Origin of the sequence: Lysobacter sp. GCM10012299 (genome assembly GCF_042649405.1) — a bacterium.
Classification (GTDB): Bacteria; Pseudomonadota; Gammaproteobacteria; order Xanthomonadales; family Xanthomonadaceae; genus Lysobacter_J.
Genome location: NZ_JBHRZC010000002.1, coordinates 530,617 through 585,873, shown reverse-complemented (window position 1 = coordinate 585,873; position 55,257 = coordinate 530,617). Strand labels below are relative to the sequence as shown.

Annotated in this window: 53 protein-coding genes and 1 tRNA gene (2 of these 54 cut by a window edge); 31 read left to right on the top strand and 23 right to left on the bottom strand. The window is 67.6% G+C overall.

Translation table 11 applies throughout. The annotated features are described in order from the left end of the window. Positions 1–445 carry the 3' portion of a mitochondrial fission ELM1 family protein gene (locus ACFOPO_RS06955; RefSeq protein WP_386702272.1) on the top strand. Its footprint begins 536 nt before the window's first position, so only the last 445 of its 981 coding nucleotides appear in the window; its start codon lies beyond the left edge, outside the window; its stop codon occupies positions 443–445. 8 nt (positions 446–453) lie between these two features. Here ACFOPO_RS06955 and glnE read toward each other — a convergent pair whose 3' ends face one another. From glnE to groES, 5 genes are all read right to left on the bottom strand, one after another. Further along, a complete protein-coding gene (gene glnE / locus ACFOPO_RS06950) occupies positions 454–3,273 on the bottom strand; it encodes a bifunctional [glutamate--ammonia ligase]-adenylyl-L-tyrosine phosphorylase/[glutamate--ammonia-ligase] adenylyltransferase (RefSeq protein ID WP_386702270.1) in 2,820 nt (939 codons plus the stop codon). A 304-nt stretch (positions 3,274–3,577) separates the two neighbouring features. Continuing rightward, the gene (locus ACFOPO_RS06945) at positions 3,578–6,136 is read right to left on the bottom strand and encodes a S8 family serine peptidase (RefSeq protein WP_386702268.1); all 2,559 of its coding nucleotides are present in this window, start codon (positions 6,134–6,136) and stop codon (positions 3,578–3,580) included. 372 nt (positions 6,137–6,508) lie between these two features. Further along, on the bottom strand, positions 6,509–7,117 hold the full coding sequence (locus ACFOPO_RS06940) for a DUF6445 family protein (protein ID WP_386702266.1): 609 nt from the start codon (positions 7,115–7,117) through the stop codon (positions 6,509–6,511). 361 nt (positions 7,118–7,478) lie between these two features. Then, positions 7,479–9,116 carry a chaperonin GroEL gene (gene groL, locus ACFOPO_RS06935; protein WP_386702264.1) on the bottom strand — a complete coding sequence of 546 codons (1,638 nt, stop codon included), beginning with the start codon at positions 9,114–9,116 and terminating at the stop codon, positions 7,479–7,481. Between the two features lie 108 nt (positions 9,117–9,224). After that, entirely contained in the window at positions 9,225–9,512 is a 288-nt protein-coding gene (groES, locus tag ACFOPO_RS06930; protein ID WP_386702262.1) for a co-chaperone GroES, read from the bottom strand. A 506-nt stretch (positions 9,513–10,018) separates the two neighbouring features. Here groES and ACFOPO_RS06925 point away from each other — a divergent pair. After that, positions 10,019–10,420, top strand: a complete 402-nt coding sequence (locus ACFOPO_RS06925) for a helix-turn-helix transcriptional regulator (RefSeq protein ID WP_386702260.1) — start codon at positions 10,019–10,021, stop codon at positions 10,418–10,420. 4 nt (positions 10,421–10,424) lie between these two features. On the opposite strand, the gene ACFOPO_RS06920 is transcribed toward ACFOPO_RS06925, so the two are convergent. After that, a complete protein-coding gene (locus ACFOPO_RS06920; protein ID WP_386702258.1) occupies positions 10,425–10,907 on the bottom strand; it encodes a hypothetical protein in 483 nt (160 codons plus the stop codon). 133 nt (positions 10,908–11,040) lie between these two features. Here ACFOPO_RS06920 and cutA point away from each other — a divergent pair, with 133 nt between their 5' ends. The 6 genes from cutA (at position 11,041) to accC (ending at position 16,886) form a co-directional block, all read left to right on the top strand. Then, on the top strand, positions 11,041–11,382 hold the full coding sequence (gene cutA / locus ACFOPO_RS06915; protein ID WP_386702256.1) for a divalent-cation tolerance protein CutA: 342 nt from the start codon (positions 11,041–11,043) through the stop codon (positions 11,380–11,382). A 22-nt stretch (positions 11,383–11,404) separates the two neighbouring features. Continuing rightward, positions 11,405–13,786 carry a protein-disulfide reductase DsbD gene (gene dsbD, locus ACFOPO_RS06910; protein WP_386702254.1) on the top strand — a complete coding sequence of 794 codons (2,382 nt, stop codon included), beginning with the start codon at positions 11,405–11,407 and terminating at the stop codon, positions 13,784–13,786. Further along, positions 13,786–14,403, top strand: a complete 618-nt coding sequence (locus ACFOPO_RS06905) for a TlpA family protein disulfide reductase (RefSeq protein ID WP_386702252.1) — start codon at positions 13,786–13,788, stop codon at positions 14,401–14,403. Before dsbD ends, ACFOPO_RS06905 begins: the two co-directional genes overlap by 1 nt. A 132-nt stretch (positions 14,404–14,535) precedes the next feature. Beyond that, positions 14,536–14,973, top strand: coding sequence for a type II 3-dehydroquinate dehydratase (aroQ, locus tag ACFOPO_RS06900; protein ID WP_386702250.1), 438 nt, complete (start codon positions 14,536–14,538; stop codon positions 14,971–14,973). Positions 14,974–15,039: 66 nt separating this feature from the next. Beyond that, positions 15,040–15,510 (top strand): acetyl-CoA carboxylase biotin carboxyl carrier protein, encoded by a 471-nt coding sequence (accB, locus tag ACFOPO_RS06895; protein ID WP_386702248.1) that lies wholly within the window; start codon positions 15,040–15,042, stop codon positions 15,508–15,510. A gap of 8 nt (positions 15,511–15,518) precedes the next feature. Continuing rightward, on the top strand, positions 15,519–16,886 hold the full coding sequence (gene accC, locus ACFOPO_RS06890) for an acetyl-CoA carboxylase biotin carboxylase subunit (RefSeq protein ID WP_386702246.1): 1,368 nt from the start codon (positions 15,519–15,521) through the stop codon (positions 16,884–16,886). 63 nt (positions 16,887–16,949) lie between these two features. On the opposite strand, the gene ACFOPO_RS06885 is transcribed toward accC, so the two are convergent. Both ACFOPO_RS06885 and ACFOPO_RS06880 read right to left on the bottom strand, forming a co-directional pair. Then, positions 16,950–17,369, bottom strand: coding sequence for a hypothetical protein (locus tag ACFOPO_RS06885; RefSeq protein ID WP_386702244.1), 420 nt, complete (start codon positions 17,367–17,369; stop codon positions 16,950–16,952). Further along, positions 17,366–18,376 carry a hypothetical protein gene (locus ACFOPO_RS06880; RefSeq protein WP_386702242.1) on the bottom strand — a complete coding sequence of 337 codons (1,011 nt, stop codon included), beginning with the start codon at positions 18,374–18,376 and terminating at the stop codon, positions 17,366–17,368. The genes ACFOPO_RS06885 and ACFOPO_RS06880 overlap by 4 nt, the downstream gene beginning before the upstream one ends. 198 nt (positions 18,377–18,574) lie before the next feature. Here ACFOPO_RS06880 and prmA point away from each other — a divergent pair, with 198 nt between their 5' ends. The 8 genes from prmA to purD all read left to right on the top strand — a co-directional run bounded on the left by prmA (position 18,575) and on the right by purD (position 26,513). Continuing rightward, positions 18,575–19,495, top strand: coding sequence for a 50S ribosomal protein L11 methyltransferase (gene prmA, locus ACFOPO_RS06875; protein WP_386702240.1), 921 nt, complete (start codon positions 18,575–18,577; stop codon positions 19,493–19,495). A gap of 112 nt (positions 19,496–19,607) precedes the next feature. Further along, positions 19,608–20,504, top strand: a complete 897-nt coding sequence (locus tag ACFOPO_RS06870; protein ID WP_386702238.1) for a DUF3426 domain-containing protein — start codon at positions 19,608–19,610, stop codon at positions 20,502–20,504. 157 nt (positions 20,505–20,661) lie between these two features. After that, positions 20,662–20,934, top strand: coding sequence for a DNA-binding transcriptional regulator Fis (gene fis / locus ACFOPO_RS06865; protein WP_386702236.1), 273 nt, complete (start codon positions 20,662–20,664; stop codon positions 20,932–20,934). 70 nt (positions 20,935–21,004) lie between these two features. Then, positions 21,005–22,213, top strand: a complete 1,209-nt coding sequence (locus tag ACFOPO_RS06860; protein WP_386702234.1) for a serine protease — start codon at positions 21,005–21,007, stop codon at positions 22,211–22,213. 23 nt (positions 22,214–22,236) lie between these two features. Next, positions 22,237–22,881, top strand: coding sequence for a hypothetical protein (locus tag ACFOPO_RS06855; protein WP_386702232.1), 645 nt, complete (start codon positions 22,237–22,239; stop codon positions 22,879–22,881). Between the two features lie 88 nt (positions 22,882–22,969). Next, on the top strand, positions 22,970–24,553 hold the full coding sequence (gene purH / locus ACFOPO_RS06850) for a bifunctional phosphoribosylaminoimidazolecarboxamide formyltransferase/IMP cyclohydrolase (protein ID WP_386702230.1): 1,584 nt from the start codon (positions 22,970–22,972) through the stop codon (positions 24,551–24,553). A gap of 35 nt (positions 24,554–24,588) precedes the next feature. Beyond that, the gene (locus ACFOPO_RS06845) at positions 24,589–25,086 is read left to right on the top strand and encodes a GNAT family N-acetyltransferase (RefSeq protein WP_386702228.1); all 498 of its coding nucleotides are present in this window, start codon (positions 24,589–24,591) and stop codon (positions 25,084–25,086) included. 125 nt (positions 25,087–25,211) lie between these two features. Beyond that, on the top strand, positions 25,212–26,513 hold the full coding sequence (gene purD, locus ACFOPO_RS06840; protein WP_386702226.1) for a phosphoribosylamine--glycine ligase: 1,302 nt from the start codon (positions 25,212–25,214) through the stop codon (positions 26,511–26,513). A 16-nt stretch (positions 26,514–26,529) separates the two neighbouring features. Here the strand turns inward: purD and ACFOPO_RS06835 are convergent, their stop codons facing one another. After that, positions 26,530–26,802: a hypothetical protein gene (locus ACFOPO_RS06835; protein WP_386702224.1), complete on the bottom strand. Its 273-nt coding sequence runs from the start codon at positions 26,800–26,802 to the stop codon at positions 26,530–26,532. Between the two features lie 242 nt (positions 26,803–27,044). Here ACFOPO_RS06835 and ACFOPO_RS06830 point away from each other — a divergent pair, with 242 nt between their 5' ends. Together ACFOPO_RS06830 and ACFOPO_RS06825 are read left to right on the top strand one after the other, a co-directional pair. After that, positions 27,045–28,931 (top strand): MFS transporter, encoded by a 1,887-nt coding sequence (locus ACFOPO_RS06830; protein WP_386702222.1) that lies wholly within the window; start codon positions 27,045–27,047, stop codon positions 28,929–28,931. 80 nt (positions 28,932–29,011) lie between these two features. Next, positions 29,012–29,356, top strand: a complete 345-nt coding sequence (locus tag ACFOPO_RS06825; protein WP_386702220.1) for a CD225/dispanin family protein — start codon at positions 29,012–29,014, stop codon at positions 29,354–29,356. Between the two features lie 24 nt (positions 29,357–29,380). Here ACFOPO_RS06825 and ACFOPO_RS06820 read toward each other — a convergent pair whose 3' ends face one another. The 6 genes from ACFOPO_RS06820 to ACFOPO_RS06795 all read right to left on the bottom strand — a co-directional run bounded on the left by ACFOPO_RS06820 (position 29,381) and on the right by ACFOPO_RS06795 (position 33,905). Next, positions 29,381–30,340: a hypothetical protein gene (locus tag ACFOPO_RS06820; RefSeq protein WP_386702218.1), complete on the bottom strand. Its 960-nt coding sequence runs from the start codon at positions 30,338–30,340 to the stop codon at positions 29,381–29,383. A 92-nt stretch (positions 30,341–30,432) separates the two neighbouring features. Further along, positions 30,433–31,386 carry an NAD(+) diphosphatase gene (nudC, locus tag ACFOPO_RS06815; protein ID WP_386702680.1) on the bottom strand — a complete coding sequence of 318 codons (954 nt, stop codon included), beginning with the start codon at positions 31,384–31,386 and terminating at the stop codon, positions 30,433–30,435. Positions 31,387–31,388: 2 nt separating this feature from the next. Further along, the gene (erpA, locus tag ACFOPO_RS06810) at positions 31,389–31,766 is read right to left on the bottom strand and encodes an iron-sulfur cluster insertion protein ErpA (RefSeq protein WP_386702216.1); all 378 of its coding nucleotides are present in this window, start codon (positions 31,764–31,766) and stop codon (positions 31,389–31,391) included. A 51-nt stretch (positions 31,767–31,817) separates the two neighbouring features. Next, the gene (locus tag ACFOPO_RS06805) at positions 31,818–32,630 is read right to left on the bottom strand and encodes a DUF6776 family protein (RefSeq protein WP_386702214.1); all 813 of its coding nucleotides are present in this window, start codon (positions 32,628–32,630) and stop codon (positions 31,818–31,820) included. Between the two features lie 53 nt (positions 32,631–32,683). Next, positions 32,684–33,097 (bottom strand): polymer-forming cytoskeletal protein, encoded by a 414-nt coding sequence (locus ACFOPO_RS06800; protein ID WP_386702212.1) that lies wholly within the window; start codon positions 33,095–33,097, stop codon positions 32,684–32,686. 64 nt (positions 33,098–33,161) lie between these two features. Next, entirely contained in the window at positions 33,162–33,905 is a 744-nt protein-coding gene (locus tag ACFOPO_RS06795; protein ID WP_386702210.1) for a DUF6776 family protein, read from the bottom strand. 77 nt (positions 33,906–33,982) lie between these two features. On the opposite strand from ACFOPO_RS06795, the gene ACFOPO_RS06790 reads away from it, so the two are divergent. Then, entirely contained in the window at positions 33,983–34,564 is a 582-nt protein-coding gene (locus ACFOPO_RS06790; protein WP_386702208.1) for a DUF4126 domain-containing protein, read from the top strand. Between the two features lie 202 nt (positions 34,565–34,766). Here ACFOPO_RS06790 and bfr read toward each other — a convergent pair whose 3' ends face one another. From bfr to ACFOPO_RS06775, 3 genes are all read right to left on the bottom strand, one after another. Beyond that, positions 34,767–35,237, bottom strand: a complete 471-nt coding sequence (bfr, locus tag ACFOPO_RS06785) for a bacterioferritin (protein WP_158732279.1) — start codon at positions 35,235–35,237, stop codon at positions 34,767–34,769. A 133-nt stretch (positions 35,238–35,370) separates the two neighbouring features. Next, positions 35,371–35,574, bottom strand: a complete 204-nt coding sequence (locus ACFOPO_RS06780; RefSeq protein ID WP_386702679.1) for a bacterioferritin-associated ferredoxin — start codon at positions 35,572–35,574, stop codon at positions 35,371–35,373. Positions 35,575–35,668: 94 nt separating this feature from the next. Continuing rightward, the gene (locus ACFOPO_RS06775) at positions 35,669–36,274 is read right to left on the bottom strand and encodes an RNA pyrophosphohydrolase (protein ID WP_386702205.1); all 606 of its coding nucleotides are present in this window, start codon (positions 36,272–36,274) and stop codon (positions 35,669–35,671) included. 147 nt (positions 36,275–36,421) lie between these two features. Between ACFOPO_RS06775 and ACFOPO_RS06770 the strand changes: the two genes are divergently transcribed. The 9 genes from ACFOPO_RS06770 to ACFOPO_RS06730 all read left to right on the top strand — a co-directional run bounded on the left by ACFOPO_RS06770 (position 36,422) and on the right by ACFOPO_RS06730 (position 45,459). Beyond that, positions 36,422–36,498 (top strand) — tRNA-Met (locus tag ACFOPO_RS06770). A gap of 501 nt (positions 36,499–36,999) precedes the next feature. Further along, a complete protein-coding gene (locus ACFOPO_RS06765; protein WP_386702203.1) occupies positions 37,000–37,812 on the top strand; it encodes a DUF2092 domain-containing protein in 813 nt (270 codons plus the stop codon). Next, positions 37,809–38,333, top strand: a complete 525-nt coding sequence (locus tag ACFOPO_RS06760) for a hypothetical protein (protein ID WP_386702201.1) — start codon at positions 37,809–37,811, stop codon at positions 38,331–38,333. The genes ACFOPO_RS06765 and ACFOPO_RS06760 overlap by 4 nt, the downstream gene beginning before the upstream one ends. A 62-nt stretch (positions 38,334–38,395) precedes the next feature. Further along, positions 38,396–40,984, top strand: a complete 2,589-nt coding sequence (locus ACFOPO_RS06755; RefSeq protein ID WP_386702199.1) for a hypothetical protein — start codon at positions 38,396–38,398, stop codon at positions 40,982–40,984. Positions 40,985–41,034: 50 nt separating this feature from the next. Continuing rightward, the gene (locus ACFOPO_RS06750) at positions 41,035–41,988 is read left to right on the top strand and encodes a transporter (RefSeq protein WP_386702197.1); all 954 of its coding nucleotides are present in this window, start codon (positions 41,035–41,037) and stop codon (positions 41,986–41,988) included. A gap of 17 nt (positions 41,989–42,005) precedes the next feature. After that, the gene (locus tag ACFOPO_RS06745) at positions 42,006–43,217 is read left to right on the top strand and encodes a BamA/TamA family outer membrane protein (protein WP_386702195.1); all 1,212 of its coding nucleotides are present in this window, start codon (positions 42,006–42,008) and stop codon (positions 43,215–43,217) included. An 81-nt stretch (positions 43,218–43,298) separates the two neighbouring features. Beyond that, positions 43,299–43,499, top strand: a complete 201-nt coding sequence (locus ACFOPO_RS06740) for a hypothetical protein (RefSeq protein ID WP_386702193.1) — start codon at positions 43,299–43,301, stop codon at positions 43,497–43,499. Between the two features lie 6 nt (positions 43,500–43,505). After that, positions 43,506–44,678: a DUF3182 family protein gene (locus ACFOPO_RS06735; protein ID WP_386702678.1), complete on the top strand. Its 1,173-nt coding sequence runs from the start codon at positions 43,506–43,508 to the stop codon at positions 44,676–44,678. After that, positions 44,662–45,459, top strand: coding sequence for an alpha/beta hydrolase family protein (locus tag ACFOPO_RS06730; protein WP_386702191.1), 798 nt, complete (start codon positions 44,662–44,664; stop codon positions 45,457–45,459). Before ACFOPO_RS06735 ends, ACFOPO_RS06730 begins: the two co-directional genes overlap by 17 nt. A gap of 3 nt (positions 45,460–45,462) precedes the next feature. Here ACFOPO_RS06730 and ACFOPO_RS06725 read toward each other — a convergent pair whose 3' ends face one another. Continuing rightward, positions 45,463–46,461, bottom strand: coding sequence for an SDR family oxidoreductase (locus ACFOPO_RS06725; RefSeq protein WP_386702189.1), 999 nt, complete (start codon positions 46,459–46,461; stop codon positions 45,463–45,465). 72 nt (positions 46,462–46,533) lie between these two features. Further along, positions 46,534–46,815 (bottom strand): BON domain-containing protein, encoded by a 282-nt coding sequence (locus ACFOPO_RS06720; protein ID WP_386702677.1) that lies wholly within the window; start codon positions 46,813–46,815, stop codon positions 46,534–46,536. A 242-nt stretch (positions 46,816–47,057) separates the two neighbouring features. Between ACFOPO_RS06720 and ACFOPO_RS06715 the strand changes: the two genes are divergently transcribed. Both ACFOPO_RS06715 and queD read left to right on the top strand, forming a co-directional pair. After that, positions 47,058–48,182: a serine hydrolase domain-containing protein gene (locus ACFOPO_RS06715; RefSeq protein WP_386702187.1), complete on the top strand. Its 1,125-nt coding sequence runs from the start codon at positions 47,058–47,060 to the stop codon at positions 48,180–48,182. Positions 48,183–48,192: 10 nt separating this feature from the next. Continuing rightward, positions 48,193–48,549 carry a 6-carboxytetrahydropterin synthase QueD gene (gene queD / locus ACFOPO_RS06710; RefSeq protein ID WP_386702185.1) on the top strand — a complete coding sequence of 119 codons (357 nt, stop codon included), beginning with the start codon at positions 48,193–48,195 and terminating at the stop codon, positions 48,547–48,549. A 7-nt stretch (positions 48,550–48,556) separates the two neighbouring features. On the opposite strand, the gene ACFOPO_RS06705 is transcribed toward queD, so the two are convergent. Continuing rightward, positions 48,557–50,830, bottom strand: coding sequence for a patatin-like phospholipase family protein (locus ACFOPO_RS06705; RefSeq protein WP_386702183.1), 2,274 nt, complete (start codon positions 50,828–50,830; stop codon positions 48,557–48,559). 233 nt (positions 50,831–51,063) lie between these two features. Here ACFOPO_RS06705 and ACFOPO_RS06700 point away from each other — a divergent pair, with 233 nt between their 5' ends. Beyond that, positions 51,064–51,462 (top strand): phasin family protein, encoded by a 399-nt coding sequence (locus tag ACFOPO_RS06700; RefSeq protein ID WP_386702181.1) that lies wholly within the window; start codon positions 51,064–51,066, stop codon positions 51,460–51,462. A 494-nt stretch (positions 51,463–51,956) separates the two neighbouring features. On the opposite strand, the gene ACFOPO_RS06695 is transcribed toward ACFOPO_RS06700, so the two are convergent. Both ACFOPO_RS06695 and ACFOPO_RS06690 read right to left on the bottom strand, forming a co-directional pair. Next, positions 51,957–55,130, bottom strand: coding sequence for a multidrug efflux RND transporter permease subunit (locus ACFOPO_RS06695; RefSeq protein ID WP_386702179.1), 3,174 nt, complete (start codon positions 55,128–55,130; stop codon positions 51,957–51,959). A 9-nt stretch (positions 55,131–55,139) separates the two neighbouring features. Next, positions 55,140–55,257: the final stretch of an efflux RND transporter periplasmic adaptor subunit gene (locus tag ACFOPO_RS06690; protein WP_386702177.1), read on the bottom strand. It continues 1,079 nt past the right edge of the window; the window shows 118 of its 1,197 coding nt (coding positions 1,080–1,197); its start codon lies off the right edge, out of view — the gene reads right to left on this strand; the stop codon is at positions 55,140–55,142.

The following is a 55,257-nucleotide window of genomic DNA, read 5'->3' as shown; positions in this document are numbered from 1 at the left end:
CGATGCCATGTACGACGGGCTGTTTGCACAGATTGACTCGATCGTCCGCAGCGAAGGCGGAAGCGTGCTGGCCACCGCATCGCGACGCACCCCCGCATCCGTGCGGCAACGCCTGCGCGAACGCCTGTCGACATTGCCTGGCGTCGTCTGGGGAAGCGAGGACGACGGCGCCAACCCTTACGCGGGCGTGCTCGGCTGGGCCGACCGCATCGTCTGCACGGCCGACTCGGTGAACATGCTGTCGGAGGCCGCCGCGACCTGGGCACCGGTGTTTGTCGCCGGCATGGATCGAATAGACGGCCGGCCACGTCGCTTCCTCGACAGCCTGCTCGCGCGTGGACGGATCCGGCTGCTCGACCAGGCAGCCGAGCTTTGGTCGGTGACGCCACTGCGCGAAACCGCGCGCGTGGCCGCGCAGGTTCAGGCGCGCCTGAACCGGTTCTAGGCGCGCGGCTAGGGAGTAGCGGGCTCGCCGTCGAAGTGAAGTTCGCGACGCTGCGCGGCGTCGCTGATCGATCGTCGGGCGTCTGCGATTGAGGGAGTGACCGGAAGTCGTCGCGGACGACGGTCCAGGGTGCACGCCAGGCCGGCTTCGAGTAGCACCGCATGCGCCTGCAGCAACGCATCGGCTTCTTCCGCGCCAAACCAGCCGCCGGCGCCCATCGCCCGGATCAGCTCCGGCGTGCTGCGCGGCTGCAGCCAGTCGCCGTACGCCACCGATTCGGCCAGCACCGCGTACTGCAGCAGGAACTCCAGGTCGACCAGGCCGCCCTCGCCCTGCTTGAGGTCGAAGCCAGCGGCATCGCTGCGATCGAGCTCGGCGCGCATGCGCCGGCGCATCGCGACCACGTCGTTGCGCAGAGCCGCCGGATCGCGCTGGCGCGCGAGTGTCTGCGCACGCACGTCCTCGAAGGCCGCGCCCAGCGTTTCATCGCCGGCGACGAATCGCGCGCGCACCAGCGCCTGGTGCTCCCAGGTCCAGGCGCGCTCACGCTGGTAGTCGCGGTAGCTGGCCAGGCTCGAGACGAGCAGGCCCTTCGCGCCATCCGGGCGCAGGCGCACGTCGACATCGAACAGGCGGCCGGCACCGGTCACCGCACCGAGCAGCGCGACGACCTTCTGCGCCAGACGTGCGAACCAGCGCGACGCTTCCAGCGGCCGCGCACCGTCCGAATGCGCGCCTTCGCCGCCTGGCGCGTCGTACAGGAACACCAGGTCCAGGTCGGAGCCAAACCCCAGTTCTTCACCGCCCAGGCTGCCGTAACCCAGCACGGCGAAGCGCGCGCCGGCGATGCGACCGTGCGCGCTGGCGACTTCATGGTCGGCCAGGCGCAGCACGCGCATCACCACGCCGTCGGCCAGCCATGCCAGCTGGCGCGCACTTTCCGCCGCGCTCTGGCGGCCGTCGCGCAGTGCCATGGCGATGCGGAAACTCAACGCCTGGCGCACTTCGTTGAGCGATTGCAGCACCGCCTCGGCGTCGTCGTCATCGTCGTGTGCGACGGCCAGGCAGGCGGCAAGCAGGGCGTCGCGCCCGGGCAACGGACCGGCCACGCGCGCATCCAGCAACTCATCGAGCAGCAGCGGATAGGCCGCGAGCCGCTCGGCCAGCAACGCGCTGTGACTGACGACTTCGACCAGGCGTGCCAGCGCCGCCGGCTGCTCGTCGAGCAATGCCAGATAGGCGCTACGCCGCAACACGTTGTGCAGCAGTGCCAGCAGGCGCCGCAGCGCGAGCATCGGTTCGCTCGACGCCGCCGCGGCCTGCAGCAATGCCGGCAGCACGCGATCGAGCCGGGCGCGGGCACTGTCGGAGAGGCCGCGCACGCCGGGGCTGCGGGCGAAATCGCGCAGCACCGTATCGGCGTTGCCCACCTCGACGAAGCCGGCGTCGCCGAGCACGGCGCTGTCGCCGCCCTCGGGCAGCGCGCGCCAGTAGGCGGTCAGCGCATCGGGGGCATTGCGGCGACGCCGCGGCGCGAGCAGGGCTTCGAACTCGGCGGTGACGCGACCGCGCTGCACGTCCAGCGAATCGCGCAGTGTGTCCCAGTCGGCGTAGGCCAATGCCGTCGCGATGCGGGCACGGTCATCGACCGACTCGGGCAATGCATGGGTCTGCGCGTCGCGCAGCATCTGCAGGCGATTCTCCAGCTGGCGCAGGTAGCGATAGGCCTGGGCCAGCAGCGCCGCGGCTTCTTCGCCGACCTGGCGCGCCTCGACCAGCGCCTGCAGTGCCGGCAGCAACCTGCGCCCGCGCAGCGCCGTTTCGCGACCGCCGTAGATCAGCTGCAGCGCCTGCACCAGGAACTCGATCTCGCGGATGCCGCCGGGGCCGCGCTTGATGTCGTCGGCCAGTTCCTTGCGCGCGACCTCGGCGCTGATGGCGGCCTTCATCGCGCGCAGGCCATCGAGCGCGCCGAAGTCGAGATAGCGACGGTAGACGAACGGCCGCAGGCTATCGAGGAAGCGCTCGCCGGCCTCGATGTCGCCGGCGACCGGGCGTGCCTTCTGCCAGGCGTAGCGTTCCCAGTCGCGACCCTCGCGCTGGAAGTACTGCTCCATCGCGGTGAACGACCACGCCACGCGGCCGACGTTGCCATACGGCCGCAGGCGCAGGTCGACGCGATGGCAGAAGCCGTCCACGGTCAGCTCGTCGAGCAGCTTGGCCAGCTGCTGGCCGAGCCGGGCGAAATAGTGCTCGGCATCGAGCGGGCGGGCGCCGTCGGACTGCCCGTCGTGCTCGTACGCGTAGACCAGGTCGACATCGGAACTGAAGTTGAGCTCTTCGCCGCCGAGCTTGCCCAGGCCGAACACCACCAGCCGCTGCGGTCGTCCCTCGCCATCGCGGATCACGCCATGGCGTTGCGCGAACTGCTCTTCCAGCGCGGCCAGGCCCAGTTGCAGGCATTGCTCGGCCAGGCGCGTGCTACCGGCGAGCGTCTGGTCGACATCGTCGAGCCCGAGCACGTCACGCCAGATCAGTCGGGTGGATTCCGCCGCCCGGTAACGCCGCAACAGCGCGGGCCATTGTTCGCTGTGTCCGGCCTGCAGCTCCGGCAGCGGTTCGCTGGGCGCATCGGCGTCGGCGGCCAGCCGCAGCAGCAGTTCCGGTTGCCGGAGCAGGGTCTCGACGGCGAAATCGCTGGTGCGCGCCAGCGCCATCAGGCGCGCATCGAGGCGCGCATCAACGTCGGGATTGGCTTGCCACGCGCCGGGAGCCGCGCCACGAAGGCGCGCGAGTGCGCGCGAGATGAAAGGTTCGACTTCGTCCATCGCGGAATGATGGCACGCAGGCCTTTCAGACCCACCGATGCAGGCGGCAGGCAATAAAAAAGCCCGCCCCGGTCGAACCGGTTGCGGGCCTGCTCCCTCCCCCACGTCGGGATGCGGGGCCGATCGTGAAGGAACCGTTAGGGGCTTGCACGCTGCACTGCAAAAAAGAACTCGCGGGTTTAGAAAGCTGTGGAAAAGCCATTCGCTGAATAGGGATTTGACGTTGCCAGCGTGCGCAGAGCGCACAAAAACACAGACCCCGCCTCGCGGCGGGGTCTGCTTCACCACATTGCGTCAACGCCGATCAGGGACGCGCGATGGTCACCACCGGCGACTGCCACTGCTCCCAATGGGCCGGGTTGTTCTCGTCACCCAGCGCCTTGAGGACGTACAGCCTCAGGATGTAGCTGCCGTTGGGCACGACCAGCTGCTTGTTCTTGTTCTTGGTGGTGACGCCGTCCCACGAGTAGGCGAAGAAGCCCGTCGCCGTCGAGTTGCGGCCCAGGAACTCTTCCTTGTAGGCGGTGTACCAGAGCTTGCCCGAACCGGCCTCGTAGACATCAAGCCGCATCTCGCGGGCCTGGTGGTCGTGGTGGATCAGGAAGAACGGGATGTCGTCGCCGACCATCGTGTAGGTCGCACCGGACGGCTGGTTGTTGAAGAAACCACCCGACAGCTTGGCCAGCCACGGGAAGCCGTTGGCGGTCGGCACCAGCACCTGGCGCAGCTGGTAGTCGCCGATGTAGCCGGCGTAGGGCACGCGCAGCGTCGGGCTGCCATCGTTCGGCGTAAAGATCAGGTAGCCACCGTACTGGCCACCCACCGGCGCCACCGGCGGTGTGATCGTCACCGGAATGGTCACGCTCTGGTTCTTCGTCAGCGTCACCGTCGGCGCGTAGAAGGTCACGCCGGCATCGCCGAGGAAGAAGCTCGGCGTGAACGTGTTGGGCCCGGTGGTGACCGCGTTCTCGAACGACAACGCGTAGGTCACCGGCGTCTTGCCGGTGTTCTTCAGCGTGATCGCCTGCGTGGTCGCGCCACTGGTACCTTCGCCCAGCGACAGCTTGCCCGGATCAATCCGGACGGCGGCCGTCACCGCATCGTCGATGCGCAGCATGCCGGCACCCTGGCGGTGCACGTTGTCGAGCAGGCCGGCGGCCGGCGAGAGCGACCAGGGCTTGGGCTGGGCCGAGTTCTGCAGGATCCTGGCCACGTTCTTCGCATTGGTGTTCGGCGCCGACTGCAGCAACAGCGCGGCTGCGCCTGCCACGTGCGGCGACGCCATCGAGGTGCCGCTGATCGAAGCGTAGCCACCGCTTTCCAGCGGATACGTCGACCAGATCGAACCACCCGGCGCACCGATGTCCGGCTTGAGCTGCAGGTCCGGCGACAGGCCATAGGCGCTGAAACTGGAGATCAGGCCACCGGCGACGTTCGGGAACGAATCGGTGTCGCCCGTCCAGGTCAGCTCCACCGGGCCGCTGGCGAGACGACCATCGAGCAGATCGCCAAAGGCCTTGGTGGTGCCGACGGCCGGGATGTTCACCGACGGTACGCCTGCAACGGTCGGGTTCAACGGTGCGGCCGCGACGTTGTCGTAGATCACCACGGCAGCGGCGCCGGCGTTCTGCGCATTGATCGCCTTGATGTAGAACGTGCAACCACCGCGACGGATCAGCGCTGCCTGGCCAGCCAGGCTACCGGCGGGCAATGGCAGGCAGGCGGCATCGATGCTGGCGGCGGTTCCGACGCGGCCCAGCGGCAAGGTGCCGGAGGTCGGCGGCGCCGGCGAACCGGTGGCCGGGTTGAAGCCGACCTTGAGGGCGTCGGGCGATGCGGTGAAGTACCGCTGGCGCGCGGAGATGTTGTCGAACGAGGCGACCGAGATGACCTTGTCGCCGGTGCTCGGGGCACCCGTCGAGTACATGCCGGTGGCGCCGCTGTTGCCGGCCGAGGCCACCACCACGATGCCCTTGTTGACCAGGCGCGAAGCGGCCTTGGCGGTCGGGTACTCGGGCCACTGGTAGGTGGAACCGATGCTCATGTTTAGCACGTCCATGCCGTCATGGTCGGCGCGCTCCATGGCCGCGATCATGATGTCGGCGGTGGTCGAACCTTGGCAGCCGAAGACGCGATAGGCACCGAATTTCACCTTCGGCGCAACGCCCTTCACCTGGCCGTTGGCGCCGATGATGCCGGACACGTGCGTGCCGTGGCCGTTGCAGTCGTCGGGATTGTTGTCAGGCGACGGGACCGGGTTGTAGGTCGGCGAATCCGGGTCGGCGTTGAACGCGTCACCGACGAAGTCCCAGCCCTTGATGACGCGCGCGGTCGGGAACGGCGTGCTGTGGTTGGTGCCGTTGCCGCCCAGGTCGGGGTGGTCGATGTCGATGCCGGTGTCCATCACCGCCACGCGAATGCCGCGGCCGTCGAGGCCGAGCTGGTTCTGGGCGATGTCGGCGCCGGTCATCGTCAGCGCGGTGATCAGGTCCGGATGTGGATTGGTTTCCGGATCGGGCATCTGCATGATCTCGACCGGATAGATCGCCTTGACGCCGGGCAGGCGCGCGACCGTGCTCAGCTGGCTGCGCGTGACGGTCAGCGACAGGCCGTTGAACAGATCGTTGTAGGCGAAGTTTTCGCGATACCTCACGCCAGCGGCGCGGGCGCCGTCGCGGAAGGCCTTCTTCTCGGCGTTGAGCGAGGCGTCCGAACCACCATCGGATTTCGGTGCTGCGCTCAGTTCGACGAACCAGCGCTGCGGGCTCTCGTCCCTGGGCGGTCCGGCCTCGGGCTCAGCGGGGGGATCGTCGGGAAAAACTTGTCTCAGCGCCGTCGACACCGGCGCGGCGAGGGCTGCCATGCAGGCGCTGGCAATCGCCGTAACTACAAGTACGGTTGGCTTCTTCACTGCGAATCCCCTTCTTCAAATTAGGTGATGACGCAAAATGGAACAGCCCCCTGTGGTGCCATTGTTGCCTGAAAAAGGCAGTCTCCGCGCGCGGCAATGCAACAAGAATTGGCGCCTGCCCGACACAGGAAAATGACTGCGCCGGTTTTCACAATGGCTTCACGCCGTGCCCGGGGCTCGAGCGATAGCGCAAGGAGTCAAACGCGCTCGCGCACGTTCGTCGGCCAGTGAACGGGGCGATCGGGTGGCATGGAAATTGCCGGCGCCTGCGGCAAAAAAGGCGTCACGTCCATGGGTGCCCGCCTGCGCGGGAACGAGGTGCGACTACGCCGCTGCGAAGAACATCAGGTAGACCAGCCGTCCGTTCTCGAGACGATCGCCGAATGCCGGCCCTGCCGTGTGCCACAACCACGGCCGCAACAGCACGAGCCGGTTGAAGCGCATCGGCGCATGCATGGTCAACTCCCACTTCGACTCATCGGTGCTGTCGCGCTCGATGATCTCGCGATGCATCTGCTCCATCGACGAGAAGCCCATCGCGCGCATTTCGTCGTCGGTGATCGGCGCACGGTCGGTCCGGGTGGCGCGGTGGCGGAAAAACTCCGTGCCGCCCGTGCAGTCCTCGGGACGACTGAGGTAGAGGATGCCCGACCAGTACGCCTGGTCGATGTGCACCTTCGCCCGCCCGATGTCCGAACCCAGCGTCATGCGGAACTTCGCATGCGACTGCAGCGGCGAGACCGGCCGCACGCGCTCGCCGACCAGCTGGGACACGCTGTGCTCCAGCCCATCGATCTCGATGCGCTCGAGCGAGTTGCGACCGGGAAACGCACCTTGTTGGTCGGGATAGGTCAGCTTCAACCCGACCTCGCGCAATTGCATCGCATCGCGCGGGCTGAGGAAGTCGTCAACGATGATCAGGGAGGTCGGCATGCGCGCGAGCTTAGCGGGCGCGCGCGGCATGCGCACGCAGGAGCAACGACACTGGTTCCCGCCTTCGTGGGAATGACGGGGAAGCAACGTCCATGGATTCCCGCGTTCGCGGGAATGACGGCTTCTGACGGAGACCGGGCAATGAAATGCCGGAGCGGCGGCCGACGGGCCGGGGATTGATCCGCAGCGGGACATGGATGTCCCGCGCCCCGCATTCGGACAGGATGTCCGACTAAGGGGCGGAGCAATCCCCGGCCCGGCGGACGGCGCCCCTCCGGAGCAAGAGCAAGAGATGACGGCAAAAAAAGAACCCCGCATTTCTGCGGGGTTCCTTGTGTAGCAGGCTACTGGGTGGAAGGACTTAGAAGTCCATGCCGCCCATGCCGCCCATGCCGCCGCCCGGCATCGCCGGCTCGTCCTTCTTCGGCAGCTCGGCGACCATCGCTTCGGTCGTGATCATCAGACCGGCAATGGAAGCCGCGTTCTGCAGCGCGGTGCGGGTGACCTTGGTCGGGTCCAGGATGCCCAGCTCGATCATGTCGCCGAACTCGCCGTTGGCAGCGTTGTAACCGAAGCTGCCCTTGCCCTCGGCGACCTTGTTGACGATGACCGACGGCTCTTCGCCGGCGTTGGTCACGATCTCGCGCAGCGGCGCTTCCATCGCGCGCAGGGCGATCTGGATGCCGTGGTTCTGGTCTTCGTTGGCACCCTTGAGGCCAGCGATCGCAGCCTTGGCGCGCAGCAGCGCAACGCCGCCGCCCGGGACGATGCCCTCTTCAACGGCAGCACGCGTGGCGTGCAGCGCGTCTTCGACGCGAGCCTTCTTTTCCTTCATCTCGATCTCGGTCGAAGCACCGACCTTGATCACCGCAACGCCGCCGGCCAGCTTGGCCACGCGCTCCTGCAGCTTCTCGCGGTCGTAGTCGGAGGAGGTCTCCTCGATCTGCGCCTTGATCTGCTTGATGCGGCCTTCGATGCCCGACACTTCGCCGGCGCCGTCGATGATGGTGGTGTTCTCCTTCGAGACCTGCACCTTCTTCGCGCGGCCGAGGTCCTTGATCGTGGCCTTGTCCAGCTGCAGGCCGACTTCCTCGGAGATCACGGTGCCGCCGGTGAGGACGGCCATGTCTTCCAGCATCGCCTTGCGACGGTCGCCGAAGCCCGGTGCCTTGACGGCGCAGACCTTGACGATGCCGCGGATGGTGTTGACCACCAGGGTCGCCAGCGCTTCGCCTTCGACTTCCTCGGCGATGATCAGCAGCGGCTTGCCGGCCTTGGCCACGCCCTCGAGGACGGGCAGCAGGTCACGCACGTTGGAGATCTTCTTGTCGTGCAGCAGGATGAACGGATCGTCCAGCTCGGCCTGCATCGACTGCTGGTTGTTGATGAAGTACGGCGACAGGTAGCCGCGGTCGAACTGCATGCCCTCGACGACGTCGAGCTCGTTCTCCAGGCCCGAACCGTCTTCCACGGTGATCACGCCTTCCTTGCCGACCTTGTCCATCGCCTGGGCGATCAGGTCACCGATGTTGGCGTCGGAGTTGGCCGAGATCGTACCGACCTGGGCGATTTCCTTGCTGGTCGAGGACGGCTTGGAGATCTTCTTCAGCTCGTCGACGGCGGCGACGACGGCCTTGTCGATACCGCGCTTGAGATCCATCGGGTTCATGCCGGCGGCGACGGCCTTCATGCCTTCGCGGATCAGCGCCTGGGCCAGCACGGTGGCGGTGGTGGTGCCGTCACCGGCGTTGTCGGAGGTCTTGGAAGCGACTTCCTTCACCATCTGCGCGCCCATGTTCTCGAACTTGTCGGCAAGCTCGATTTCCTTGGCGACGGAGACGCCGTCCTTGGTGATGGTCGGGGCGCCGAAGCTCTTCTCGAGCACGACGTTGCGACCCTTCGGGCCGAGCGTGGCCTTGACGGCATTGGCGAGCACATTGACGCCGCGCAGCATCTTGACGCGCGCGTCCTCACCGAAACGAATTTCCTTGGCAGCCATTTTCTATTACCTCAAAAGCGGAATTGGGGAATGTGGAACTGGGATACGAAAGACGGGAGGCAGTGGAAGCGCGCGCTGCGCGACGTTCCCTGCCCGCTCCGGGCGCTCTTAGCCGAGCACCGCGAAGATGTCGTCTTCCTTCACCACCAGGAATTCGGTGCCGTCGAGCTTCACTTCGGTACCGCTGTACTTGCCGAACAGGACCTTGTCGCCGACCTTGACCGAAACCGCGCGGACGTTGCCGTTGTCGAGGACCTTGCCGGAGCCGACAGCGACGACTTCACCCTTGATCGGCTTCTCGGTGGCCGAGTCCGGAATCACGATGCCGCCAGCGGACATCTTTTCTTCTTCCATGCGCTTGATGACCACGCGGTCGTAGAGCGGCTTGATATTCATCGCGACAAATCTCCGAGGGATTTACGTAAGTTGTTGAACGGACAGCGAAACTGCGTGAATTTTAGCAGTCGACCCTGACGAGTGCCAATGTCAGGGACGAAGAAACCCGGCGAACCGGGACAGCGCAGGAGATTGGGGAGGCGCCGCGGCCTTTCAAGGGCGTCCAAACGCGCGCGACAAAAAGAAAGAGCGCGCCCCCGTAGGAACGCGCTCTTTCTGGTACGGAGGTGGCTGTCCTGTGCTCGTCGCGTCCTGCGCACGGCCCCGAACCGACGCCTTGTCACTACCAACGCCCTTGTCGGCAGGAGCCAATGTTCACCGTTGCCGGCCCCTGAGGCCAGCGGCGGTCTGCTGACTGTTGGTATCACGCCGCGCGTGAAAAGCTTGAAACCATTGACCTTGACTGCTCAAATCGACGCGTACCGCTACCCATTGGACACAGCATTGGGTGAGTTTTGGTCACGTCGTGAATACCGGTATCAGTTGCCCAGCAGGCGGAGGCCTCCATGACACCCCAGCAGCGCATCCGCCTGGCACGGCGCCATTGCGGCCTGTCCCAGGCGGCCCTCGGCGCCGCAGTCGGGGTGCAACGCAGCGCCGTCGGCCATTGGGAGGCAGCGCGCGGCAAGTACCCGAGCGTGGCCCACCTGCGCGAAATAGCGATGGTGACCGGCGTGCAGTTCGAATGGCTGGCCACCGGCCGCGGCACCATGGGCCTGTCGGCCGATACCGCGCTGGACTCGGTGGCGGCCGCCGATGCCCTGCTGGTCGATGACCCGCTCGAGTTGCGGCTGCTGGCCGCATTCCGCGAAGCGCCGACGCGCTCGAAGGCGCCGCTGGTCGAAGTCGTCGAGCAATTGGCCCAGCTGCGAACCGGGCGTGGCCCGGGTCGCACGCCTGCCCTCTAGCTGATCAGCTGCCGGACAGCCGCTTCACCGCGGCGGGTGGCAACGCGGCGCAGTCGGCCGCCAGCTCGAACGGGGCAGTCGCAGCCGCGCCGTCCATGGCCAGCTGCAGGCGCCTGAATCCCGGCGGCTGCTCGACCGTGGTCGCCCAGATCGCCCGGATCGTGCCCTGCATCGGCGGTTCGGCCTGCACGTTGCCGCCGGCGTCCACGTACTGCAGCTCACCGGCCGCGGCGGCGACGCCTTCGCCACTGGCCGCATCCAGCAGGCTCATCGATTCCGGCTGGCTCCAGCAGCTCATGGCGTTTTCGCAGCTCAGGTCGGCCAGTACGCGCGTCGTCGCGGTGCCGGTCACCACGCAGGCCGCGCGCACGCGAATGCCGTAGGCGGGCGACTGGGCAGCTGACGCCGCGGGCAAGGCGGACGCCAGCGCAAGGAACATCACGGCCTTGGCGGCGAGGGCGTTGCGTGGGCGGTGGCGGTGGCGCATCTGGACTCCTGCGGCATGTCGGGGCCATGCCGGCGCCGGCAGCCTACGCCATTCCCCGCGACCGTGTGCGGGGCCGCTCCCGCCTCGGCGGGATTAGCCCGGCCTCGGGGCGGCAGCTACACTTGCGCCCCTCATGACCCCGTCCCCCGCCTCGTCCGTACGGCTGGTCTTCAGTACCTGCGCCGACCCGCAAAGCGCCGACGCCATCGCCAGGGCCCTGGTCGGCGAGCGCCTGGCCGCGTGCGTCAACGTGCTGCCCGGGGTGTCGTCGACGTACCGCTGGAACGACGCAGTCGAGCAGGCGCATGAAGTCCTGCTGCTGATCAAGACCACCGCCGACCGCCAGGACGCGTTGATCGCCCGGCTGCAGGCGCTGCACTCCTATGAACTGCCTGAGGCGGTTGCGGTCGAAGCCGTTGGCGGCCTTGCCCCCTACCTGCAGTGGGTGGCCGAACAGACCCGTGAAGATGATTGAGTCCACTGCCTTGATGCTGAGCATGTCCCGACTGCGCGGCGTGCTGCCGAGAATCCTGCTGTCCCTGGCCATGGCGTCACTGCTGTCCACCCCTGCGATGGCGGCGATCAATCCCGACGACCTGCTGCCGGTGGACGAGGCGTTCGTGCTGCGCGCCGAAGCGCCCGCTGCCGACCGCATCGAGATCCGCTGGCACGTCGCCGACGGCTACTACCTCTACCGGCACCGCATTTCGGTGCAGGCCGATCCCGCCTTCGCCGCGCAGGCGCTGCAGTTGCCCAAGGGCAAGGCGCACGAGGACGAGTTCTTCGGTTACGTCGAGACCTACCGTCAGGCACTCACCGCGGTGCTGCCAGGCAAGCCGGCAGACGCCGCGCCGCGGCAGGTCACGCTGAAGGTGCGCTACCAGGGCTGCGCCGACGCCGGCATCTGCTATCCGCCGCAGACGCGCAGCCTCAGTGTCACCTTGCCCGCCGCGGGCGCTGCAGCAGCACAGCCTGCCGCAGCACAACCCACGGTCGCGTTCGGCCCGGCGGGCGGCGGTGCGTTGCAGGGCGGCGGACTGCTCGCCACCGATGCGTTGCCGTTGCCGCCGGAGCAGGCCTTCGGCTTCGAGGCGATCGCCGGCGACGGCAACACACTGCTGCTGCGCTTCACTCCCGCGCGCGGCTATTACCTGTATCGCGACAAGACCACGCTGCGCCTCGATGACGCGGCGGCGAAAGCCGGCATCGCCCTGGGCAAGCCGCGCTGGCCGCAGGGCGTCGCCCATCGCGACGAGCATTTCGGCAACGTCGTCGTGTACTTCGACCAGGTCGAATTGCCGGTCGCGCTGACGCGAAGCAAGGCCGATGCGGCCACGGTGCGGCTGACGGCAGGTTTCCAGGGCTGCCAGACCGATGGCATCTGCTATCCGCCGATGACGCGGACGGTGGAGGTTGCGCTTCCTGCCGGGGTGGTGGGGGTGGCTGCGGCTGACGTGAAACCCATCCCCTCCCCGGCCCTCCCCTTGAAGGGGAGGGAGCAAAGCTCCGTTGCCCCTGCCGTTGAGCCCTCCCCTTCAAGGGGAGGGTTGGGTGGGGATGGGTTTGCCTCCAAGCCCACCGACCTCGCCGAAGACAGCCGCCTGGCCGCCTCCCTCGCCGGTCCCAACCGCTGGTGGGCGCTGGCGAGCTTCTTCGGCTTCGGCCTGCTGCTCTCGTTCACCCCGTGCGTGCTGCCGATGATCCCGATCCTGTCCGGGCTGATCGCCGGCCATGGCCCGGGCCTGGGTGCGCGCCGTGCGTTCGCGCTGTCGTTCGTCTATGTGCTGGCGAGCGCGCTGGTGTTCACCATCGCCGGCGTCGTCGCCGGACTGGTCGGTGCCAACCTGCAGATCGCCTTCCAGAACCCGTGGGTGATCGGTGCGTTCGCGCTGTTGTTCGTGGCGTTGGCGCTGTCGAGCTTCGGTCTGTACGAAATGCAGTTGCCGGCCGGCCTGCGCAACAAGCTGGGCGCCGTGAGCGACCACCAGCGCGGCGGCTCCTGGACCGGCGTGGCGGTGATGGGCGCGCTGTCGGCGTTGATCGTCGGCCCGTGCGTGGCACCGCCGCTGGCGGCCGGGGTGCTCTACATCGGCCAGACCCAGGACCCGGTGTTCGGCGGCGCCGCACTGTTCCTGCTGGCGATGGGCATGGGCGTGCCGTTGCTCGCCTTCGGCGTCGCCGCCGGCAAGGGGCTGCCGACCAGTGGACCGTGGATGGTCGCGGTGCAGCGCGCGTTCGGTTTCATCTTCCTTGGGCTGGCCGTGTGGATGCTGTCGCGCGTCCTGCCCGGCACGGCGACGCTGGCGCTGTGGGGCGTGCTGCTGCTGGCAGCGGCGGCCACGATCGCGGTGGCCATCAAGGCCGCGCAGCGATACGGCGTGCGCGTGCTCGGCTGGACGGCGGCGCTGCTGCTGGGCGTGGTCGGCGCGGGCCAGCTGCTCGGCGCGATGGCCGGCAGCAGCGACCCGCTGCAACCGCTGGCCGGTCTGCGCGGTGGCAGCGCTGCGCACGCGGCTGAACTCCCGTTCCGCAAGATCAAGTCGCTGGCCGATCTCGAGCGTGAAGTCGGCGCCGCCAAGGCCGCCGGCAAGCCGGTGATGCTCGACTTCTATGCCGACTGGTGCGTGGCCTGCAAGGAAATGGAGAAGTACACCTTCCCGCAGGCTTCCGTGCATGCGGCGCTGTCCGGTTTCGTCCTGCTCAAGGCCGACGTCACCGCCAACGACGATGTCGACCAGGCCTTGATGAAACAGCTGGGCATCATCGGCCCGCCGGCCACCCTGTATTACGTCGATGGCAGCGAGCGCCGCAACCTGCGCCTGTTCGGCTTCGAGGAACCGGGCCCGTTCGTCGCGCGCATCGGCAAGGCCAGCCGCTGATGGCATTGGGCGCCACCGGCAAGATCCTGCTGGTCGCCGTGGCCGCCGGTACGCTCGGCGTCCTCGCCGGGCTCTGGTCCAACGGCGGGCTCTGGTCGAACGGCGGACCGCTGCTGCGCAGCGAAGTCGGCCAGCGCGCGTTGCAGACGGTCATGGATGCCAGCGCCCCGCCACCGCCGCCCGGGCTGGCGATCGCCCGCCGCGGCCAGGCCATCCCGGCCCTGCAGCTGCCCGGGCTGGACAGCAAGCCGGTGCGGATACCGGCCGACTTCCGCGGCCGCCCCATGCTGATCAACCTGTGGGCGAGCTGGTGCGGCCCCTGCATCCAGGAAATGCCCGAGCTCGACCGCTTCGCCGCCACCCAGGGTGCGAACGGCACGCAAGTGGTGGGCATCGCGCTGGATGACGCCGCCGCGGTGCAGGCATTCCTGCAGCGCATTCCGGTGGGCTACCCGATCCTGCTCGACCAGGCCGGCCCCCGCGATGCCGGCGTCCAGCTGGGCAATGGCAAGGGCGTCCTGCCCTATACCGTGCTGGTTTCGGCCGATGGACGGCTGTTGAAGCAGAAGATCGGGCCGTTCGAACACGGCGAAATCGACGACTGGGTCGCAAATTAGAGCGACCACTCAAACAACTGCTTAAATCCTGAGAACTTCGTCGATACGGTAGCGAACGTCTGGACACCCCGGCCGGCATCGCGCACACTGCCGGTCTTTCGAGCAGTCCGTAAGGAGCGTCAAGGGTCCGCCATGGCGAAGTTGTTGGTTCTGCACGGCCCCAACCTCAACCTGCTCGGTACCCGCGAGCCGGAAGTGTATGGCCACGCCACTCTGGCAGACATCGATTCCGACCTGCGCCAGCGTACCGAGGCGGCAGGTCATGTCTACGACTGCCTGCAGTCCAACGCCGAGCATGTACTGGTCGACCGCATCCAGGCCGCCCGCGAGGACGGCACGGCCCTGCTCCTGATCAACCCGGCCGCGTTCACCCACACCAGCGTCGCCATCCGCGACGCCCTGGCGGCGGTGGCGCTCCCCTTCTTCGAAGTCCATCTGTCCAATCCGCACCGGCGCGAACCGTTCCGCCACACCAGTTACTTCAGCGACCTTGCCCTCGGCGTGGTCTGCGGCTTTGGCGCCGACAGCTACCGCTACGCCCTCGACGCCGCGCTCAAGCGACTGGCCTGAACACCACTCAAGACCGCCGCCCCGTTTGACCCGGGACGGCCACCATCAACGACCCTGAGGCCCACCATGGACCTGCGCAAAATCAAGAAACTCATCGACCTGCTCGAGGAATCCAACCTCGCCGAGATCGAAATCAAGGAAGGCGAAGAGTCCGTCCGCCTCGCCCGCACGCCGCGTGGCGTCGCCGTGGCCGCGCCGGTCATGCACGCCGCCCCGGCCGCGCATGCGCCGGTGATGCCGATGCACGGCCCGACCGAAGCCGCCACCGGCGGCCACGCCAAGCCGCAGGCCGAACTGCCCGAGGGCCATGTCGTGCGCGCGCCGATGGTCGGCACGTTCTACGGCTCGCCGTCGCCGGACAAGCCCGCGTTCGTCACCGTCGGCCAGGCGGTCAAGGCCGGCGACACCCTGGGCATCATCGAAGCGATGAAGATGTTCAACCCGATCGAGGCCGACGTCGCCGGCACCGTGTTGAAGGTGATGGTCGAGAACGGCCAGCCGATCGAGTTCGACCAGCCGCTGTTCGTCATCGGTTGAGACCAGCCATGCTCGATAAAGTCGTCATTGCCAACCGCGGTGAGATCGCGCTGCGCATCCTGCGCGCGTGCCACGCGCTGGGCATCCGTACGGTCGCGGTGCATTCCACCGTCGACCGCAACCTCAAGCACGTCGCCATGGCCGACGAGTCGGTCTGCATCGGCCCGGCACCGTCGACCGACAGCTACCTCAACATGGCGCAGATCATTGCTGCCGCCGAGGTCACCGACGCCCAGGCCATCCACCCGGGTTACGGCTTCCTGTCGGAGAACGCCGACTTCGCCGAGCGCGTGGAGCAGTCGGGCTTCATCTTCATCGGCCCGAAGGCCGACACGATCCGCCTGATGGGCGACAAGGTCGAAGCCATTCGCGCGATGAAGGCCGCCGGCGTGCCGTGCGTGCCCGGCAGCGGCGGTCCGCTCGGCGACGACCCGGCCACCAACGTCAAGATCGCGCGCGAGATCGGCTACCCGGTCATCGTCAAGGCGGCCGGTGGCGGTGGCGGTCGCGGCATGCGCGTGGTGCACACCGAAGCGCACCTGACCGTGGCCATCCAGACCACCAAGTCCGAGGCCAAGGCCGCGTTCGGCAACGACATGGTCTACATGGAGAAGTTCCTGGAGAATCCGCGCCACGTGGAGATCCAGGTGCTCGCCGACGGCCAGGGCAACGCCATCCACCTGGGCGAGCGCGACTGCTCGATGCAGCGCCGCCACCAGAAGGTGGTCGAGGAAGCGCCGGCACCGGGCATCACCCCCGAGCAGCGTGCCGAGATCGGCAAGGTCTGCGTCGAGGCCTGCCTGCGCATCGGCTACCGCGGCGCCGGCACGTTCGAGTTCCTGTACGAGAACGGCCGCTTCTACTTCATCGAGATGAACACCCGCATCCAGGTGGAGCACCCGGTCACCGAGATGGTCACCGGCATCGACCTGGTGCGCGAGCAGCTCAACATCGCGGCCGGCCACAAGCTCGCCATCAAGCAGAGCGACGTGGTGCTGGAAGGCCATGCGATCGAGTGCCGCATCAACGCCGAGGATCCGGAGACGTTCATGCCGTTCCCCGGCCTGATCCAGCACTTCCATGCCCCGGGCGGCCCGGGCGTGCGCGTCGACAGCCACATCTACGAGGGCTATCGCGTGCCGCCGAACTACGACTCGATGATTGGCAAGCTGATCGTGCACGGCCCGGATCGCGAGACCGCGATCGCGCGCATGCGCGTGGCGTTGAGCGAGATGGTCGTCGACGGCATCAAGACCAACGTGCCGCTGCAGCAGCGGATCATGTCCGATGCCGGCTTCCAGCAGGGTGGAATGAACATCCACTACCTGGAAAAGCGCCTGAAGGAACAGAAGGAAAAGGCGCTGTCGATCGTGTGATCGGCGGTGTCCTGTCGGAACGGAAAACGGCGCCGCGAGGCGCCGTTTTTTGTTGAAGCAGGATCAGCGCGCGCCGACCGTCGGCGAGGCATCCGCCGAGGCGCCCGCCGGGACGTCGCCCGCCTGCGCCGGCGCCTTCTGCTGGCTGCCCGGGATCGGATCGACGCCGGTGCCGGACGCCGGATTGACGATCATCACGTACTCGCTGGAACCGTCGGGCCAGACCACCTTGAAGGTGCTGCCCGCCGGCAAGGTCGAGAACGGTGCACCGCTGCTGGCGCGATAGACCGCCGCCACCTGGGATGCGCCCGACATGCGCACTTCCTTGTCGGAATCCACCGTCGTCACCGCCACCTGGGAAAGATGCCGGTACTCGTCGCCGAGCACGTCGATCATCACGCCGGCCGCCGACACCGAATAGGTCGCGAACAACAGCACCCAGAAATAACGGCGCGCCTTGTCGCCGAATCGAAGCTTCTTCATCTTCCTGCCCTCTTCTCGCTCAGCAGCGAGTCGACCATTGCATTGACCACATCGACGCCCTGGCGCGGAATCGCGGCGTCGTATACGAAACTCGGGAAATCCAGCGTCGGATCCGTCGAGCAGATCCCGCCATTGGCGCAGTAGGACGTCATCAGCGAACTCTGCGGCCCGCAATCGAGCCCGAGCCGGCATGCCGCCAGTTGCCACGCCAGTTCGGAGAACTGGGTGCCTGATACCTCGTCAGCCAACGCGACGCGTCCGCTGGAATTGATGCCCATTTCCGGCGACAGCGCGTTGTAGGCGTCGGGATCCTTCGATTCCCTGACGCGTTCGACGAGGTCGCGCACATACGCCTCGCCTTCCTTGACCGGCTTGCCCGACGCCATGAGCGACGCTTCCGCGGCCAGGCTGCCGGCCTCGGCGGCTTCGACGCGCTTGGCCACGATCATGCGCGGCGACAGATCGTCCTGCGGCACGAAGCGCGCGCAACGCCGGCTGATTCGCTCACGCGCCGCCACCATCGCCGGCGAGCCGCGCATGGCCATGTCGCGGATGACCTGGGTGTCGCGCGCGAATGCAGTGGGCGCCATCGCGTACCCGGAGCAGTAATCGTAGACGCGGCTGACCATCCACATCGCGTCGGCGTCGCCATCGCGCACCGCCGGTGCGAGCGACTGCATGTAGGCGAACAGGTCGTCGCTGCGCTCGAAGTCGACGCGGATGCGCGGCGCGTGCGTGGCCACGGGCGCAACCGAGATCGCCTGCGAAGGCGCCACGTCACTGCCGACCGACGGCTCTGCGACCACCGCGTCCACCGGACCCAGCTGCAACGTGTCGTCTGCGACAGCAGCGGAGCGACCGCCACGAACCCATGCGGCGCCGGCCACCAACAGGCCCACCAACAGGATGGAGACCGCCACCACCGCGACCGACACACGCGCACGCGTGCCCGGCCCCGCGTGGGGACGCGCCCTGAATCCTGTCTGCAATGTGTTGGACTTCGGCATGCGGCCGGTTCGGCTAACAAGGCCGCCATTCTAGGGCATGACGTCTCCCTCACACGGTGCGGTCTGACTGAACGGGCCGGCCCGATCCGACCCGGCGGACGGTCCGGGCGACCGGGCGGTCCGGCTTTACGGCGCCGGCCCCACCCCGCAACATGGCCGCCCCCCTTCCACATGCGCAGCCGATCGCGCCCGCCGCCCATGCCGTACCTCGAGCTCACCCTGCCCTGTTCCGAAGTCCAGCAGCCGCGCTACGAGCGCGCCCTGGAGAACGTCGGCGCGCTGGCGGTCACCCTGGCCGACGCCCATGCCGATGCCCCCGACGAACAGGCGATCTTCGAGCCCGGGGTCGGCGAGACACCGCTGTGGCACGAGCTGACATTGACCGCCCTGTTCGAGGGCGGCACGCCGCGGGAGCTGTTGCTATACGCGCTGTCCGCCGCCGACGAGGGACTGGACTGGACGCACGCCACGTTCCGCGACGTCGACGACCAGGACTGGGAACGCGCCTGGATGGACCAGTACGAACCGCTGCAGTTCGGCGCGCGCACCTGGATCGTGCCGTGGAACCACGCGCTCCCGCCCGGCGCGGACGCGGCCGACGCCGCCGTGGTCCGGCTCGATCCCGGCCTGGCCTTCGGCTCCGGCACGCACCCGACCACGGCGCTGTGCCTGCAGTGGCTGGACCAGCTCGCCAGCGAAGGCGCGCTGGCCGGCACCCGCGTCCTCGATTTCGGCTGCGGCTCGGGCATCCTCGCCCTGGCCGCGCTCAAGCTCGGCGCGGCCGAGGCCATCGGCGTCGACAACGACCCCCAGGCCCTGCTCGCGACCGCGGACAACGCCGAACGCAACGGCGTCGGCGCCCAGTTGCAGGCCTTCATGCCCGATGAGGAACCGGTCGCGACCTATCCAGTGGTCGTGGCCAATATCCTCGCCTCGGCCCTGGTCGCCCTGGCCGACACCCTGGCGGCGCGGGTCGCACCCGGCGGCCGGATCGCCATGTCGGGCATCCTCGCCGGACAGGAGGACGAGGTGATGGCGCGCTATGCCGCCGACTTTGAATCGTTGCAGGCGCAACGGCTTGAAGACTGGATGCGCGTCACAGGCGTACGTCGCCGCTGACCGCGGTGACGTGCTTGAATAGCGGCGGGGATTCACCACGACAACTGGATTCGGCAGGGCTCCGCCGTGCCGCGCCACCGTCATCACCTTCGGCTTCAACTCGACTCACGCCATGTTCGTCCCGTGCCCTCATTGCGGATTCCTGGTTGCGCTGATCGCCGCACGCGATCGCGCAGCGCAGCGTTGTCCGCGATGCGAAGGCCTGGTGCAGGCACCGGACATGGTCGATGCGGACATGGCCGACACCGTCGTCGCCGCCGACGCAGTGCCATCGACAGCGGTGGCCGGCGCGGAAGTGGACGCAGTGGAAGCAGAAGCACCCTCGGCAGCGGAACTGCCCGTGGACACCGCGACTGCCGCAGCACCGGCAGACGCCCTGGCCGCAGACACCGCGACAGCGCCCGACACGGCGCAGACCTTTGAACAGGCCATCGAAGCCGCGGCGATCCGACCGGCCGCAGCGCGCCGGCAACGTCGCGGCACGCGCCCGCGCCGCCAGGGCGAACCGAGCTTCGCCAGCCGCCATGCGGCCGCAGCCAACGCACGCCTGCACTGGCGCTGGTACGCGGCGTTGGCCGGACTGGTCGTGCTGCTTGTCCTGCAACTGATGCTGGCGCAACGCCGCGAGCTTGCCGCCGATGCACGCTGGCGCCCGTATGTTTCAGCGCTTTGCACGCTCGCCCGTTGCGAGCTGCCGCCCTGGCACGAGCCGGCGGCGTTCACGATGATCCAGCGAAACGTGCGGGCCAAGCCCGGCAGCGCAGGCGTGCTTGCCGTCGAAGCGAGTTTCCGCAATGACGCGCACTGGCCGCAGCCTTGGCCGACCCTGTTGCTTGGTTTGTCCGACGTCGACGGCCGGTTGGCCGGACAGCGCGCGTTCACCCCTGGCGAGTACCGTCCCGACCAGAAGGCCACCGACGTGTTGCTGCCCGGGCAGAGCGCGACCGTGACGCTGGACGTCATCGAGCCGGCGCCGCGTATCGTCGCGTTTACCTTCGACTTCCGATGAAGTGCAGGCCATCACATTGTCCGCTGCGACGGGCCCGCGCTAGACTCCGCTTCCCGTCGCCGTCCAAGTGCGGACCGGCACCGGCAATCCGTACAAGCCTCACCCGTACACGCTTCACAAGAAGCAACAGTCGCATCGAAATACCTGGGGATCCACGTTGAACGCAGCCGCCGACCGCACCGACTCCGCACGTAGCGCACCGCGCGTACCGTTGCGCGATCATGTCGCGACGTCGATCCGCCGTTTCCTCGGCGACCTGGACGGCAGCGAGACCGAAAACCTCTACGAGATCGCCCTGCGCGAACTCGAGATCCCGCTCTTCGTCGAAGTGCTGCAGCACTGCGACGGCAACCAGAGCCGCGCCGCATCCATGCTCGGCATCCACCGTGCCACGCTGCGCAAGAAGCTGCGCGAGTACGGTCTCGACTGAGCCTGCCGATCGGCTAGACTCAACGGGGCAGCGCGCCGCTGGCGCGCAACAGTCTGGGGAGGCTGTCCTAATGCGAGCTGTCGTGTCCACGCCTGCGCGGGTGATGCCCGCGCTGGTGCTCGTTGCTTCGTTCATTGCGCTGGCACCGGCCCATTCGGCCACGCCGCGCGCGGCCCCGATCGTGGCCAATGCCACGGAAATCGCCGTCTACGTGCCACCCAGCCTGCTGACTGCCAGGAGCTACGTGGCGGCCTCGAACATGTGGGTCGAGCCGGGCAAGGCGTTTGCCGATGCGCTGAGCGACGTGGGCAAGCGCTACTTCCCCAGCCTGCACGTCGTGCCATCCACCGGTGACGCGCGCTACGCGCTGCTGGCCGACCTGGATCCGGAATGGAAGCGTGAAGGCGCGAAGATCCGCCTCACGGTCAAGTACGACGTCTACGGCGCCGACGGCAAGAAGTTGATCAACGGCACCAGCGACCAGCTCGTGCCGTTGCGCGGCAACCTCAATGCCACTGCCAGCGATGCCTCCGCGGTGGCGATCGGGCAGGTCATGAGTGATATCCAGCGCCGGGTCAATCCCGATCCGGTGCGCATGCCGGCCACCGGCTCGGTCGCCGCGATCGACCTGGCGCCGCTGGTCGACCGCGAAAAGCCCGTCCGCACTGGCACCGCCTTCTTCGTCAACGGCAGCGGCCAGTTGTTGACTGCCGCCCACGTGTCGCGCGACTGCACGCTGATCGAAGCGCACCAGGACGGCGAGACATTCCCGGTCAAGGCGAGGGCCTTCAGCGACCTGCTCGATGTCGCCGTGCTCGACTCCGGCAAGCCCCATGCCGGCGCCATCGCCCTGCGCCAGGGCAACGAAATCGTGCTGGGCGAATCGGTCACCAGCGTCGGCTATCCGTTGCAGGGCCTGCTCGGGGATTCGCCCAACGTCACCCGCGGCAACATCAGCGCAAGCAAGGGCCTGCGCGGTTCGCTGGGCATGTTCCAGTTCTCCGCGCCGATCCAGCCCGGCAACAGCGGCGGGCCGATCGTGTCCGACAACGGCGAACTGCTCGGCATGGCAGTAAGCACGCTCAACGCCGCTTCACTGGCCCAGACCGGGCAGATCCCGCAAAACGTCAACTTCGCCCTCGACGCGCGATACGTGGCGATGTTCCTGCAACGCGAGAAAGTGCCCTTCACGTCGGTGAAGCCAGTCGGCGCGGGAAGCATGCAGGTGGCCAACAAGGCCGCGCTGGGCAACACCGTCCAATTGAACTGCTACCAGTGAGGCGCGCCATGATCCGGGAGTCGATGCTCGCTGTAGCCCTGTTGCTGCCCTTGCACGCGCTGGCCGCCGAAACGGCGCCCGCGGTTGTCCCGCCCGTTGCGGTGACGCCGGCGAAGGCGGTGCCCGTCGCGGCCGCAATCCCCGCGCCAACCGCGCAGAAGGTGGCGACCTTGCCGCCGATGAAGTTCCTCAGCTCGCTCGCCGGCGATGAAGTGTTCACCGTGCTCAAGGCCGATCCGGCGCTGGCGGCGCTCGACAAGGAACTGGCCGGCAGCCCGTTGTCGCTGATCGTGACGCACACCGTGCGCCCGACCGCCGCGGGCACCGCCACGGGCCTGCTCAGCGCGGTGCTGTCGGGTGGCACGCTGGGCATCATTCCGGTCGTCACCAACGACCGCCTCGTGATCCGCTACGAGGTCCTGCTCAACGGCAAGACCGTGACCACGTACAACTTCGAGCGCACCGCCACGCGCGCGCAGAACCTGTGGACGATGGGCACCCAGGGCGATGACGGGCTCGGCAAGGCAGGCCTGGAATGGCTGAAGACCACGGCCGTGGAAGTGGCCGCCAAGTTGCCGAACGATCCGGCCATGCTGGCGGTTCGCGACGAGATCGACTTCTACTTCGCCCCCACAGCGGTCAAGGCCGTCGCGGGCGCGTCGAAATAGGCCTGCCGGAGCGGCGCCCCGGCGGACCGGCCGGCGCCGCCGGGGGGCCAGCGTATAATTCCGGGGTTTTCCGCCTCCAAAGCCCCCCATGAGCATCGATGCCGCTGCCTCGCCGGTGAAACTTCGCCGCGCGCTGATTTCCGTGTCCGACAAGACCGGCCTGATTGAACTTGCCCGGGCGCTGGCCGCCCACGGCGTCGAGCTGTTATCGACTGGCGGCACCGCCAAGGCCATTCGCGACGCGGGGCTGGCGGTCAAGGATGTCTCCGACGTCACCGGCTTCCCGGAAATGATGGACGGCCGGGTCAAGACCCTGCACCCGCTGGTGCACGGCGGCCTGCTTGGCCGCGCCGGCGTCGATGACGCGGTGATGGCGCAGCACGGCATCGGCGCGATCGACCTGCTGGTGCTGAACCTGTATCCGTTCGAGAAGGTCTCGGCCGATCCGGCCAGCAGCATGGAAGACATCGTCGAGAACATCGACATCGGCGGTCCGGCAATGTTGCGCTCGGCCGCGAAGAACTTCGCCCGCGTCGCCGTCGCCACCGATCCGGCGCAGTACGCCGGCATCATCAGCGAACTGCAGGGCAACGACGGCGCGCTCGCCGCGTCCACGCGCTTCGCGCTCTCGGTGGCCGCGTTCAACCGCGTCGCCCAGTACGATGCCTGCATCAGCGACTATCTGTCGGCGCTGCAGGCCGATGGCAGCCGAGCGCTGTTCCCGGCGCAGCAGAACAGCAACTTCGTCAAGGTCATGGACCTGCGCTACGGCGAGAATCCGCACCAGCACGGCGCGTTCTACCGCGACCTGTACCCGGTGCCGGGCACGCTCGCCACGTTCACCCAGCTGCAGGGCAAGGAGCTGAGCTTCAACAACCTCGCCGATGCCGACGCCGCGTGGGAATGCGTGCGCCAGTTCGAGCAGCCGGCCTGCGTGATCGTCAAGCACGCCAATCCCTGCGGCGTGGCCCAGGGTGTCGCCTGCGGCGATGCCTACGAGCTGGCCTACGCGACCGATCCGACCTCGGCGTTCGGCGGCATCATCGCCTTCAACCGCACGCTCGATGCGGCCACGGCCAAGGCCATCCTCGACCGCCAGTTCGTCGAAGTGCTGATCGCGCCGGACTACGAGGACGGCGCGCTCGACTACGCCCGCAAGAAGGCCAACGTGCGCGTGCTGCGCATCCCGCATGGCGAAGGCCGCAACAACTTCGACATCAAGCGCGTCGGTTCGGGCCTGCTGATGCAGACCAGCGACATCCGCGAAGTCACCCGCGACGAGCTCAAGGTCGTCAGCAAGCTGGTGCCGACCGCGGCGCAGTTCGATGACCTGCTGTTCGCCTGGCGCATCGCCAAGTTCGTCAAGTCCAACGCGATTGTCTACGCGAAGGACCATCGCAGCATCGGCATCGGCGCCGGCCAGATGAGCCGCGTGGTCAGCGCGAAGATCGCCGCGGTCAAGGCCGAGGAAGCCGGGCTGGTCGTGCCGGGTTCAGTGATGGCGTCGGATGCCTTCTTCCCGTTCCGCGATGGCATCGATGCGGCGGCCGCGGCCGGCATCAAGGCCGTGATCCAGCCCGGTGGCTCGATGCGCGACGGCGAGGTCATCGCTGCCGCCGATGAGCACGGCATCGCGATGGTCTTCACCGGCGTGCGCCACTTCCGCCACTGACCTTGTCGTAACCGCCGCTGCGGCAGACTCGGGCCATGTGGATACGAACCGAAACCCTGGCCGACCACGCGGCCATCGGCCAGGTGATCGCAGCGGCGTTCGCCGACCAGCCCGGCTCCGGCCGGACTGAACAGCGCATCGTCGACGCGCTGCGCGCCGACGGCGCCCTCAGCCTGTCGCTGGTGGCCGACATCGACGGACGCGTCGCCGGCCACGTGGCGTTCTCGCCCGTGCGCGTCGGCGACGGCACCGAGCGCTGGTACGGCCTCGGCCCGGTGTCGGTGGCGCCTCGCGACCAGCGCAACGGCGTCGGCGGCGCGCTCATCCGCGCCGGCCTGAGCGAACTCGCCGAACGCGGCGCGCTGGGCTGCGTCGTGCTGGGCGAACCGGCGTATTACCAGCGCTTCGGATTCCGCAACGTGCCAGGGTTGCGCTTCGGCGATGTGCCGGCGGAGTACTTCCAGGCGCTGGCCTTCGGTGATGGCGTGGCGACAGGCGAAGTCACGTACCACGCGAGCTTCACCGCGCCCTAGGGGTGCCAGCAAGGCCAGGGCCCGATCAGGCCGATTGCGGGCGACTACAACGTTCTGATCCATTACAGGACCTCATCCGTCCCGTAAAATCCGCAGTCCCGCGCCGCGGCACACCAGGAGCACGCATGAAAGTCCTCGTAATCGGTTCCGGTGGTCGCGAACACGCGCTGGCGTGGAAACTGGCGCAGTCGCCGCGCATCGACGAAGTGCTGGTCGCGCCGGGCAATGCCGGCACCGCGACCGAGCTGAAGTGCCGCAACGTCGAGGTGGCCGCCAACGATATCGACGGCCTGCTCGCCCTGGTCGACAACGAAGGCGTGGCCGTGACCGTGGTCGGCCCGGAAGGCCCGCTGGTGGCCGGCGTGGTCGACCACTTCCGCGCCGCCGGCAAGCGCATCTTCGGACCGAGCGCGCAGGCGGCGCAGCTGGAAGGCAGCAAGGCCTATGCCAAGCACTTCCTTGCCCGCCACGGCATCCCGACCGCGCACTACGCCGTGTTCACCGAGGCCGATGCAGCCCTTGATTACATCCAGGAGAAAGGCGCACCCATCGTCATCAAGGCCGACGGCCTCGCTGCCGGCAAGGGCGTGATCGTCGCGATGACCCTGGCCGAGGCCGAGGCCGCCATCACCGACATGCTCTCGGACTACGCCTTCGGCGCCGCTGGCGCACGCGTGGTGATCGAGGAATTCCTCGACGGCGAGGAAGCCAGTTTCATTTCCATGGTCGACGGCACCACCGCGTTGCCGATGGCGACCAGCCAGGACCACAAGCGCGTCGGCGACCGCGACACCGGCCCCAACACCGGCGGCATGGGTGCGTATTCACCGGCACCGGTGGTCACGCCGGAAGTGCACGCACGCATCATGCGCGAGGTGGTCGAGCCGACCGTGCGCGGCATGGCCACTGACGGCGTGCCGTTCACCGGCTTCCTCTACGCCGGCCTGATGATCGACAAGTCGGGCGCACCGAAGGTGATTGAGTTCAACGTGCGCTTCGGCGATCCGGAGACGCAGCCGATCATGCTGCGCCTGGAGTCGGACCTGCTCGACCTGGTCGAAGCGGCGATCGACGAGCGCCTGCACGAAGTCACGGCGAAGTGGGACCCGCGCCCGTCGCTGGGTGTGGTGATGGCGGCCGAAGGCTATCCGGGCACGCCGCGCGTCGGCGACGTGATCGGCGCCTGGGACACGCCCGACCTGGACGACACCAAGGTCTTCCACGCCGGCACGAAGATCGAAGGCGAGCATGTCGTCACCTCCGGTGGCCGCGTGCTGTGCGTGTGCGCACTGGGCGACACCGTGCTCGATGCGCAGCGCCGCGCCTACGCCGAGATCGCCGGCATCTCCTGGCACGGCGAGTTCCACCGCCACGACATCGGCTGGCGCGCGATCGAGCGCGAAACGGCCGATCTCGAACCGGCTTGACCTCGCTACAGAGCCCTCATCCGACCGCCTCTTCCGGAGGCGGCTGCAGGCTCACCGCGACCTCTTCCAGGTCGGTGATCGCCGCTTCCAGCGCATCGTGGAACTCGGCCTGGCGCGACATCAGGTCTTCGATGGCCTGCGCCTTCTTGAGCTTCGACAGCTCACCGTCGAACAGCAACCACTGCGTCGTCAGCAGCTCGACGTTGTTCTTGGAGTAATGGCGCATCTCCTTGAGCTGCAGCACGGTGTCGTTGACATGCTCGAGCGGGGTCTTGGTGTCAGCGGTCATGACGCCTCCTTCTGCAAGGGTGTCGATGCGCAGGGTAGGCGGGGGAAGCTGGCTGGGAGCGGAACGGCGGGCGGCCCCTCTCCCTGGCCGCTGCGCGGCCTGCCCCTCTCCCACAAGGGGAGAAGGAAAAATCGATGCCCGGCGCTACCCTCTCCCCTTGTGGGAGAGGGACAGGCGCGAAGCGCCAGGGAGAGGGAGGCTCTGCTAGTCTCGCGCAAATCGCATCCGGGCCTTCCCAGCGCATGGCGCACAACCAGTTCGAGCTGCTGCGGCAGCGCCGTTTCCTGCCGTTCTTCGCCACGCAGGCGTTTGGCGCCTTCAACGACAACGTCTACCGCCAGGCCATCATCGGCCTGCTGTTCTACCTGGGCATCAGCCCCGAACAGCGCACGCTCTACACCAACATCGCGCCGGCACTGTTCATCCTTCCCTACTTCCTGTTCTCGGCCACGGCCGGGCAGATCGCCGAGAAGCTGGAGAAGTCGCGACTGATCCGCATCACGACCTCGATGGAAATCGTGATCATGTCGCTCGCGGCGGTCGGCTTCCTGACCCAGAACATGGTCGTGCTGCTGGTCGCACTGTTCTGCACCGGCCTGCAGTCGACGCTGTTCGGCCCGGTGAAGTATTCGATCCTGCCGTCGGTGCTGAAGCCGGAGGAACTCACCGGCGGCAATGGCCTGGTCGAGATGGGCACGTCGATCTCGATACTGGCCGGCATGATCTTCGGCGGCCTGATCTTCACCGTCGCCGGAGCGCACGGGCCCATCGTCGCGGCGAGTTCGATCATCCTGCTGGCGGTGGCCGGCAACCTGGTCAGTCGCGCGATCCCCCGTGCCGAGCCCGGTGCGCCGGACCTGAAGATCCACTGGAACCCGATCCCCGAATCGGTCGCGATCCTGCGACTGTCCAGGAAGCAGCCGGCGGTGCGCAACGCCATCCTCGGCGTGTCGTGGTTCTGGTTCGTCGGCACGGTGCTGACCTCGCAGCTGCCGACCTACGCCGAGGTCAACCTCGGCGGCAGCGGAACGCTCTACATCTTCGCGCTGGCGCTGTTCTCGATCGGCACCGGCGTCGGTTCGATCCTGTGCGAGAAGTTGTCTGGCCGCACGGTCGAGATCGGCCTGGTGCCGCTGGGTGCATTCGGCATCAGCGCCTTCATGATCGATCTTTACTTCGCCCGCAGCGGCGCGGCGCCGGCGCAGGTGGCCACGGTCGCCGCCTTCATCGCGCAGCCGGGCAGCTGGCGCATCGCCATCGACCTGGTCGGCATCGGACTGTTCGCGGGTTTCTTCGTCGTGCCCCTGTTCGCGCTGATCCAGAGCCGCACGCCGCGCAACGAGGTTTCGCGCGTCATTGCTGGCATGAACATCCAGAACGCCGCCTTCATCGTGCTGGCCGCGGGCCTGGGCATCGCCGTGCAGCGCTTCCTGGGCTGGTCGATCCCGCAGGTGTTCCTGGCGCTGGCGATCGCGAACGTGGTGGTGGCGATCTACATATTCACGATCGTGCCCGAGTTCCTGATGCGCTTCCTCAGCTGGGTGCTGGTGCGCGGCCTGTACCGGTTGCGCGTGCACGGCGTGGAAAAGCACGTCCCCGACGAGGGCGCGGCACTGATCGTATGCAACCACGTCAGCTACATGGACGCGCTGATCCTGGCCGCGAGCATTCCGCGGCCGGTGCGCTTCGTCATGTATTACAGGATCTTCAACATCCCGGTGATGAGCTGGATCTTCCGCACCGCCAAGGCCATCCCGATCGCCGGTGCAAAGGAAGACCCTGCACTGATGCAGCGCGCGTTCGACGAGATCGATGCGGCGCTGGCCGAGGGCGAGCTGGTCGGCATCTTCCCCGAGGGCGGGCTGAGCCGCGACGGCGCGATCGCGCCGTTCAAGTCGGGCGTCGAGCGCATCCTCGAGCGGCGCAACGTGCCGGTCGTGCCGATGGCGCTGCGCAACATGTGGACCAGCATGTGGAGCCGGCGCGACGACCGCCTGGGCCGGATGCGGGTGCCGCGACGCCTGCGTGCGACGGTCGAGGTGATTGCCGAGGCGCCCATCGACGGTGCCGTGGCCGACGCGGCGACGCTGGAAGCGAAGGTGCGCGAGCTGCGCGGCGACGCGGCCTGAGGCGCGCGCAGGGCGTCACCACGCCACAACGACAGGCGACTGCCTAGCATCGGCCCCGAGCAATCCTCGCAGGGCCGCCAATGAGCACGCTGCCGCCGGCACCTTCGCAGGCTCCGTCCACGTTCCCCAGTCATCTGCCGTGGGCGATCGGGGTGACGGTCGCCTCGATGCTCATGGTCTGCATCCTCGGCTTCATCGCGGGCATCGTCGCGATGGTCTATGGCTGGCTGGTCCACCGCAGGCTCGATGCCGGCGACACCGACGGTGCGGGCGAAGCGTCGCGAAGCGCCAACGTCTGGTGCTGGATCGCCACCAGCCTGATCGTCATCGGCCTGTGCGTGGTCGCGGTGTTCTTCTACAGCGGCGGCTGGGCGAAGTACCAGCAGATCATGGGCGAACTCGAGCGCATCCACCTGCACGGATGACCGCGCCCAGCGGTTCTCGCCGCCTCAGCTGACCCAGCCGGCGATCACGAACAGCGCCAGCACCGCCAGCCAGACCAGCAGGCTGCGCCAGACCAGGCTCATCGCGTCGCGCAGTTCCGGCAGCTCGGCCGACCAGGCCGGCGGCAGGGCCGGTGGTGCCGGCAGGCCGCCCTCGCCCACGTCGACGCTGCCATTGTCGCGACTGCCGTCATAGCCGTCGTAATCGGCGGCCTCGTCGGCCAGCTCGCACTTCACACTGGCCCGCGCCACCGCGCCGAGGAACGGCCGGTCGAGGTCGAACGAAGCGCCGCCGGCTTCGCGCCAGCTGCCCAGCACCGTGTCGAAGTTGCCGACCAGCGCCAGCGACAGCGTCATCAGCTGCGCCACCGGCCAGTCGAGCAGGGCCAGCAGCTTGCGTGCGCCCAAACGCGTCTCGCCGGGCAGTTCGCTGGAGGCCTCACCCTGCGCCGCCAGCACCGTGAGCCGGTACAGCAACGCACCGAGCGGCCCGAGCACGAGGAACCAGAACAGCACGCCGAACCAGCGCTGCTGCGCGTTGCGGAACACCGCTTCGATCAGCGAAGGGCCATCGAGCGTCGCCGGCATTTCGCCTTCGGGCCACAGCCGCGCGGCCGCCTGGCGACGCGACACCGGGTCGCCTGCCGCGGCGATCGCCTCGACATCCAGGTCCAGGTCGCGCGGACCCCATGCGTAGAACAGGACGGCAATCGAGAACGCCAGCCCCGCCAGGCCCCACAAGGGCTCGAGCAATGCCAGCTGGAACAGGCTGACCGCGAGAAGCGGCGGCACCAGCGCAATCACCATGCCCCAGCGGCCGCGCCAGAATTCATTCGACGACAGGCGCGCGTCGAGCCAGCGCAGCCAGTTGCGGTACCAGCTGTAGTCACGCACCGACGCCGCCAGCGACTGCGCCAGATGGCCCAGCACCAGTGCGACGACAACGGCGATCAGGGTTGCGGACATTGCGCGGACTCTCCGGACGTCATGTCCATCTCGTCGATTCTAGGATCAACCACCGACCGGTGTCATGGCGTGACGCCGGTGGCCCGGCGCTGTCACACCGGGGTGCCGCCGGCCCCGCCAGCCTGCAGCCATTGTTCGATCAGCCATCGCGAGATCGAGATGCCCGGCGACAGCACTGCGCCCTCGCCGTCGTCGCGGGCACCGCCCCACTCGCCGCGGTCGCGTGCCGCGAGCACTTCGTCGCGACTGAACCAGCGCGCGTCCTCGAGTTCGTCACCGACCTGCGGTGCGTCGTCGTGGGCATCGGCACTGAAGCCGAGCATCAGTGCACCCGGAAACGGCCACGGCTGCGACGCCAGGTAACGACAGCGACGCACGCGCACGCCGGTTTCCTCCAGCACTTCGCGCGCGACGGTCTGCTCCAGCGATTCACCCGGTTCGACGAAGCCGGCGATCACCGACCAGCGCCGTGCCGGCCAGGCCTTCTGCCGGCCGAGCAACAGGCGTGCACCGTCGCTGACGGCCACGATCACGGCCGGGTCGGTGCGCGGGTAATGTTCGGCGCCGCATTGCTCGCAGCGGCCTTGCCAGCCCGCGCGCGACAACGCGACCACGCCACCGCAGACACCGCAATGGCGATGGCGAGTGCGCCAATGCTGCAGCGCGCGCGCCTGGGCGAACACGCTGGCATCGAATGCCGGCCACAGCGCGGCGGCGCTGCGCAGGTCGACCCGGCGCGGCGCCGTGAATGCAGTGAGTGCGCCTTCAAGCGCGAACCAGGCGACGCCGTGCGCGTCGAGGCCAAGGAATACCGCGGCGCCGATGCCACCGGGGCCTTCGCTGATCTGTTCGCCGGTGGGCGCCAGCAGGTGGCCGTCGACGTCGGCGTAGGCATCGCCGCGTTCGTCGAGCACCACGACGCGCGCGCGCGGCCACAGGTCGTTCAGTGCATCGGGGGTATCGCGCAGGCGATCGGCGCGGTCGAGCGCGGCGCGGCAGGCAGCATCGGTGCCCGCCTCGACGAAGGCGAAGGGTGCCGGCTCGATACTCACACCGCGAACGAGGAGCCGCAGCCGCAGGTGGTCTTGGCGTTCGGGTTGCGGATCACGAACTGCGCGCCGTGCAGGCTTTCGGTGTAGTCGACCTGGGCGCCCATCAGGTACTGCAGGCTCAGCGGGTCGACCAGCAGCGTGACACCGTCAGTGTGCACGGCCAGGTCGTCCTCGCCCTGCTGGTCGTCGAACTCGAAACCGTACTGGAAGCCGGAACAGCCACCGCCCTGGATGTAGACGCGCAGCTTGAGGGCGGCGTTGCCTTCCTCGGCGATCAGTTCGCGGACCTTGCTGGCGGCCGCGGAAGTGAACTGCAGCGGGCGGTAGAGCGACTGGTAATCCGGCGTCGCGAGCGTGGGGATGAGCGTTTCCATGTGATCAGGATGGGGGGCGCGGCGGCGCGGTTCAAGCCTTGCGGGCGGAACCTAGCCTTCCGCGGTCGCCGGTGCGACGTCGCGGATGGCGTCCGCCCACGTGAACGACTGCTCGATCGGGGCGCCGGACCTCGGCACCAGGCGCACGCTCACCCGCACCGGGGTGAAGTCCGCGGGCAGGAACACATCGCCTTCGACCTGCTGGAAGTACTTGAACGAGTACGGCACGCCGGTCGCACCGGGCTGCTGGCGCAGCTCGCCCCAGGCCAGCTTCTGCAGCTTGCCGGCGCGGGTGCCCTCGATGGTGATGCTCAGCTCGCCGGTGCTGACCGCGCCGCGGTTGAGGTTCTGGGTGAGGGTGGTGGTGAAGTGCCAGGCGGTGTCGTTCTGCGGCTGCAGGCGCAGCGCGTGCACGGCCAGGCCGCGGCGCTGGGCGGTGCTGCCGACCAGGCGCTCGTAAAAGGCGACATCGGCGCGCAGCGCGGCGACTTCCTCGTCGCGCTCGGCCAGGGTGCTCTGCAGGTCGCGATTGGCCTCGCGGCTGATCTGGTCGGAGCGGGTCAGGGTGGACACGCGCTGCTGCAGCTGGTCGATCTGGGTCTGCTGCCCGCGCGCGGTGCGCCGGCTCTCGTCGAGGAGCGCCTGCGGGTCACCCGGGGCCGGGGCGAGCACGCGCCACAGTCCCCAGGCACCAAAGCCCAGGGCCAGCACCAGCAACAGGCCGGCGATGGTCACCCAGCGTGTCTGCACCTGCATGACCGGCCACGCCGGCGCCGCCGCGGCGGAGGCAGCGGCGGATTCGCCGGATTGCGCCGGCTCATCGGGACCTTGAACGTCGGGACCTTCAGGATCGGGTTGGGTCATGCCGGTCGCCACTGGATGTCCGGCGACCAGCCTACCGCGCCTGACTGTGACGGTCAGCCCAGCGCGGCGTGCGCGTCCAGATGGCCTTCAGCCAGGGCGTGAGCGTGCGCCTCGGCATGGATCAGGCGACCGGTCAGCACCGAGCCGGCCAGCATTTCGACCACCTGGTAATGGACATTGCCCTGGACACGGGCCTTGGCCGCCAGTTCGACGCGCTCGCTGGCATAGACATCGCCGCTGAGCTGGCCGTTGATCACCACCACCGGCGCGCGCACCTCGCCTTCGATCACGCCCTGCTCGGCCAGCGTCAGCGTGGCCTTCTGCCCGTCCTGCGCGATCACCTTGCCGATGATCCGGCCTTCGACATACAGCCCGCCACTGAACAGCAGGTCGCCGCGGATCACCACCTGCGGCCCGATCAGGGTGTCGACCTGGCCTTCGTGTGCGCCCGTCTTGTTCTTGAACATCAGTCAGTACTTCCGGTTGTTGGCCCGCACTCGCGGGCCGTGTGCTGTGAATTTCTGCTGGCGCTCAGAGGCTGGCAATGGTGCCGCCGTGGCTCCAGCCCAGGCTCTGTTCGATGGCGACGTCGCCGTTCTGCAGCGACACCCGCACCCGTTGCGGCGTGAAGCCGGCCGGCAGCATGACGCTGCCGCCGAGCTGCTGGAAGTAGCGGAACGAGTAGTCCTGCGCCGGCCAGCCGTTGCGCTGGTGCAACTCGTCCCAGCCGATCGAGGCGAGTTTGCCGTCGCGCACGCCTTCGACGTTGAAGCGCAGCTTGCCGCGGCTGATCGCGCCCTTGTTGAGGTTCTGCGTCAGCACGATCTGGTAGCGCCAGGTGCCGCCGGCCTCGGGCGAGAACTGCGCCGAGTGCACGCTGAGCCCCTTGGCCTGGCCGGTGGCGCCGACCAGCCGCTCGTAGAAGGCGATGTTGGAGCGCAGGTCGGAGATTTCTTCTTCGCGCTCGGCCAGTTCGTTCTGCACCTGCTTGTTGGCGACGCGGCTGATCTGGTCCGAACGCGACAGCGTGGCCTCGCGCTGCTCCAGCACCTCGGCCTTCTCGCGCCAGTGGTCGAGCTGGCTGCGGGTGGCGTCGAGCTGCGCGGTCAGTTCCGGCAGCCGCGGTGCGGCGCGCCGTTCGGCACCGACCCAGGCGAGCGTCAGCGAGGCGGCCCAGACGAGGGCCAGCACGGTGGCGATCAGCGGACGCCGGTCGGGGCGTTGCTGGACGATGGTGAAGCGCGGCGGTGGCGCCTTGCGCGGCGGCTTGTTCATCAGCATGCGTGCCGATGGCCTGCGCCACCGGATCCCCTGCCCCTATACTCGAACCACAGTCTAGCGAGGTAAAAGCCGTGACGGATGCGCACCTGTTCGCAATTGGTGTAGTCCTGGCCTGGCTGGCCGGCATCCGGGTCTACCTGACCGTGTTCGGCGTCGGCCTGGCCGGCTTCTTCGGCTGGCTGGACCTGCCCCAGGCCCTGCAGGTCACCGCCTCGCCCTGGGTGCTCGGGGTCTCGGGGGTGCTGGCCGCGGCGGAGTTCTTCGCCGACAAGATCCCCGGGGTGGATTCGGGCTGGGACCTGCTGCACACCCTCCTGCGCGTGCCCGCCGGCGCGTTCCTCGCCGCGGCGACGCTGTCGCCCGACGGCCAGCTCGGAGCCGGTGCCCTGGCGGCCGGTGCCGGCGTCGCCCTGACCAGCCACGTGCTCAAGGCCGGATCGCGCGCATTGCTCAACACCTCGCCCGAACCGGTCAGCAACTGGACCGCGTCGATCACCGAGGACATGGCCACCATCGGCGGGCTTGCGCTGGTGTTCGCCCACCCGTGGATCGCCCTGTCGCTGGTGGTGCTGGTCAGCGTGGTGCTGGCGCTGCTGCTGTGGTGGGTGTGGAGGACGTTGTTCCGGCGCGCGCCTAAGCCTGGGGCTGTGTAGGCCCGATCCCGGGTGCGCTGCGCTTACCCGGGCTACAGGCCGCAAATTCGTTCGTAGCCCGGGTAAGCGAAGCGCACCCGGGTTTCGCACCAATGCCCCCCGTAGCCCGGGTAAGCGAAGCGCACCCGGGATTCGCACGCCTCAAACGCAAACGCCGCCGGTTTTGCCGGCGGCGTTGCGGTGCAGCCGGGCAGCGCCCGTCCTACTCCTCGATCTTGGTCAGCAGGTAGTTCTGCTCGCCGAGGCGCTCGATCAGCGACAGCTGCGTCTCGATCCAGTCGACATGTTCTTCCTCGGAGTCGAGGATGTCGGCGAACAGCTTGCGGCTGACGTAGTCGCCCACGGTCTCGCAGTACTTGATCGCCTCGCGCAGCATCGGCAATGCCTCGAGCTCGAGCGCGAGATCGCAGGCCAGCACTTCGCGCGGGTTCTCGCCGATGCGCAGCTTGCCCAGCGCCTGGAAGTTCGGCAGGCCGTCGAGGAAGAGGATGCGCTCGGACAGCTTGTCCGCATGCTTCATCTCGTCGATCGACTCGTGGTACTCGTGGTCGGCGAGTTCCTTCAGGCCCCAGTTCTTCAGCATCTTGGCGTGCAGGAAGTACTGGTTGATCGCGGTCAGCTCGTTGTAGAGCGCCTTGTTGAGGTATTCGATGACCTTGGCGTCGCCCTTCATGGCCCGGCTCCTTGTGCGTGCAATGGCCGGACTCTACCCCGTTCACACAAGACGTGACGGAACGCGAATCGAGTGCATCCGCGAGCAGGAATCAGTGGCGATTGGGCTTGCGGGCGTGGCCCGCGGCGACGCGTCAGGCGGCTTGCTGCATCACTGCGAACGGCAGTTCGCGTACCGCACGGGCCGCTTCGAGCATGGAGCTGGCCATGTCCAGGCAACTGCCGCAGTTGGCGCCGGCACCGGTACGCATGGTCAGTTCGGTCACACTGCTGCAGCCCGCGTCGGCGGCCTGGCGGATGTCGTGATCGGTAACTCCATTGCAGATGCAGACGTACACGGTGGTCGGGTTCTGGCTGACAGCCGGCTCGGCTGCGGAACCCATTCCGCCATGAATGAGAATGATTGTCAATAAATACGGGCAGTGATTTTCATTAACGCGAGCCCTGCCCGGGCTCGGCCCCGCCGGGACCCCTCCAGCGCGGCCTCTGGCGGTTGCGGGGCTGGGTACGCGGGTCCTGGCAGCGGAACTCCGGGCCCGGTGCCGGCACGGCCTGGGCGCCGGCGACCTCGCGGGCGACGGGGGCCAGGTGGTTGAGGGCGCGGGCGTAGACGCCCCGCTTGAACATCACCACATGGGCCACCGGGTACCAGAAGTCGACCCAGCGCCAATTGTCGAACTCGGGCTTGTCGGTCAGGTCCAGGCGCAGGTCCGACTCCTGGCCGGTCAGGCGCAGCAGGAACCAGACCTGCTTCTGGCCGATGCAGACCAGCCGGTCGTGGCGGCGGATCGCCCGCTGCGGCAGCCGGTAGCGCAGCCAGCCGGGGGTCGCGCCCAGGACCTCGACATGTTCGGGGAGCAGGCCGGTTTCCTCGCGCAACTCGCGATACATGGCCTCCAGCGGCGTCTCGTCGCTGTTCATCCCGCCCTGCGGGAACTGCCAGCCATCGCGATGCACGCGTCGCGCCCAGAACAGGCGTCCGTCGGGGTGCATCAGTACAATGCCGACGTTGGGTCGGTAGCCGTCCGGATCGATCACGATGCGGACTCCTGAATTCACTGTCTCCGACTCTGCCATGCCGTACGCCGGGACGACAAGCTTTGCAAAGCGGCGCCTTCAGGGCGGATCGTCAAAAGACGATTGACGCGGACCCCCTCGGCATGAATAATTCGCGGTTCACCGCGTGGCTATGTAGCTCAGCCGGTTAGAGCACAGCACTCATAATGCTGGGGTCGGTGGTTCGAGTCCACCCATAGCCACCATTCGGTATCCGGTCGCGCCAACGGCGCGGTCCACAACAAACCCCGCCCCGCGCGGGGTTTTTTGTTTTCGCGGCGACGAGCGATCACGGGCTCCGTCGCGCACTTCGCCTGCAGGCAACTTCCCTCTCATGAACGGCTGTCGCGCACTTGCCGGCGCTGTTTTGTCGCGCCCGCTGCCGCGCAATGCCATCACGGCCTTTTCACGGGTCGCGGGCAGAAATGTCGCAGCAATGAATTATCCGGCCTGGACGAACGCGCAAGGAAGCACAGCGTCGCCGAGCCGCTGCCACGCGCACTCATTGAAGGACGATGGAATGACCGCCCCACGACACCACGACCGCCCCGCCATCACAGGCATTGCGCTGGCGGCGGTGACAGCATTGCCGCTTTGCGCAATACCCGTTGTGGCGAACGCTCCGTGATCGCACCGCTGCCTGCGCGCCCCCGCTGCGCAGGCATGCACGAAGGCGGCACGTGGCCGCCCCATTCGAGGAGAACGACATGCGTCATCCCGCGTTGATCACAGGTCTGTGCCTGGCGCTCTCCGCGCCGCTGGCCATGGCCGCCGCTCCGCCGAAGGCCGACAAACCCGCTGCCGCATCTGCCGCCACTCCGGCTGCCACTCCTGCGGTGGACCCGCAGGCCGTCGCCGCGCTGGAGTCGATGGGCAAGTACCTGCGCTCGCTCAAGGATTTCACGGTGCATGCCGACACCACCATCGAACTGGTGACGGACGACTCGCAGAAGCTGCAGTTCCCTGGCACGGTCGACTACAAGGTGCGCGCGCCCGACAAGCTGCAGCTCGACATGCAGACCGATCGCAAGAGCCGGCAGCTGTTCTACGACGGCAAGTCGCTGACGGTGTACGGCCCGAAGGCGAAGTACTACGCCACCGTCGATGCGCCGCCGACGATCCGCGAGATGCTCGGCAGCGTCGAGCAGACGTACGGCATCGAGATGCCGCTGGCGGACCTGTTCCTGTGGGGCACCGACCAGGCACCGACGTCGGCGCTGAAGTCGGCCACGCTAGTCGGGCCGGCCCGCATCGATGGCACGGTGACCAACCAGTACGCATTCCGCCAGGAAGGCGTCGATTGGCAGGTGTGGATCGAGCAAGGCTCCAGGCCACTGCCGCGCCGGCTGGTCATCACCACCACCGATGATCCGGCGCAACCGCAGTACGCCTCCACGCTGACCTGGAACACCGCGGCCGGACTCAAGGACAGCGCCTTCACGTTCACTCCGCCCAAGGACGCGCACCGGATCCAGATGGTTGCGGTCGATGCGGTCGCCGTCGAGGAGAAGTCGCCATGAGCATCCGTCACAACCTCACCGTGCTCGGCATCGGCCTGGGCCTGCTTGCCGGCACCACCGCACTGGCGGCGGTCAGCTTCGATGCCGAAGCCGGACCGCACGCGCGTGGCGGCGCACGCACCAGCGTCAACCATGCGGCTGCGCCTCGCGCCGGCGGCGGCGGCCACGCTGCAAACGTGAACCGTGGCGGCGGCGGCAACGTCAACCGCAATACCAACGTCAACCGCAACACCAACGTCAATCGCAACACCAACATCAACCGCAACACCGACATCGACATCGATGTCGACAACGGCTGGAACCACGGTTGGGACGACCACCCGGTGGCCACCGCCGCCGCCGTCACCGGCGCCGTGGCGCTCACCGCCGCCGCGATCGGATCGATCGTCAACACGGTGCCGCCCAGCTGCGTGACCACGGTGGTCAATGGCGTTGCCTACCAGCAGTGCGGAAGCACCTGGTACCAGCCGCAGTACGCAGGCACCACGGTGCAGTACGTCGTCGTCAATCCGCCCGGCTGAGCCGGGCGGTCAAGCATCCGGGCCATCCCGAACCATCCACGTCTCCTGCACCGAGGTCAGCCATGCGCATCAATCCCATCGTTCCGGTCCTGAGCCTGGTCATTGCCGCGCTCGTCGGGGCGACCGTGCTGGGCGTACCGCAAGTGGCTGCGCAGGGCGCAGCCGCATCGGGGACGGCGGCAGCCGACATCGATGCGCGCCCGTTCCCGCGTGACTTCACCGTCCAGGGCACCAGTTTCAGCGTGCACCAGCCGCAGTACGACAGCTGGGAAGGCAACCAGCTCAAGGGCCGCTTCGTGATGGCGGTGAAGTCCGGTGTCCACACCGGCAAGAGCGGGAAGTCGGAGCCGTCGTACGACTACGGTGTCGTGCAGTTCCAGGCACGCACCGAGATCGACAAGGAAGCGCGCGCGGTGGTGCTGACCGACCTGGAGCTGCCTTCGGCGAGCTTCCCGACCGCCACCGCCAAGCAGGCGCAGTACCTGGACCTGGCGCGCCAGCAATTGAAGACGAAATCGACCCTGACCGTGTCGCTGGACATGCTCGAGTCGGCCTTGGCGATAGCAAAGGTCGACGCGAAAATGCCGGCGTCGCTGCCGGTGAAGAACGATCCGCCCGACATCATCTTCAGCACTTCGCCAGCGGTGCTGCTGCTGGTTGACGGCGAACCGGTGCTCAAGCCCAGCGGCGTTTCGGGCGTGCAACGGGTCATCAACACCCGCTCGCTGCTGCTGCAGCAGGGTGGCAAGTACTACACCAACGTCGCGGGCCACTGGTCTTCGGCGCCCGCGTTGAGCGGCCCGTGGACCGCGGCCGCCAACGTCGACGCATCGCTGACCCAGGCGATGGCGAAGGTCGGCAAGGAGGCCGACACGTTCGACAATCCTCCCGATGCGCTGAAGGAGGACTATGCCGCCGGCCGCGCACCGGACATCTACGTGCGCACGCACCCGTCGGAACTGATCTCGGTGCAGGGCGAACCTCAGTTCGTCGCCATCCCGGGCACTAAGTTGAGCTACATCGACAACACCGGCGCCGACGTGATCCTCGATGGCGCGTCCGACAATGCCTGGTACGTGCTGGTGTCGGGCCGCTGGTTCACCGCCGCCACCGCCAAGGGTCCGTGGCGCTACGTGCCGCCTTCCTCGCTGCCGGCCGAGTTCGCGAAGATCCCGCCGGACAGCCCGAAGAGTGGCGTGCTGGCGTCGATCCCGAACACGCCCGAATCGCGCGAAGCGCTGATCGCCAACGACATCCCGCAGAACGCCACGGTCAAGCGCGACCAGGCCAAACTCAACGTGCAGTACGACGGCGCGCCGCAGTTCGTCTCGATCGGCGGCACGACACTGCAGTACGCGCACAACACCGCCGTGCCGGTGATCAAGGTCGCGGCCAACAGTTTCTTCGCGGTCGACAAGGGCATCTGGTTCACCGCGACCTCGGCGACGGGGCCGTGGACGGTGGCCACCAGCGTGCCGGCGGAGATCTATTCGATCCCGACCAGTTCGCCGCTGCATTACGTCACCTACGTGCGCGTGTACGGCAGCAGCGATGACGAGGTGTATGTGGGGTACACGCCCGGCTATTACGGCACGGTGGTGACCGACAACGTGGTGGTCTATGGCACCGGCTACGCCTGCGACCCGTGGGTCGGCGCGTACTGGTACGGCTGCCCGGCGACGTATGGCATGGGCGTGTACTTCGGCTGGAACGCCTGGGTCGGCTGGACCTTCGGCTACGGCTGGGGCTGGTACGGCGGCTGGTACGGTCCTTACAGCCCCTGGTGGGGCCCGTGGTACGGCCCGGGCTACGGTTGGGGCTACTGGGGCGGTGGCGCCGCAGCGTGGAATGTCTACGGCCACTGGGGCAATGCCGCCGTTCGCGGCACCGCAGCCGCCTGGGCCGATCCGTGGACCGGCAACGTCGGTCGCGCCGGACGCGGTGGTTACTACAACGAAGCCACCGGCGGTCGCGGTGTCGGCCGTGCCGGCGTCAACACCAACATCTACACCGGCACCACGCGCGCCGGCGCGCAGGGCATCCGCTACAACCCGCAGACCGGTCGCGTCGTTGCCGGCAGCGGCGGCGTCGCGGTCAATCCGTACACCGGCCAGGCGGCAGCGGGCGGCAGTCGCACCACGGTCAACACCAACACCGGCCGGGTGACGCAGAGCGCAGGCGGCGCCGTGGCGGGCCCGAATGGCGCAGCCGGTGGCGGCGCATTCAACAGCCAGGGCGATCGCGTCGATGCCAAGGGCGCGGGCGGTTTCCACTACAACTCCAACACCGGCGAGCTCAGTCGCGGCGGCGTGGTCAACGTCAACGACAACGTCTACGCCGGCAAGGACGGCAACGTCTACAAGCACGACGAAAACGGCTGGAGCCAGGTCACGCGCCCCGACTCTTCCAGGAACCTGGGCGGTGAGACGCGCCAGCTGGACAGCGAGCGCATGGCGCGCGACCGCGGCAACGAGCGCATTACCGGCGGCAGCTACGGCGGACGTCCGTCCAACATGGGTTCCGGCGGCAACTACAACCGACCCGCGGGCGGCTACAACCGCCCGGCCGGTGGTTACAACCGACCGGTCGGCGGCTTCCGTCCCAGCATGGGTGGCGGTCGCATGGGCGGCGGCGGGTTCAGGCGGCGGTGATCTAGCGACGGAAATCCGGCGACTCTGACAACAACGGCCGGGGGGCCTGAATGAACAAAACGATTCGTGGATCGATCCTCGCAGCGGCCGTCGGCGCCGCTGCCATCCTCAGCCCGGCACGCGCCACCGAAGGCGCGGTCGGCCGCCCGATCACCGGCCTGCAAGCCGCGTCGTATTCGGGCCTGATTCCGCCCACGCCGGGCTGGAACATGCAGATCGGCTACGCCTACTACTCCGGCGACATCGGCGGCGAGCGCGAGATTCCGATCGGCGGCGTCAGTTCGCTCGGCCTGACCGGCACGTTCGACTTGTTGACGGTCACCGGCCTGTACATCTGGGACACCGGCGAAGGCCATTGGAACTTCGCCTCGATGGCGACGATCCCCTTCGTCTATGTCGAAGCCGATGCCGACGTGCGCCTGGGACCGATCACCGGCACCCGCGGCGACAGCGACAGTGGCCTGTTCGACGCGTTCTTCGCGCCGGTGATCGCCAGCTACCACATCGACCAGCTGCGCCACGTCTCCCTGTCGCTGTACATCTACGCACCGACCGGCGACTACGAAGTCGGGCGCCTGGCCAATCCCAGCCTCAACAACTGGACCTTCTCGCCGACCGTCGGCTACACCCAGCTGTTCCAGAAGGGCACGCTGGAATGGAGCACGACGAGCGCGGTCGACATCTACACCGAGAACGAGGCCACCGACTACCAGAACGGCGCCGTGTTCCGCGTCGATTCGTTGCTGGTCAAGCGCTTCAGCAACGGCTGGGGCATCGGCGGTGTCGGCGGCTGGATCGAACAGATCGAAGACGACGACAGTGCGATCGCCGATCGCCTCGATGGTTTCAAGGGCCGCTCGCTGGCACTGGGACCGATCGCCACCTACGCGAAGAAGTGGGACGGCGGCCAGGTCGAATTCTCGGCGCGCTGGCTCAAGGAGTTCGACGTGAAGAACCGGCTCAAGGGCGATCCGTTCATGCTCTCCGCGAGCATCACGTTCTGAGCGGTCACGCAATGCGCATGGACGCAAGATCATTCGTACTGGCACTGCTGCTTGCCGGCCCTGCACAGGCCGCTTGCGCGCAGGAGGCGGTGGCCCAGCCGGCCGCGCCCGGTCAAGAAGCCGCCCCTGCACCGGCCTCGCAGCTGCTGAAGGACCCGCACGACGACAAGTTCGACATGTCGCGCTGGCTGCTGGACCACCGCGGCTTCCTGCCGGTGCCGATCATCATCACCGACCCTGCGCTGGGCACCGGCGGCGGCGTCGCCCTGACGTTCTTCCAGAGGCCTGCGGGCGCGGCGACCACGCGCACCAGTGCCGACGGGCGCAAGACGATGGTTCCGCCCAACATCTACACCGCCGGCGCCATGCGCACGTCCAATGGCAGCCGGGCCTACTTCGGCGGCGCTTCGCTGCATTTCATGGACGACCGCTGGCGCTACCGCGGCGGCGTGGCCAAGAGCGACATCAACCTGGACTTCTATACGCCCGGGCGATTCCTGCCGCCGCAGAAGATCGGCTACAACACCGACGGCATCATGTCGCTGCAGCAGGTGTTCCGGCGCCTGGGCGAGCAGGACCTGTTCGTCGGGCTGGCGTGGATCTACATGGACCTGGACATCAGCTTCGATGTCGACAGCGATCGCGAGCAGTTCACACCGAAGGAGCTGAGCGAGCGCAGTTCCGGCCTGGGCCTGTCGCTGGAGTTCGACAACCGCGACAACACGTTCACGCCCAACAGCGGATGGCTGGGCATGATCGAAGGCAACTTCTACGACGACCTGATCGGCAGCGACGTCGATTTCCAGAGCTACCGCAGCCACACGTTTGGTTACCTGCCATTCGGCAAGCTGGCGGCAGGCGGCAACCGCTTCGTGCTGGGCGGCCGCGCCGACGTGCGCTGGGCCAACGGCGACATTCCGTTCTACCGGTTGCCGTACATCGACCTGCGCGGCATCGGCTCGGCCCGATACCAGGACACGCGCGCGGCGACGCTGGAAACCGAGCTGCGCTGGAACCTGACGCCGCGCTGGGCCGTCATCGGATTCGTCGGCGGCGGACGCACCTGGGGCCGGCATAACAGCTTCGGCGACGGCCAGACGGAGGTGTCCAAGGGCACCGGCGTGCGCTACCTGCTCGCGCGCCAGCTCGGCCTGTACACCGGCATCGACTACGCCTGGGGCCCGGAGGACGAAACGTTCTATGTGCAGGTCGGCAGTGCGTGGCGCTGACGACAGCAAAGCGCTGTCCTCACGTCGCATTAGCGCCACGTCCGTATCGTCGATCCAGACCCAATGGCCATGGAGCACGCGATGTCCGGACCCCAGGATCGGAAGGATCCACCCATTCATCGCTCTCGCCGATCCGACAACGCCAAGCCCGATGACCGGGGTGCCGGCGAACGCGCGCGACGCAAGCGCCACGAGAGCGACAACCTCGACCAGGCATTGAAAGAGACCTTTCCGGCGAGCGATCCGGTGTCGCCGTTCGTGCCTGCCAAACCGAGGGACTGATTGGCGATGGCCGGCGCGGTGCTGGACCTGATCCTCACCCACAAGCGCGGCGCCCACGAGAAGGCCACGCGACAGTGGGCCGCGAAACGCCTGGCAGAGATCCTGGGCCGTGGCTTCGGCGGCGAGTACTTCGCCGGCAGCGAGGGCGACGAGCCCATCTATGACGAGCCCATCTATTTCGTTCCTGATCGGACGCTGTTGGCGGTCGAAGCAGAACGCGTCGGCATCCACGGTCCGGCGGATCTGTTCGGCGGCGTGGTGCCCTACCCGTTCGTGGCGACCAAGTCGATCACTCATGCGGCGCCGCAGGGCGCACGCGATCTCCCCGAGGGCTGGTCGCATGCGCTCGGCGACGCGCTGGCGCCGTTCGTGCTGCCGGGGCTGACGGTGTTCAACCTGGACGACGCGCGACGCGCCGGGCGCTTGCTGCTGGCCGACGGCATGCCCATCCGCAGCAAGCCCGGTCACGGCATCGGCGGCTCCGGCCAGACGGTCATCGCCAACCCGCAGGAGCTCGACGCGGCCATCGACAGGCTCGATGCCGCTGCCATCGGCGAGGCCGGCCTCGTGCTCGAACGGAACCTGGCGTCGGCCACCACCTACAGTGTCGGCACGCTGACCGTCGGCACGATCGTCCTGTCCTACAGCGGCACGCAGCGGACCACGCGCAACCACGCCGGGCACGAGGTCTACGGCGGCTCGACGCTGCGATGCCTGCGCGGCAATCTCGACGACCTCCTGCGAGCCACCGTCGACGAGCGCCAGCGTCGCGCCGTCGCCGCTTCGATCGGCTACGACCGCGAGGTGGGGCGGGCTTATCCACGGTTCCATGCGTCGCGTCGCAACTACGACATCGTCCATGGCGAGGACGGCGCCGGCGCGGTGCGGTGCGGTGTGCTGGAGCAGTCGTGGCGATTCGGCGGGGCATCGCCGGCAGAGGTGCTGGCGCTGCAGGCGTTCAATGACGATCCCGGACTGCAGGGGATCTGCGTGTCCACCTGCGAGGTCTACGACCTGATCGATGTCCCGCCCGACGCCGAGATATCGTTCCGTGGCGAGGACCCGGTGGTCGGCGCGATCACCAAGTACGGCATTGTCGAAGCCGACGATGCGCCGGCTTGTACCGGCGCCATGGGCAACGCGGTGAAGGACCGCGAGCGTCATGGACATCCGGCTTGAAACCGTCGAGCTCGACGTCGAGGACGAGCGCATCTGCGGCACCGTCCTGTCTCCGGCCGCGCGCCTTCCCGGCGTGCTGTTCGTGCACGGCTGGGGCGGCAGCCAGGAACACGACCTGGTGCGCGCGCGCGAGGCCGCCGGCATCGGCTGCGTCTGCCTGACCTTCGACCTGCGTGGGCACGAGCGCACCGCGCGCCATTGGGAGAACGTCAACCGTCCGCAGAACCTCGCCGACCTGCTCGCCGCCTACGACTGGCTGGTGCGGCGACCGAACGTGGATCCAACGGCGGTAGCGGTGGTCGGCATCAGCTACGGCGGTTACCTGGCCGCGCTGCTGACGGCACTGCGCCCGGTGCACTGGCTGGCGCTGCGCTCGCCGGCGCTCTACAAGGACGAAGGCTGGGACCTGCCCAAACTTCGCCTGCACGTGGACACCGACCTGCGCGCGTACCGTCGCAGCAACCTGCGCTGGGACCAGAACCGCGCCCTGCGCGCCTGCGCGGACTACAAAGGCCATGCATTGCTGGTCGCCGCCGAACACGACGAGATCGTGCCCGAGGCGGTGATCGACAACTACGCCGAAGCCTTCCGCCATGCGCGCTCGCTGACCCGGCGCACGGTTGACGGCGCCGACCACGCCTTCAATGAGAAACCCGCGCAGAAGGCCTACACCGCGATCCTCATCAAGTGGCTGAGCGAGATGATCATGGGTGCGCGCGAGGAGGCCGCCGGCCTGCGCATGCGCGAGCGCGTCAAGGTCGTGGAGCCCTCGCGAAGCTGAGGATCAGCCGCGCGGGCCGCCCATCACCGGCAGGATCACGCCGTTGACGTACGACGCGCACACCGGCGAGGCGAGGAACACGAAGGCGGGCGAGATTTCCTCCGGCTGCGCCGGCCGCCCCATGTCGCTTTCCGCACCGAACTCCGCGACTTCCTTCGCCGACCGGTCGGCCGGATTGAGCGGCGTCCACACCGGCCCCGGCGCCACCGCGTTGACGCGGATGCCGCGCTCGAGCAGGTTGCTCGCCAGCGACTTGGTGAATGCGTGGATCGCACCCTTCGTCGCCGAGTAGTCGAGCAGGTGCTTGCTGCCGAAGATGCCGGTTTCCGAGCCGCAGTTGATGATGCTGCCGCCGCGCTTGATGTGCGGCACGGCAGCGCGCGCCATGTGGAAATAGCCGGCGATGTTGGTCTGCAGGGTTTCCTGCAGGTGCTCGTCGGTCAGGCTCTCCAGGGAATCGCTGTGCTCTTGGAACGCGGCGTTGTTGACGAGGATGTCGAGGCCGTCGAAGGCCTCCACCACGGCTGCCACGGCGGCATTGCAGAACGTCGGATCCTTCACGTCGCCAGGAATCAGCAGGCAGCGCTGGCCTTCCTTCTCGACCTGCTTGCAGGTGACTTCGGCATCGACATGCTCGTTCAGATAGACGATCGCGACGTCGGCGCCTTCGCGCGCGAACAGCACGGCGACCGCGCGGCCGATGCCGGAGTCGCCACCGGTGACCAGGGCGACCAGCCCGTCGAGTTTTCCGCTGCCGCGGTAATCGGGCGCCATGTAGCGCGGCTTGGGTGTCAGCTCGTGCTCGTTGCCGGGCTTGGTCAGGTGCTGGGCAGGCAGCGGGTTCTGCGGCTGCGTGCGCTCTCCGGCCTGCACCGGTTTCTTTTTCTTCGGTTCCTTCTTCGCAGGCTTGCCCTTGTCGCGGGCATCGACCTGCTTCTGGATCCTGCGCTGCCTGGCGACGGTCGCGGATGGTTTCGACGCGACTGGCTTCTTCACGGCCATGCACTGCTCCCGCATATGAAAAACGAAACCCCTCTCCCACGCAGCGCGGGAGAGGGGCAGCGTCGGGTCGCCTTACTTCTTGGCAACCTTCAACGCAGAGGCATCGACGCTCTTGACGCCCTTGATCTTCTTGGCGACGGCGACGGCCTTGTCGGCGCTCGCCTTGTTGTCGACCGTACCGGCCAGCTTGACCGTGCCGTTGACGGTCTCGACATCGATCGTCGTGCCCGGCACGTCGGCGGTGGCCATCAGGTCGGTCTTGACCTTGGTGGTGATCCAGGTGTCGCTTGCAGGCTGCGACGAATCGGCCTCTTCGGCCTCCGTCGTCGCCTTGTCCTGGGCCAGCAGCTGCATCGGCATGGCCAGCGCAACCAGCAGCGATGCGCCTGCGAGCATCGAAAGATTCGTCTTCATTCTCATGCATTGCTCCCGCTTTGATGTGGGCGCCAGTGTGTGTTGCCGCGCCTGTACCGCTGCGTGAAGACGTCGATAACCGCCTGTTGATGCTCGGGCTGGGTTCATGGATGCGAGTTCCGTGTGCATGGCTGCTCATGCGAGGATTCGCGCGTGCCCAGATTCAGCGAGCCCTGACCACGATGACCCGGATAGCCCTTGCCGTTTTGCTGTACTCCGCCGCGTCTTCCGCATTCGCGGCCGATGCCTGCCTCGCGCAGGCGCTGCCGCCGCTCGATGCCGGCGCACTGAAAGGGCAGATCGTGGTGTCGACGCTGGCGCCCGACGGCGCGCGCGAGACACGCGTGCTTGCACCGCCTTCGGCAACGCCGCTGAGGGGCGACGAAGGATTCCGCATCGCCAGCGTGACCAAGACCTACGTCGCCGCCACGGCGCTGCGCCTGCACGAAGCCGGCAAGCTCGACCTGCAGTCCACGATCGACCAGTACCTGCCCGCGCCGTGGCTCGACCTGCTCAAGCGCGATGGCTACAACCCCGGCGAGATCACCGTGCGCCAGCTGCTCAGCCACACTTCGGGGCTGGCCGACCATGCGCAGGCGCCGCAGTTCATCGCCGCGGTCAAGGCCAACCCCGCAACGAAGTGGACGCCGGCGGAAGACGTCGAGCACCTGGTCGAATGGACGCAGCCGGTCGGCAAGCCGGGCGAGAAGTATTCGTACTCCGACACCGGCTACATCCTGCTCGGCGCGATCATCGAGCACGTCAGTGGCCAGACGTTGCCGAAGGCCGTGCGCACGCAGCTGGCGCTGAGTGCCCGCGCCCTGCCCGACACGTACTGGGAGCGCGCGGAACCGGCGCGCGGACGCACGCGCGCGCACCAGTTCTTCGAGGGCGACGACACCCATGACTGGGATCCGTCGATGGATCTGTTCGGCGGCGGCGGCATCGTCGCCACGCCTGCCGACATGGCGACCTTCTTCGACGCCCTGCTGGCGGGACGGGTCTTCAGGAACGGCGCCACGCTGGCGCTGATGCAGTCACCGGTCGGCCTGCCCGCCGAGAGCCCGTATCGGCTGGGACTGCTCACCTACTCCTTCGACGGCGTCGCCGCGACCGGCCATTCCGGGTTCTGGGGGACGCTGGTGGTGCGCGAGCCGCTCTCGGGCCGGACCATCGCCGGCGCCGTCACCCGCCGCGAGGAGTTCGACCAGCTCAAGGCACTGGTCGGACGTTACGTGGGTGCCGCCAACGCCGCCGCCAGGGCCGGCGGCAAGGGCGGATGCGGAGCGCCGCCACGCCCGGAGTAAACTGGGCGGCATGAAGATCTTCAAGGCATTCACCCTGGAGGCAGCGCACCGCCTGCCGAACGTCCCCCCGGGGCACAAGTGCGCGCGCCTGCACGGGCACAGTTTCCGCATCGAGATCCACGTCGAGGGCGAGATCGATGCGCACCTGGGCTGGGTCATGGATTTCAGCGACCTCAAGGCCGCCTTCCAGCCGCTGTACGACCGCCTCGACCACCATTACCTCAACGACATCGACGGCCTCGACAACCCGACCAGCGAACGCCTGGCGGTGTGGATCTGGGACAACCTCAAGCCGTCGCTGCCGCTGCTGTCGGAAGTGGTGGTGCACGAGACCTGCACCTCCGGCTGCCACTACCGCGGCAGCTGACCGCCCGTTATTTCACGGTCGGCCGCAGCAGCGAGCCGAAGGTCAGGTACCACGAGCTCTCGCCATCGTCGTTGCCGCCGTAGGCCAGGAACATCGGCCCCAGCGGTGTGCTGAAGCCGATGAAGAGGCTGCCGGCGAGGATCAGGTCGTCGGTGTCCACCAGGTCCTTGCTGAACCATGCGTTGCCTGTCTCCAGGCTGGCGCCGACGTACATCGGCAACGAGAACAGGCGACTGGTGTTGCCGGTGCGCCGGTACAGCACCGCGCGCGCCAGCACGGTCTGGTTGCCGAACAGCGCACGCTCGTCGAAGCCGGACAGGTTCAGGAACCCGCCGAGGAAGCCCTGCGTCTGGAAGAAGTTGTCGTCTTCCAGCGCGCTGCTGAAACGCGCCCCCAGCAGCAGGTGGTAGCGGCCCCAGGCACGCGCCCAGTCGGCGGTGAGACGGGCGACGTTGCCTTCGACATCCGCGCCCATCACGTCGTAATAGGTTTCCAGGTCGGCGCTGACGCGCGTGCCCTTGGTCGGGAAGTTGATGCTGTCCAGCGTGTCCCAGGTGGCGTTGTAGTCGATGCCGGCGTAACCCTCCTTGCCGCCGGTGAAATCGTTGGGGTTGCCGATCAGCAGGTCGGCGCGGTCGCGGCCGCGCATGAGCTGTGCGGAGATGCGCCATTCCGGCTCCGGCGTATAGCCGGCTTCCAGCGCGACCTCGCGGCGGTTGATGCGGAACTCTGCCAGCTGGTTGCCATTGGCCCATAGCGGCAGCGACTCGTTGCGCAGTTCCAGCGACGGCTTGAGGTAGAACTCGCCGGTCTCGCCGAACGGCTGGTAGAACTCCGACAACAGGCCGGTGATGCGCCCCAGCCGCCCGACGTTTCGCCACTCGGCACCGAGGCTGTTGATGTTGTTGAACGTCAGTTCGGCCGAAACCATGTAGCTGTTGCGGCCGTTGAAGTTGTCGTCGAGCTGGAAGCCGAGCTTGCCGAACGCGCGCCACGGTTTGTCGACCGGGATGATCTCCAGCCCCATCTGGCCATCGTGCTCGGCCAGGCGGTAGTCGATCTGCTGGAAGCGGCCATCGCCGTAGGCGGTGCCCAGGTCCTTCTCGATCTCGTCGACATCGAACGGCTTGCCGAGGTTTTCCGCGACCGCGCGCTCGACCTGGCGGTTGGCCGAGGGCGACTTGACCTTGATCACGTCGAGGAACTGCACCAGCCCCGGGTCGAAACTGCGTTGCCGCTGCGTCTCGCGATATGCGGCATACGTGGCTTCGTCGACCGACATCGTGCGCAGCTGCGGCAGCATGGCTTCGGCGGCGCGTTCACCAATCGCGATCGCTTCGGCGCCGCGGTTGAACTCCGAGGCGGTGATGTCGCCCAGCTCGGGGCGTATCAGCACGTCCTGGTCGGTCAGCGTGGCCAGCTGCGCGCGCACCTTTTCGGCCATCAGCGCGCTGATCATCTGGTCCATGATCGCCAGCGGGTTGGTCAGCGTCGCCTCGGTGTGCAGCGGCGAGCCGACGTCGACCACGATCAGGCGCTGCGCGCCCATTTGCCGCACGACATCGACCGGCACGTTGTCGGCCATGCCGCCGTCGACCAGCAGGCGGTCGTCGATGCGCACCGGCGCGAACGCGCCAGGCACCGACATGCTCGAACGGATCGCCAGGGCGAGGTCGCCCTGGTCGAAGACGACCTTGTCGCCGGTGATGATGTCGGCGGCCACCGCGCGGAACGGCACGGGCAACTGGTCGAAGTCCTTCACGTTCCATGTCGACAGGGTCAGCCGGCGCAGCAGCAGCAACAGTTTCTGGCCCTGCACGATGCCAACGGGCAGCACCACGCGGCCGTCGGCGTAGCCGATCTCCAGGTCGAGCAGGTAACGGAAGTCGGCGTCCTTGCGCCGCATCGGCTGGCCGGCGCGCGGCGGGTCGTCGACGAACATGTCGGCCCAGTCGATGGTGTCGATCAGGGTTTCCATCTCGGCCGGGGTATAGCCGGTGGCATACAGGCCGCCGACGATCGAACCCATGCTGGTGCCGGCGACCCGGCATACCGGGATGCGCTCGCGCTCGAGCACCTTGAGCACGCCGACATGGGCCGAGCCGCGGGCGCCGCCGCCGCCCAGGACCAGGCCGACACAGGGCAGCTGCGGAGGTTGCTGGGCCAGCGCCGAGGTGATGGGGAAAAGCGTCAGCAGGGCCACGGCGGCCAGTGCGCCGAGCACGCGCCGGAAAGCGCCATTCAGGAGACGGGGGCAGGCAGGCACGAGGTCTCGCATCATCGTCTGGTCATCCTGGAAGGCCATGATCCCGGCTGCGGCGCATTCAGACCGTGACACGGGGCCCGGGGTGATGGCGTGACGCCCATTCTGCCAGCCCCACCGCGGGCTGAACCTCCCCTCCCGGCCATGTTGCACTGCAACACAGAACGGATTATGCTGCACCGCACAATCCGAATTCCCCTTGGATTGCCCCCCCGAAACATTGCTTCACCTGATCCCCTACGGAGTCGACCATGTACCAGCCGTTCAACGAGCAATTTGCCGCCGCGACGCGCCAGTTCGCGGAGACCGCCGCGCAGGTGAACCGTCTCGCGCTCGCCAATGCCGAGGCCGTGTTCGGCCTGCAGCTGGCCGCGATCGAAGACCGCGTCAACGCCACGTTCGCCTTCCTCGGCGAAGCCGCCGAAGTGCGCGACTTCGAAGCCGCCAAGTCGCTGCTGCCCAAGGGCGTACAGGTGGCTCGCGAGAACCTCGAGCGCAGCGTCAGCACCGGCCAGGAAGTTTTCGGCCGCACGCTGAAGACCCACGGCGCGATCACCGAGCTGGCCAAGGCCCAGTTCGAGACCTCGGCCAAGGAAGTGCAGACGAGCGTCGACAACACCATCCGGGCCGCCAACAAGGCTGCCAAGTAAGAACGAGCAAGGCGAAACAGCCACCTCTCTCCAGGTACTGATTTCCTTTATCTCTCCCCGCCTACCCCTCCCGGCGGTGGATTTGAAACCCGGCAGCGCAAGCTGTCGGGTTTTTTCTTGTGTGGTTGGTGGGGGCAGGAGGCGGTTCGCTTGAGCCCCTCTCCCCTCGTGGGAGAGGGGTTGGGGAGAGGGGGCCGCCGAAGACCGTGCAATGACTTGCCGAGCGTCGTCCGCCGGGCCGGGGATTGATCCGCAGCGGGACATGGATGTCCCGCGCCCCGCATTCGGACAGGATGTTCGAACTAAGGGGCGGAGCAATCCCCGGCCCGGCGGACGACGCGGCTCCGGAGCAAGAGCAACGGCAACGTCAAAATGGGTCCCGGCGTTCGCCGGGATGACGGTGATCGGGGGATGACGGTGATTGGGGGATGACGGAGCGCAAACAAAAAGCCCGCCGGTTGGCGGGCTTTCTGCGTTTGCAGCGCGTCAGGCGATCACGTCGCCGGGCGCGTCAGCGGTTCCTCTTCGTCGTCGTGGACGAGTACCGGCTTCTCGTCGAGCTTGTCGCCGAGCACGCGGCGCACCGCCACGTAGAACACCGGGATCAGCAGCAGGCCCAGGAACGTCGCGAAGATCATGCCGCCGATCACGCCCGTACCGATCGCATGCCGCGAATTGGCGCCCGCACCGCTGGAGATGGCCAGCGGGAACACGCCCATGATGAACGCGAACGACGTCATCAGGATCGGACGGAAGCGCAGGTGCGCCGCCTCGATCGTCGCCTCGCGCAGCGTTTTGCCATGCTGGCGCTGCTCGATGGCGAACTCGACGATCAGGATCGCGTTCTTCGCCGCCAGGCCAATCACCGTGATCAGGCCGATCTTGAAGTAGATGTCGTTGGGCAGGCCGCGCAACAGCGAGAACAGCACCGCGCCCAGCGCACCCAACGGCACCACCAGCAGCACCGCCACCGGCACCGACCAGCTCTCGTACAACGCCGCCAGGCACAGGAACACCACCAGGATCGACAACGCCAACAGCGCCGGCGCCTGGTTGCCCGAGAGGATTTCCTGGTACGACTGACCCGTCCAGTCGTAACCGAAGCCTTCCGGCAGGTCCTCCTCGACGATCTTCTGCATCTCGTTCATCGCCTCGCCCGAGCTGTGGCCCGGTGCCTGCGAACCGACGATTTCCACCGCTGAGTAACCGTTGTAACGGGTCAGCGACGGCGACGCGGTGATCCAGTGGCTCTTGACCACGTTCGACAACGGAATCATCGCGCCGTTGGGATCGGTGTCGTCGGCATCGCCATTGGGGCTGGGCGTGTAGAAGTTGGCCAGCGAACCCGGACCGGTGCGGTACGGCGCGTCGGCCTGCATGGTCACGCGCTTGACGCGACCGGAGTCGACGAAGTCGTTGACGTACACCGGCGCCAGCATCAGCTGGATCGAGTTGTAGATGTCCGACACCGACAGGCCCATCGACTGCGCCTGCACGCGGTCGACGTCGAGCTTGAGCTGCGGCGCCTCCTCGAGCTGGTTCGGCCGCACCGCGGTCAGCGCCGGGTTCTGGTTGGCCTTGCCCAGCAGCGTGTTGCGCGCCTCTGCCAGCGCGTCACGGCCCTTGCCGCCACGGTCCTGCAGGTACATGTCGAAACCGCCGAACTGGCCCAGGCCGCTGACCGTGGGCAGGTTGATCACGAAGATCTGCGCGTCGCGAATGCCGTACAGCGCCATGTTGGCCTTCTGGATGAATTCGCTGGCGGTGACCTTGCGCTCTTCCCACGGCTTGAGGCGGATGAAGGCGATGCCGACGTTCTCGCCCTGGCCGACGAAGCTGAAGCCGGAGACCTGGAAGATGCCGTCGAAACCGTCCTGCTTCTGCATGGTCGAGCGGACCTGGTCGAGCACGGCGTTGGTGCGCGTGATCGACGCGCCCGGCGGCAGGCCGATCAGGGCGATCGCATAGCCCTGGTCTTCCTCGGGCAGGAAGCTGCCCGGCATGCGCGTGAACAGGAAGCCGCACAGCACCACCAGCAGGCCGAACACCATCATCCAGCGCGGCGTGTGCTTGATCGCACCGCCGATGTGGCCGATGTAGGTGCCGCTGACCTTGTCGTACAACTTGTTGAAGTTGCGGAAGACGAAGTTGTCGCGGTGGTGGTCGGCGGTCGGCTTGAGCAGCGTCGCGCACAGTGCCGGCGTGAATCCCAGCGCCAGGAACGCCGAGAAGAACATCGCCATGGCAATGGTGATGGCGAACTGCTTGTAGATCTCACCGGCCGAACCGCCCTGGAACGCCGACGGGATGAACACCGCCGCCAGCACCACGGTGATGGCCACGACCGCGCCGCTGATCTGGCTCATCGACTTGCGCGTGGCGGCCTTCGGCGACAGGCCCTCCTCGGTCATGATGCGTTCGACGTTCTCGATCACCACGATCGCGTCGTCGACCACGATGCCGATCGCCAGCACCATGCCGAACAGACTGAGCTGGTTGATCGTGAAGCCGATGAAGTACATGCCCAGGAACGTGCCGAGCAGCGCGATCGGGATGACCAGCGTCGGGATCAGCGTCGCGCGCAGGTTCTGCAGGAAGATCAGCATCACCAGGAAGACCAGCACGATCGCTTCGAACAGGGTCTTGATCACTTCCTTGATCGAGACCGAGACGAAGGTCGAGCTGTCGTACGGCGAGAACCAGGTCACGCCCGGCGGGAAGGTGCTCTGCAGCTCCTCCATGCGCTTGTACACGGCCTCGGCCACGCCCAGGGCATTCGCGCCCGGTGCCAGCTGGATGGCGAAGCCGGCGGCGGGCTGGCCGTCCCAGCGGCTGTCGAAGCCGTAGGAGGTTGCGCCCAGGCCGATGCGCGCCACGTCGCGCAGGCGCACGCTGGTGCCGTCGGTGTTGGTGCGCAGGATGATGTTGCCGAACTGCTCGGGGTTGCTGAAGCGGCCCTCGGCCGACACCGTCGCAGTGAACGCCTGCCCGGCCGGTGCCGGATCGGCGCCGATCTTGCCGGCGGCGAACTGCACGTTCTGGCCGCGCACGGCGGTCAGCACCTGCGTCGCCGACAGGCCATAGCCGCGCAGCTTGTCCGGGTTCAGCCAGATGTTCATGGCGTATTCGCTGCCGAACTGCTGGGTGCTGCCCACGCCCGGCACGCGCGCGATCTGATCAAGCACGCGCGAACCGATGATGTCGCTGAGGCTGTCGCGGTCGAAGCGTTCGCTGTCGGCGCGCAGTGCCACCACCATCAGGAAGCCGGCGTTGGCCTTGGCCACCACCACGCCCTGCTGGGTCACTTCGGTCGGCAGTCGCGGCGTTGCCAGCGCGACCTTGTTCTGCACCTGCACCTGGGCGATGTCCGGGTCGGTGCCGGGTGCGAACGTCAGGGTGATGTTGGAACCGCCGCTCGAACTCGACGACGAGTTGAAGTAGACGAGGTTGTCGATGCCGGTGAGCTGCTGCTCGATCACCTGGGTGACCGCGCCTTCAGCCGTCTCCGCGCTCGCGCCCGGGTACGACGCCGACACGGTGACCTGCGGCGGGGCGATGCTCGGGTACGACTCGACACCGAGGTTGAAGATCGCCAGCACGCCGCACAGCGATATCAGGATCGCGATGACCCAGGCGAATACCGGGTGGTTGATGAAGAATCTGGACATGGCGGGGGATTAGTCCTTTGAACCTTCGTCTGCACTCGCCTGCGCGGCAGGCTTGGCGGCGGGCTTGGCGTCCGCTGCAGGCTTGCCGTCGGCACCGACCGGCGCGGCCTTCGCCGGCTGGCCGGGC

Excerpts from the sequence above, each read along its gene's own strand:
- ACFOPO_RS06825 (WP_386702220.1), top strand. The coding sequence starts at position 29,012 with ATGAGCACGCTGCCGCCGGCACCTTCGCAGGCTCCGTCCACGTTCCCC.
- ACFOPO_RS06725 (WP_386702189.1), bottom strand. The coding sequence starts at position 46,461 with ATGGCCGTGAAGAAGCCAGTCGCGTCGAAACCATCCGCGACCGTCGCC.
- erpA (WP_386702216.1), bottom strand. The coding sequence starts at position 31,766 with ATGGAAACGCTCATCCCCACGCTCGCGACGCCGGATTACCAGTCGCTC.
- ACFOPO_RS06920 (WP_386702258.1), bottom strand. The coding sequence starts at position 10,907 with ATGCGCCACCGCCACCGCCCACGCAACGCCCTCGCCGCCAAGGCCGTG.
- groL (WP_386702264.1), bottom strand. The coding sequence starts at position 9,116 with ATGGCTGCCAAGGAAATTCGTTTCGGTGAGGACGCGCGCGTCAAGATG.
- groES (WP_386702262.1), bottom strand. The coding sequence starts at position 9,512 with ATGAATATCAAGCCGCTCTACGACCGCGTGGTCATCAAGCGCATGGAA.
- ACFOPO_RS06745 (WP_386702195.1), top strand. The coding sequence starts at position 42,006 with ATGGACGCAAGATCATTCGTACTGGCACTGCTGCTTGCCGGCCCTGCA.
- ACFOPO_RS06730 (WP_386702191.1), top strand. The coding sequence starts at position 44,662 with ATGGACATCCGGCTTGAAACCGTCGAGCTCGACGTCGAGGACGAGCGC.
- accB (WP_386702248.1), top strand. The coding sequence starts at position 15,040 with ATGGACCTGCGCAAAATCAAGAAACTCATCGACCTGCTCGAGGAATCC.
- ACFOPO_RS06860 (WP_386702234.1), top strand. The coding sequence starts at position 21,005 with ATGCGAGCTGTCGTGTCCACGCCTGCGCGGGTGATGCCCGCGCTGGTG.
- glnE (WP_386702270.1), bottom strand. The coding sequence starts at position 3,273 with ATGGACGAAGTCGAACCTTTCATCTCGCGCGCACTCGCGCGCCTTCGT.
- ACFOPO_RS06820 (WP_386702218.1), bottom strand. The coding sequence starts at position 30,340 with ATGTCCGCAACCCTGATCGCCGTTGTCGTCGCACTGGTGCTGGGCCAT.
- ACFOPO_RS06705 (WP_386702183.1), bottom strand. The coding sequence starts at position 50,830 with ATGATGCGAGACCTCGTGCCTGCCTGCCCCCGTCTCCTGAATGGCGCT.
- aroQ (WP_386702250.1), top strand. The coding sequence starts at position 14,536 with ATGGCGAAGTTGTTGGTTCTGCACGGCCCCAACCTCAACCTGCTCGGT.
- ACFOPO_RS06835 (WP_386702224.1), bottom strand. The coding sequence starts at position 26,802 with ATGACCGCTGACACCAAGACCCCGCTCGAGCATGTCAACGACACCGTG.
- purH (WP_386702230.1), top strand. The coding sequence starts at position 22,970 with ATGAGCATCGATGCCGCTGCCTCGCCGGTGAAACTTCGCCGCGCGCTG.
- ACFOPO_RS06735 (WP_386702678.1), top strand. The coding sequence starts at position 43,506 with ATGGCCGGCGCGGTGCTGGACCTGATCCTCACCCACAAGCGCGGCGCC.
- ACFOPO_RS06845 (WP_386702228.1), top strand. The coding sequence starts at position 24,589 with ATGTGGATACGAACCGAAACCCTGGCCGACCACGCGGCCATCGGCCAG.
- ACFOPO_RS06755 (WP_386702199.1), top strand. The coding sequence starts at position 38,396 with ATGCGCATCAATCCCATCGTTCCGGTCCTGAGCCTGGTCATTGCCGCG.
- ACFOPO_RS06855 (WP_386702232.1), top strand. The coding sequence starts at position 22,237 with ATGCTCGCTGTAGCCCTGTTGCTGCCCTTGCACGCGCTGGCCGCCGAA.
- ACFOPO_RS06925 (WP_386702260.1), top strand. The coding sequence starts at position 10,019 with ATGACACCCCAGCAGCGCATCCGCCTGGCACGGCGCCATTGCGGCCTG.
- ACFOPO_RS06945 (WP_386702268.1), bottom strand. The coding sequence starts at position 6,136 with ATGGCAGCCCTCGCCGCGCCGGTGTCGACGGCGCTGAGACAAGTTTTT.
- ACFOPO_RS06885 (WP_386702244.1), bottom strand. The coding sequence starts at position 17,369 with ATGAAGAAGCTTCGATTCGGCGACAAGGCGCGCCGTTATTTCTGGGTG.
- queD (WP_386702185.1), top strand. The coding sequence starts at position 48,193 with ATGAAGATCTTCAAGGCATTCACCCTGGAGGCAGCGCACCGCCTGCCG.
- bfr (WP_158732279.1), bottom strand. The coding sequence starts at position 35,237 with ATGAAGGGCGACGCCAAGGTCATCGAATACCTCAACAAGGCGCTCTAC.
- ACFOPO_RS06760 (WP_386702201.1), top strand. The coding sequence starts at position 37,809 with ATGAGCATCCGTCACAACCTCACCGTGCTCGGCATCGGCCTGGGCCTG.
- accC (WP_386702246.1), top strand. The coding sequence starts at position 15,519 with ATGCTCGATAAAGTCGTCATTGCCAACCGCGGTGAGATCGCGCTGCGC.
- ACFOPO_RS06880 (WP_386702242.1), bottom strand. The coding sequence starts at position 18,376 with ATGCCGAAGTCCAACACATTGCAGACAGGATTCAGGGCGCGTCCCCAC.
- ACFOPO_RS06715 (WP_386702187.1), top strand. The coding sequence starts at position 47,058 with ATGACCCGGATAGCCCTTGCCGTTTTGCTGTACTCCGCCGCGTCTTCC.
- ACFOPO_RS06805 (WP_386702214.1), bottom strand. The coding sequence starts at position 32,630 with ATGACCCAACCCGATCCTGAAGGTCCCGACGTTCAAGGTCCCGATGAG.
- ACFOPO_RS06870 (WP_386702238.1), top strand. The coding sequence starts at position 19,608 with ATGTTCGTCCCGTGCCCTCATTGCGGATTCCTGGTTGCGCTGATCGCC.
- prmA (WP_386702240.1), top strand. The coding sequence starts at position 18,575 with ATGCCGTACCTCGAGCTCACCCTGCCCTGTTCCGAAGTCCAGCAGCCG.
- ACFOPO_RS06720 (WP_386702677.1), bottom strand. The coding sequence starts at position 46,815 with ATGCAGCTGCTGGCCCAGGACAAGGCGACGACGGAGGCCGAAGAGGCC.
- ACFOPO_RS06765 (WP_386702203.1), top strand. The coding sequence starts at position 37,000 with ATGCGTCATCCCGCGTTGATCACAGGTCTGTGCCTGGCGCTCTCCGCG.
- ACFOPO_RS06940 (WP_386702266.1), bottom strand. The coding sequence starts at position 7,117 with ATGCCGACCTCCCTGATCATCGTTGACGACTTCCTCAGCCCGCGCGAT.
- ACFOPO_RS06700 (WP_386702181.1), top strand. The coding sequence starts at position 51,064 with ATGTACCAGCCGTTCAACGAGCAATTTGCCGCCGCGACGCGCCAGTTC.
- cutA (WP_386702256.1), top strand. The coding sequence starts at position 11,041 with ATGACCCCGTCCCCCGCCTCGTCCGTACGGCTGGTCTTCAGTACCTGC.
- ACFOPO_RS06800 (WP_386702212.1), bottom strand. The coding sequence starts at position 33,097 with ATGTTCAAGAACAAGACGGGCGCACACGAAGGCCAGGTCGACACCCTG.
- dsbD (WP_386702254.1), top strand. The coding sequence starts at position 11,405 with ATGTCCCGACTGCGCGGCGTGCTGCCGAGAATCCTGCTGTCCCTGGCC.
- ACFOPO_RS06830 (WP_386702222.1), top strand. The coding sequence starts at position 27,045 with ATGGCGCACAACCAGTTCGAGCTGCTGCGGCAGCGCCGTTTCCTGCCG.
- purD (WP_386702226.1), top strand. The coding sequence starts at position 25,212 with ATGAAAGTCCTCGTAATCGGTTCCGGTGGTCGCGAACACGCGCTGGCG.
- ACFOPO_RS06905 (WP_386702252.1), top strand. The coding sequence starts at position 13,786 with ATGGCATTGGGCGCCACCGGCAAGATCCTGCTGGTCGCCGTGGCCGCC.
- ACFOPO_RS06695 (WP_386702179.1), bottom strand. The coding sequence starts at position 55,130 with ATGTCCAGATTCTTCATCAACCACCCGGTATTCGCCTGGGTCATCGCG.
- ACFOPO_RS06750 (WP_386702197.1), top strand. The coding sequence starts at position 41,035 with ATGAACAAAACGATTCGTGGATCGATCCTCGCAGCGGCCGTCGGCGCC.
- ACFOPO_RS06795 (WP_386702210.1), bottom strand. The coding sequence starts at position 33,905 with ATGAACAAGCCGCCGCGCAAGGCGCCACCGCCGCGCTTCACCATCGTC.
- ACFOPO_RS06740 (WP_386702193.1), top strand. The coding sequence starts at position 43,299 with ATGTCCGGACCCCAGGATCGGAAGGATCCACCCATTCATCGCTCTCGC.